This is a genomic window from Arcobacter sp. YIC-80 (genome assembly GCF_044841725.1).
Taxonomy (GTDB): domain Bacteria; phylum Campylobacterota; class Campylobacteria; order Campylobacterales; family Arcobacteraceae; genus Arcobacter_B.
Genome location: NZ_JBJBSI010000001.1, coordinates 749,726 through 807,396, shown reverse-complemented (window position 1 = coordinate 807,396; position 57,671 = coordinate 749,726). Strand labels below are relative to the sequence as shown.

49 protein-coding genes (2 of these 49 running past the window's edge) are annotated in these 57,671 nt (G+C 27.5%); 37 read left to right on the top strand and 12 right to left on the bottom strand.

The window, feature by feature from the left end; translation table 11 throughout:
• Positions 1 to 849, top strand: the 3' portion of a protein-coding gene (locus ACH5BK_RS03775; protein WP_404304571.1) for an FCSD flavin-binding domain-containing protein. The gene continues 429 nt to the left of window position 1, outside the view; the window shows 849 of its 1,278 coding nt (coding positions 430–1,278); the start codon falls outside the window, past its left edge; its stop codon occupies positions 847 to 849.
• 25 nt (positions 850 to 874) lie between these two features.
• Here ACH5BK_RS03775 and ACH5BK_RS03770 read toward each other — a convergent pair whose 3' ends face one another.
• Complete coding sequence (locus ACH5BK_RS03770; RefSeq protein WP_404304569.1) at positions 875 to 1,207, bottom strand: hypothetical protein; 333 nt, start codon at positions 1,205 to 1,207, stop codon at positions 875 to 877.
• An 88-nt stretch (positions 1,208 to 1,295) separates the two neighbouring features.
• On the opposite strand from ACH5BK_RS03770, the gene ACH5BK_RS03765 reads away from it, so the two are divergent.
• The 4 genes from ACH5BK_RS03765 (at position 1,296) to ACH5BK_RS03750 (ending at position 6,242) form a co-directional block, all read left to right on the top strand.
• A complete protein-coding gene (locus ACH5BK_RS03765; protein WP_404304567.1) occupies positions 1,296 to 1,982 on the top strand; it encodes a response regulator transcription factor in 687 nt (228 codons plus the stop codon).
• 49 nt (positions 1,983 to 2,031) lie between these two features.
• On the top strand, positions 2,032 to 3,726 hold the full coding sequence (locus ACH5BK_RS03760; RefSeq protein WP_404304565.1) for a 7TM diverse intracellular signaling domain-containing protein: 1,695 nt from the start codon (positions 2,032 to 2,034) through the stop codon (positions 3,724 to 3,726).
• Between the two features lie 64 nt (positions 3,727 to 3,790).
• The gene (locus ACH5BK_RS03755) at positions 3,791 to 4,441 is read left to right on the top strand and encodes a hypothetical protein (RefSeq protein WP_404304563.1); all 651 of its coding nucleotides are present in this window, start codon (positions 3,791 to 3,793) and stop codon (positions 4,439 to 4,441) included.
• 94 nt (positions 4,442 to 4,535) lie between these two features.
• Positions 4,536 to 6,242 carry a Na+/H+ antiporter NhaC family protein gene (locus ACH5BK_RS03750; RefSeq protein ID WP_404304561.1) on the top strand — a complete coding sequence of 569 codons (1,707 nt, stop codon included), beginning with the start codon at positions 4,536 to 4,538 and terminating at the stop codon, positions 6,240 to 6,242.
• Positions 6,243 to 6,269: 27 nt separating this feature from the next.
• Here the strand turns inward: ACH5BK_RS03750 and ACH5BK_RS03745 are convergent, their stop codons facing one another.
• Positions 6,270 to 7,091, bottom strand: coding sequence for an SDR family NAD(P)-dependent oxidoreductase (locus ACH5BK_RS03745; protein ID WP_404304559.1), 822 nt, complete (start codon positions 7,089 to 7,091; stop codon positions 6,270 to 6,272).
• 25 nt (positions 7,092 to 7,116) lie between these two features.
• A complete protein-coding gene (locus tag ACH5BK_RS03740; protein ID WP_404304557.1) occupies positions 7,117 to 7,698 on the bottom strand; it encodes a nitroreductase family protein in 582 nt (193 codons plus the stop codon).
• A 57-nt stretch (positions 7,699 to 7,755) separates the two neighbouring features.
• Between ACH5BK_RS03740 and ACH5BK_RS03735 the strand changes: the two genes are divergently transcribed.
• Positions 7,756 to 8,523 (top strand): TIGR02757 family protein, encoded by a 768-nt coding sequence (locus ACH5BK_RS03735; RefSeq protein WP_404304556.1) that lies wholly within the window; start codon positions 7,756 to 7,758, stop codon positions 8,521 to 8,523.
• A 707-nt stretch (positions 8,524 to 9,230) separates the two neighbouring features.
• On the opposite strand, the gene ACH5BK_RS03730 is transcribed toward ACH5BK_RS03735, so the two are convergent.
• The 5 genes from ACH5BK_RS03730 to ACH5BK_RS03710 form a co-directional block, all read right to left on the bottom strand.
• Positions 9,231 to 10,298, bottom strand: coding sequence for a reverse transcriptase family protein (locus ACH5BK_RS03730; RefSeq protein ID WP_404304554.1), 1,068 nt, complete (start codon positions 10,296 to 10,298; stop codon positions 9,231 to 9,233).
• A gap of 170 nt (positions 10,299 to 10,468) precedes the next feature.
• Complete coding sequence (locus ACH5BK_RS03725) at positions 10,469 to 11,821, bottom strand: TOPRIM nucleotidyl transferase/hydrolase domain-containing protein (protein WP_404304552.1); 1,353 nt, start codon at positions 11,819 to 11,821, stop codon at positions 10,469 to 10,471.
• 137 nt (positions 11,822 to 11,958) lie between these two features.
• The gene (locus ACH5BK_RS03720; protein ID WP_404304550.1) at positions 11,959 to 12,996 is read right to left on the bottom strand and encodes a retron Eco8 family effector endonuclease; all 1,038 of its coding nucleotides are present in this window, start codon (positions 12,994 to 12,996) and stop codon (positions 11,959 to 11,961) included.
• Positions 12,997 to 13,295: 299 nt separating this feature from the next.
• Positions 13,296 to 14,441: a type II toxin-antitoxin system HipA family toxin gene (locus tag ACH5BK_RS03715; protein WP_404304548.1), complete on the bottom strand. Its 1,146-nt coding sequence runs from the start codon at positions 14,439 to 14,441 to the stop codon at positions 13,296 to 13,298.
• Positions 14,431 to 14,673, bottom strand: coding sequence for a helix-turn-helix domain-containing protein (locus ACH5BK_RS03710; RefSeq protein WP_404304546.1), 243 nt, complete (start codon positions 14,671 to 14,673; stop codon positions 14,431 to 14,433). The genes ACH5BK_RS03715 and ACH5BK_RS03710 overlap by 11 nt, the downstream gene beginning before the upstream one ends.
• Before the next feature lie 304 nt (positions 14,674 to 14,977).
• Here ACH5BK_RS03710 and ACH5BK_RS03705 point away from each other — a divergent pair, with 304 nt between their 5' ends.
• Positions 14,978 to 16,894 (top strand): cache domain-containing protein, encoded by a 1,917-nt coding sequence (locus tag ACH5BK_RS03705; protein WP_404304544.1) that lies wholly within the window; start codon positions 14,978 to 14,980, stop codon positions 16,892 to 16,894.
• A 9-nt stretch (positions 16,895 to 16,903) separates the two neighbouring features.
• Here the strand turns inward: ACH5BK_RS03705 and ACH5BK_RS03700 are convergent, their stop codons facing one another.
• Entirely contained in the window at positions 16,904 to 18,628 is a 1,725-nt protein-coding gene (locus tag ACH5BK_RS03700; protein WP_404304542.1) for an ABC-F family ATP-binding cassette domain-containing protein, read from the bottom strand.
• Positions 18,629 to 18,825: 197 nt separating this feature from the next.
• Here ACH5BK_RS03700 and ACH5BK_RS03695 point away from each other — a divergent pair, with 197 nt between their 5' ends.
• From ACH5BK_RS03695 to ACH5BK_RS03555, 29 genes are all read left to right on the top strand, one after another.
• Entirely contained in the window at positions 18,826 to 19,203 is a 378-nt protein-coding gene (locus ACH5BK_RS03695; RefSeq protein WP_404304540.1) for a hypothetical protein, read from the top strand.
• 42 nt (positions 19,204 to 19,245) lie between these two features.
• Positions 19,246 to 20,133: a helix-turn-helix domain-containing protein gene (locus tag ACH5BK_RS03690; RefSeq protein ID WP_404304538.1), complete on the top strand. Its 888-nt coding sequence runs from the start codon at positions 19,246 to 19,248 to the stop codon at positions 20,131 to 20,133.
• A 60-nt stretch (positions 20,134 to 20,193) separates the two neighbouring features.
• Positions 20,194 to 22,452: a glutamine--tRNA ligase/YqeY domain fusion protein gene (locus ACH5BK_RS03685; RefSeq protein WP_404304536.1), complete on the top strand. Its 2,259-nt coding sequence runs from the start codon at positions 20,194 to 20,196 to the stop codon at positions 22,450 to 22,452.
• Between the two features lie 51 nt (positions 22,453 to 22,503).
• On the top strand, positions 22,504 to 23,505 hold the full coding sequence (locus tag ACH5BK_RS03680; RefSeq protein ID WP_404304534.1) for a hypothetical protein: 1,002 nt from the start codon (positions 22,504 to 22,506) through the stop codon (positions 23,503 to 23,505).
• Between the two features lie 69 nt (positions 23,506 to 23,574).
• A complete protein-coding gene (locus tag ACH5BK_RS03675; protein ID WP_404304532.1) occupies positions 23,575 to 24,219 on the top strand; it encodes a GntR family transcriptional regulator in 645 nt (214 codons plus the stop codon).
• A gap of 283 nt (positions 24,220 to 24,502) precedes the next feature.
• Complete coding sequence (locus ACH5BK_RS03670; protein ID WP_404304530.1) at positions 24,503 to 25,645, top strand: porin; 1,143 nt, start codon at positions 24,503 to 24,505, stop codon at positions 25,643 to 25,645.
• Positions 25,646 to 25,938: 293 nt separating this feature from the next.
• Positions 25,939 to 26,325: a RidA family protein gene (locus tag ACH5BK_RS03665; protein WP_254575759.1), complete on the top strand. Its 387-nt coding sequence runs from the start codon at positions 25,939 to 25,941 to the stop codon at positions 26,323 to 26,325.
• Positions 26,326 to 26,356: 31 nt separating this feature from the next.
• Positions 26,357 to 27,805, top strand: a complete 1,449-nt coding sequence (locus ACH5BK_RS03660) for an aldehyde dehydrogenase family protein (RefSeq protein WP_404304528.1) — start codon at positions 26,357 to 26,359, stop codon at positions 27,803 to 27,805.
• 8 nt (positions 27,806 to 27,813) lie between these two features.
• Positions 27,814 to 28,803, top strand: a complete 990-nt coding sequence (locus tag ACH5BK_RS03655) for a membrane dipeptidase (protein WP_404304526.1) — start codon at positions 27,814 to 27,816, stop codon at positions 28,801 to 28,803.
• Between the two features lie 58 nt (positions 28,804 to 28,861).
• Positions 28,862 to 30,424, top strand: coding sequence for a BCCT family transporter (locus ACH5BK_RS03650; protein ID WP_404304525.1), 1,563 nt, complete (start codon positions 28,862 to 28,864; stop codon positions 30,422 to 30,424).
• Positions 30,425 to 30,475: 51 nt separating this feature from the next.
• Positions 30,476 to 32,890, top strand: coding sequence for a DUF3726 domain-containing protein (locus ACH5BK_RS03645; protein WP_404304523.1), 2,415 nt, complete (start codon positions 30,476 to 30,478; stop codon positions 32,888 to 32,890).
• Between the two features lie 2 nt (positions 32,891 to 32,892).
• On the top strand, positions 32,893 to 35,130 hold the full coding sequence (locus tag ACH5BK_RS03640; RefSeq protein ID WP_404304521.1) for an FdhF/YdeP family oxidoreductase: 2,238 nt from the start codon (positions 32,893 to 32,895) through the stop codon (positions 35,128 to 35,130).
• A gap of 17 nt (positions 35,131 to 35,147) precedes the next feature.
• Positions 35,148 to 35,576: a helix-turn-helix domain-containing protein gene (locus tag ACH5BK_RS03635; protein WP_404304519.1), complete on the top strand. Its 429-nt coding sequence runs from the start codon at positions 35,148 to 35,150 to the stop codon at positions 35,574 to 35,576.
• A gap of 62 nt (positions 35,577 to 35,638) precedes the next feature.
• Positions 35,639 to 36,280, top strand: coding sequence for a GntR family transcriptional regulator (locus tag ACH5BK_RS03630; protein ID WP_404304517.1), 642 nt, complete (start codon positions 35,639 to 35,641; stop codon positions 36,278 to 36,280).
• A gap of 203 nt (positions 36,281 to 36,483) precedes the next feature.
• Entirely contained in the window at positions 36,484 to 37,536 is a 1,053-nt protein-coding gene (gene dctP, locus ACH5BK_RS03625) for a TRAP transporter substrate-binding protein DctP (protein WP_404304514.1), read from the top strand.
• A gap of 33 nt (positions 37,537 to 37,569) precedes the next feature.
• Positions 37,570 to 38,337, top strand: coding sequence for a hypothetical protein (locus ACH5BK_RS03620; protein ID WP_404304512.1), 768 nt, complete (start codon positions 37,570 to 37,572; stop codon positions 38,335 to 38,337).
• A 1-nt stretch (position 38,338) separates the two neighbouring features.
• The gene (locus ACH5BK_RS03615; protein ID WP_404304510.1) at positions 38,339 to 38,884 is read left to right on the top strand and encodes a TRAP transporter small permease; all 546 of its coding nucleotides are present in this window, start codon (positions 38,339 to 38,341) and stop codon (positions 38,882 to 38,884) included.
• The gene (locus ACH5BK_RS03610) at positions 38,878 to 40,215 is read left to right on the top strand and encodes a TRAP transporter large permease (RefSeq protein WP_129090771.1); all 1,338 of its coding nucleotides are present in this window, start codon (positions 38,878 to 38,880) and stop codon (positions 40,213 to 40,215) included. Before ACH5BK_RS03615 ends, ACH5BK_RS03610 begins: the two co-directional genes overlap by 7 nt.
• Before the next feature lie 32 nt (positions 40,216 to 40,247).
• A complete protein-coding gene (locus tag ACH5BK_RS03605; RefSeq protein WP_404304508.1) occupies positions 40,248 to 41,459 on the top strand; it encodes a diaminopropionate ammonia-lyase in 1,212 nt (403 codons plus the stop codon).
• A gap of 11 nt (positions 41,460 to 41,470) precedes the next feature.
• Complete coding sequence (locus tag ACH5BK_RS03600; RefSeq protein WP_404304506.1) at positions 41,471 to 42,700, top strand: YgeY family selenium metabolism-linked hydrolase; 1,230 nt, start codon at positions 41,471 to 41,473, stop codon at positions 42,698 to 42,700.
• A 1-nt stretch (position 42,701) separates the two neighbouring features.
• Positions 42,702 to 43,871 carry a M24 family metallopeptidase gene (locus ACH5BK_RS03595; RefSeq protein ID WP_404304504.1) on the top strand — a complete coding sequence of 390 codons (1,170 nt, stop codon included), beginning with the start codon at positions 42,702 to 42,704 and terminating at the stop codon, positions 43,869 to 43,871.
• Positions 43,872 to 43,983: 112 nt separating this feature from the next.
• The gene (locus ACH5BK_RS03590) at positions 43,984 to 45,825 is read left to right on the top strand and encodes a GGDEF domain-containing protein (RefSeq protein WP_404304502.1); all 1,842 of its coding nucleotides are present in this window, start codon (positions 43,984 to 43,986) and stop codon (positions 45,823 to 45,825) included.
• A gap of 266 nt (positions 45,826 to 46,091) precedes the next feature.
• Complete coding sequence (gene ectA / locus ACH5BK_RS03585) at positions 46,092 to 46,577, top strand: diaminobutyrate acetyltransferase (RefSeq protein WP_404304500.1); 486 nt, start codon at positions 46,092 to 46,094, stop codon at positions 46,575 to 46,577.
• A 38-nt stretch (positions 46,578 to 46,615) separates the two neighbouring features.
• Positions 46,616 to 47,896 carry a diaminobutyrate--2-oxoglutarate transaminase gene (gene ectB, locus ACH5BK_RS03580; RefSeq protein WP_404304498.1) on the top strand — a complete coding sequence of 427 codons (1,281 nt, stop codon included), beginning with the start codon at positions 46,616 to 46,618 and terminating at the stop codon, positions 47,894 to 47,896.
• A 1-nt stretch (position 47,897) separates the two neighbouring features.
• The gene (locus tag ACH5BK_RS03575) at positions 47,898 to 48,293 is read left to right on the top strand and encodes an ectoine synthase (protein WP_404304496.1); all 396 of its coding nucleotides are present in this window, start codon (positions 47,898 to 47,900) and stop codon (positions 48,291 to 48,293) included.
• Positions 48,294 to 48,295: 2 nt separating this feature from the next.
• On the top strand, positions 48,296 to 48,598 hold the full coding sequence (locus ACH5BK_RS03570) for a hypothetical protein (RefSeq protein ID WP_404304494.1): 303 nt from the start codon (positions 48,296 to 48,298) through the stop codon (positions 48,596 to 48,598).
• 3 nt (positions 48,599 to 48,601) lie between these two features.
• The gene (locus ACH5BK_RS03565) at positions 48,602 to 49,249 is read left to right on the top strand and encodes a winged helix-turn-helix domain-containing protein (protein WP_404304492.1); all 648 of its coding nucleotides are present in this window, start codon (positions 48,602 to 48,604) and stop codon (positions 49,247 to 49,249) included.
• A gap of 29 nt (positions 49,250 to 49,278) precedes the next feature.
• The gene (locus tag ACH5BK_RS03560; RefSeq protein WP_404304490.1) at positions 49,279 to 50,646 is read left to right on the top strand and encodes an aspartate kinase; all 1,368 of its coding nucleotides are present in this window, start codon (positions 49,279 to 49,281) and stop codon (positions 50,644 to 50,646) included.
• Between the two features lie 443 nt (positions 50,647 to 51,089).
• Entirely contained in the window at positions 51,090 to 51,500 is a 411-nt protein-coding gene (locus tag ACH5BK_RS03555; RefSeq protein WP_404304488.1) for a transcriptional regulator, read from the top strand.
• A gap of 96 nt (positions 51,501 to 51,596) precedes the next feature.
• Here the strand turns inward: ACH5BK_RS03555 and ACH5BK_RS03550 are convergent, their stop codons facing one another.
• The 3 genes from ACH5BK_RS03550 to abc-f are packed head-to-tail and all read right to left on the bottom strand — an operon-like array spanning position 51,597 to position 55,166.
• Positions 51,597 to 52,721, bottom strand: a complete 1,125-nt coding sequence (locus ACH5BK_RS03550) for a GGDEF domain-containing protein (RefSeq protein WP_404304486.1) — start codon at positions 52,719 to 52,721, stop codon at positions 51,597 to 51,599.
• 21 nt (positions 52,722 to 52,742) lie between these two features.
• The gene (locus ACH5BK_RS03545; protein ID WP_404304484.1) at positions 52,743 to 53,186 is read right to left on the bottom strand and encodes a GatB/YqeY domain-containing protein; all 444 of its coding nucleotides are present in this window, start codon (positions 53,184 to 53,186) and stop codon (positions 52,743 to 52,745) included.
• A gap of 33 nt (positions 53,187 to 53,219) precedes the next feature.
• Entirely contained in the window at positions 53,220 to 55,166 is a 1,947-nt protein-coding gene (gene abc-f / locus ACH5BK_RS03540; RefSeq protein ID WP_404304482.1) for a ribosomal protection-like ABC-F family protein, read from the bottom strand.
• A 304-nt stretch (positions 55,167 to 55,470) separates the two neighbouring features.
• Here abc-f and ACH5BK_RS03535 point away from each other — a divergent pair, with 304 nt between their 5' ends.
• On the top strand, positions 55,471 to 57,671 hold the 5' portion of the coding sequence (locus ACH5BK_RS03535; RefSeq protein WP_404304480.1) for a FecR domain-containing protein. It continues 2,983 nt past the right edge of the window; only the first 2,201 of its 5,184 coding nucleotides appear in the window; its start codon is at positions 55,471 to 55,473; its stop codon lies off the right edge, out of view.

The following is a 57,671-nucleotide window of genomic DNA, read 5'->3' as shown; positions in this document are numbered from 1 at the left end:
GAAAAAGGTTATGAAAAAGGTTCTGAAAGATTTGCACCTCACGCTTATAAAGCAGGGGCTCAAACAACACTTTTAAGAGAACAACTTGAAAAAATGAAAGATGGTGGAACTTATGTGATGGTATCACCTCCTAATCCATTTAGATGTCCTCCTGGACCTTATGAAAGAATCTCACTAGTGGCTCACTATTTAAAAACAAATAAACCAAATTCTAAGATTATCATCTTAGATCAAAAAAATAAGTTCTCTAAACAGGGATTATTTCAAGAAGGTTGGGAAAAGCTTTATGGAGATATGATTGAATGGAGAAGTGCTGAGTTTGGGGGAAAAGTATTAGAAGTTAATCCTAAAAAACTTGAGATTACAACTGAAGATGAGGTAGTGAAAGCTGATGTTTTAAACTATATTCCTTCACAAAAAGCAGGTCAATTAGCCTTTGATTCTGGTTTAACAAAAGGTGATTGGTGTCCTGTAAATACTAAAACATTTGAATCAAGACTTGTAAAAAATGTACACGTAATTGGAGATGCTGCAATTGCTACAAAAATGCCAAAATCAGGTTTTTCTGCAAACTCACAAGGAAAAATTGCTGCTTTACAAGTATCAAGACTTCTACGAAAACAAGCTGTAGTTAATCCTCCTAAATTAGCTAATACTTGTTATAGTTTAGTTGCTCCAAAATATGGAATTTCTGTTGCTGCTGTTTATGAAGCCCATGAAGATAAAATTGTAAAAGTTGAAGGTGCTGGTGGCTTAAGTCCTATGAATGCTAATCCTTCATTTAGAATGCAAGAAGCACAATATGCTGTGGCTTGGTACCAAAACCAAATGGCAGATGTATTTAGATAGATTAAAAAGAGAGTAAACTCTCTTTTTAATTACAATTTTTTTGTTTTTCTAGTGTTGTTAAATTTTCAAGTCTAGTTTTAGCTGACTCTTTTGCTTCATTGTATTCTAATCTATTACCAATACCTAAATCTCCCAAGATACCAAATACATACTCTTTGTCGAACTTATTATTTTTTGTTTCTATGTTATTTATAAATTTTTGTGCTTTATCTATTTCTACTTTTATTGCTTGACAAGTTAAGTATTGACTTTCTAATTCTGTAACATTTTGAAGTCTTCCATATCTTTTTGTTGAACAAGCTGTAAAAATAGAAGCAATTGATACAGCAAGAAGTGTTGTTAAAATTGTTTTTTTCATATTTTTCCTTTTAATGGTTATATTTTTAAAAGTATATATTTTTAATATGTGTAAAATATGTGAATAAAAATTTGATATAATCTTTCTTATGAAAAATGAAAAGTTTAAAAATATTAGATTACTATATGTTGATGATGAAGATCTTATTCGTGAAAATGCAATAGAGTATTTAAATAGATATTTTGATGAAGTTTATGAATCTAGAGATGGCTTGGAAGCTTTACAATTAATAGAAAAAGTTAAACCTCATATTGTTATCACTGATATAAAAATGCCAAATTTAAATGGTATAGAGTTAGCAAAAAAAATCCGACAAAGTGATAAAAAAACACAGATTATAATAGCTACAGCTTATACAGATACAAATTTTTTAATTACCGCAGTTGAATTACAACTTGTAAAATATATGCTAAAACCAATTTTAGAGACAAAATTAATTTCTGTTTTAAAGTCTTGTATTGAGACTATAAAAGAAGATGATACTAATATTAAAAAGTTTTCTTCAGATGTTTTTTTTGATATTTTTAATAAAACTCTTTTAGTAAATAATAAACTTAAAAAACTTACAAAAAATGAGATTTTATTTTTAGAACTTTTATGTTCAAACTCAAATAGAGTTGTTTCTTATGAAGAAATACAAACTTATATTTGGTATGACAATTATATGAGTGGTGATGCTATACGTTCTTTAGTAAGAGCCTTGAGAAAAAAACTACCAAATGGAATTATTGAGAATTTTTCAGGACTTGGATATAAAATAAATATTCTAACTTAACATTTTTTTAACATATTTTTTTATTATTATAAAATAAAAAAGGTTTTTTATGAAACTACTTTTTATATGGTTTCTTTTTATTGTTAACTTATTTGCTTTTTCTGATGATCCAATTATTTCAAAAATGGAAGTTTCAAAAGATAATAAAACTTATATAGATATATCTACTATAAAAGATGAAAACTATTTTGATAAATTTTATTTAAAACTATTTTTAAACAAAGATATTATTCAAAATAAGAAATATTTTCTTAGAATTTTACATAATTATAAAAATATAAAAGACATAAATATAGAAGCTTTTAGAAATGATAATGAATTAATAATAGAAATAGACAAACTTACTCAAAATGAAATAGTTATTGAAATAGATACAAGTGATTCTAAAGCAGGGCCTTATCTCAACTTAGAAATATTTGATGAAGAAGGCTTTAAAAATATTTTAGATACTGAAAAACTATATTTTGGTTTAGCTTATGGTATTGTTTTTTGTGCTTTTTTATATAACTTCGTTTTATTTCTTTATAATAGAGAAAAAAGCTTTTTATACTATTCATTTTTACAGCTATCTTTGCTTTTATTTATGATTACAAATATTATGACTTTGGATTTTTTAAAGCCTTTATATGAATATATTCATGTATCTGATTTTCTAGGACAATTATCTTTTATATTTGCAGTTTTATTTAATAGAGAATTTTTGGATTCTAAAAATACTATTCCAAAAGTTGATAAGTTATTATTAGTACTACTTTTTTTAGTTATTATTGACACTATTGTTTATGTTATTATTGGAAATAGCATTTTATTTGATTATCTACCAATTTCTATTTTTGTTGGTATTTTATTGTTATCATCATTTTTAGTTTATAAACAAGGATATAAAATAGCTTTATTTTATATTTTAGGTTGGAGTGTGATTTTTCTATGTCTTATTGTTGTAGAGTATGATTTTTTTATGGTTTCTGATATTTATGCTTTATATATTGGGTTTCCTTTAGAGTCCTTGATTTTATCTTTTTCATTAGGATATAAAATGAAGGAGTTAGAAAAAAAGAAAACCATGCATGAACAGATGCTTATTCATCAAAATAAACTCGCTTCAATGGGACAAATGTTAAATAATATCGCTCATCAATACAGACAACCTTTGACTCATCTAGGATATATAATGATGAATATAAATAGTGCTTTTGAACATGGGGAGTTAGATAAGAAATACTTGGATAAAAAAATAAAACAAGCAAATAATCAACTTCTGTTTATGTCAAATACTATTGATAGTTTTAGAGATTTTTATAAGCCAAAAAAACAAAAAGAATTGTTTTATATAAAAACTGCTATTTCAAATGCAGTCTTTATAATTAAACCAATAATAGAAGAATATAATATAAAACTTGAAGTAAAAGTAGATAAAGATATACAAATTCTTGGCTTTGAAAATGAGTATTCTCAGGTTGTTTTAAATTTGTTAAGTAATGCTAAAGATGAATTAGTAAAAAATAGTATAGAAAATGCAAAAATAGAAATAAATTTTGAGAAAGGTAAACTTTTTATAAAAGATAATGCCAATGGAGTACCCAAAGAGTTAGAAGAAAAAATCTTTGAACCCTATTTTACAACAAAAGAAAAAAGTAGTGGAATAGGTCTTTATATGTCTATGCTAATTATTCAAGAGCATTTTAATGGTGAACTTCTACTTCAAAACTCAAAAGAAGGGGCAACATTTATCATAAAAGTATGATTTTATAAACTTTATATTTATTTTTACTATAATTAATTAAAGAGTCTAAAATAAAAGGATTTTTATGAAGTATATGTCAGTTTTATTAATATTTTTTATATCTGTGTTTTTTACAGCATGTTCCTCAAAAAATCAAGTAAACTTTAATAAACAAATGAAGTCTATTTCTTTAAATGAAAATATAATAGTATCAAAACCTGCACAAACTGTAAAATCTCCTGTATCTTTAAATTTAGGTTTTGGAAGATATATTTCTCGTCATATAGGTATTCATGCAGGAACTAGTGTAAGACCTGATATAAAAAATAGTGAGGGTTTAAACTTTCAAAGAGCTTTAAATAAGTTTGATATTTCTTTAGAAAATCAGATAAAACAAGAGTTCAAAAAACAGATGAGAGAAGATAGTTTTTATAAAAATAAATTTGTTCTTTTTGGTGCAAATAATGTTATAAATTTATATGTAAAAAAATATGAAATTGATGAAAATTTCTTTTCCAATACAGCTTATATGAAAATCTATATGCAAGTAAGAATAGTAAATACACAAAATGGGAAAGAATTATACCTAAATGATTTAGTAAATGAAACAACAGTTTCTTCAAGAAAGTATAAACTTTCAGATATTTTTAGAGATAAGAGTGCTTTTTTAGAACTATTAAATAGTTCTATTTCTAATCTAATTAAAAAACATATAAAAGAAATGAAAGAAATATAAATACTATAAAAAACTAACTTATTGTAACTATTTTGTAACTTTAAAGTAAGTTAAGAGTATAATAATAAGTTTGATTTTTTATAAAAGGATTATTTTGACTAGTTTTTTAAAAACTTTTATACTAGTAGCTATTCTTCCTATAGCTTTACTAGCAGATACAAAAGATAATTCTGTTACCTTTGGAGCTTTAACCTTACTTCCTCCATTAGTTGCTATTGTATTAGCATTTGTAACAAGAAATGTAATCTTTTCTTTATTTATGGGTATATTTACAGGTACATTTATGGTAAATATCACTGGTGCGAATATTTTCGCTTCTTTTTTTAATGCTTTAGTTGATATGTCATCAAAAATGGTTGGTTCGCTTGCTGATTCATGGAATGCAGGTATTGTTCTTCAAGTTCTAACAATTGGTGGTATGATTGCAGTTATTACAAAAATGGGAGGGCCTAGAGCTATTGCTATTAAACTTGCAGCAAAGGCTAAAACTCCTGCAACTGCACAACTTTATACTTGGGTTATGGGATTCTTTATATTCTTTGATGATTATGCAAACTCATTAGTTGTAGGGCCTATTATGAGACCTGTAACAGATAAACTAAAAGTTGCTAGAGAAAAATTAGCATTTATTATTGACTCAACTGCTGCACCTATTGCAGGACTTGCACTTATTTCTACTTGGGTTGGTTATGAGTTATCACTTATTAAAGATGCTTATGTTGCTATTGGACAGCCAGAGGTAAATGCTTTTGCTGTTTTCGTAGAAACACTTCCTTATAGATTTTATAATATCTTAATGCTTGCTTTTGTTTTCTTTACTGCTTTTACACTTAGAGATTTTGGTCCTATGTATGAAGCTTCAAAAAGAGCTTATGAAAAAGGTGAATTAACAAATCCTAAAACAGATAGTACTTTGATGAATCAAGAAAACTCATTTATGATGCCTAAAGAAGATGTTACTTATTCTATTTTTAATGCGATTATTCCTATTTTTGTACTTATTATAGTTTCTATTGTAGGATTTTATATAAATGGTGTTTCAGGTTTAGAAGGTGAAGCTTTAAAGATTGTAGAAGCTGCTCCTTACTCTTTTGAAGCAATTAGAGAAGCTTTTGGTGCTGCTGATGCGTCTATTGTTATTTTTGAAGCTGCATTATTAGCTTCACTTGTTGCTATTGGTATGGGATTACAACAAAAGATTTTCTCACTACATGAAGCAATTGAGACTTGGGTTTATGGAGTTAAAGCTTTAGTTATTACGGCTGTGATTTTAATCCTTGCTTGGTCTTTATCTTCTGTGATGAAAGAGCTAGGAACTGCTCAATATCTTGTAACACTTTTATCAGATAGTACACCTCAGTTTATTTTACCAACTGTGATTTTTATACTTGGTTCTATCATCTCTTTCTCAACAGGAACATCTTATGGAACAATGGGAATTTTAATGCCTTTAACAATTCCTTTAGCAAGTGCTGTAGGAATTCATACAGGTTTAGAAGGGAATGAACTTCATAGTTATATTGTTCTAAATGTAGGTGCTGTATTAACAGGTGCTATTTTTGGGGATCATTGTTCGCCTATTTCTGATACATCTATTTTATCATCAATGGCTTCATCTTGTAACCACATGGATCACATCGCTACGCAATTACCTTATGCATTATTTGTAGGGGCTGTTGCTATTGTTTGTGGATATATCCCAGCTGCATTTGGAGTACCTGTATACTTCTTACTACCAATTGGTTTACTTGTAGTATTCTTAGTAATCAGATTTTATGGGAAACCTTATATAACAAAATAAAAAGAAAGGAATTTAATTCTTTTCTTTTTATATCCTATTTAGAAGCTTATCTAAAAGTCTTGTAGATAAAACTCTTTTGAAGAAACCTAAGATATATGTAGCTTTTGTTACATAATATCTTGGTTTTGGATTATTTGATTTCATGATTTCTAAAATCACATTTGCTACTGATGTTGCTGGAAGATTAAAAGGTGTAGTATCTTTGTCATTTTCAAGTCTAGCTTTTAGCTCTTTTTTGTATGTATCTTTGAAAAAACTATTTTCTATATCTATATTTTTATTGAATTTTTTTAGGGCATTTTCTCTAAACTTTGAAGTAACAGGGCCTGTATTTATAGATGAAATAAAGATATTTGTTCCCATAAGCTCTTGTCTCATAGTATCGGCTAAACCTTCAATAGCATATTTTGAAGCATTGTAAGCACCTCTAAATTTAAGTGAGATTATTCCTAAAACAGATGAGTGTTGTATGATTTTCCCATAGCCTTGAGCTCTAAAAATCTTCATAGCTTGTAGTGTAACTTCATGTAGACCAAAGAAGTTTGTTTCAAACTGTTCTTTTAGTGTTTCTACACTTACATCTTCAACTGCTCCTGGTTGTCCATAACCTGCATTGTTGAAAACAGCATCTAGTTTTTCATCTTTGTTTAAAATATATTTCAAAGCTTGTGAAATTTCCTCTTTTTTTGTAACATCAATCTTAAGTGCTTCAAAACCTAAAGCTTTTAATGAGTTGACATCTTCTATATCTCTTGCACTTGCATAGACTTTGTAACCATTGTCTTTGAGTGTTTTTGCTGTTTGTAGTCCAATACCTGTGGAACATCCTGTGATTAAAATATTTTGCATTTATTATCCTATTTTTGAAAAGAGTTTAATACTCTCCCATGATTATCTGTTCTAAAGCCCTTTTGGGTACACAATGAGTGTCATTTTTTTCTCTGTAGTAGTTCGTATCAAAGTTTGTTGTATCAACTAGTTTGATATTTTCATCTTCAACACCTACAGCTATTCCTATCATAACATCTAGATTATCTGGAATTACAAAAAGCTTACGACATAACTGTTTATCTATTGAAGCAAGTGGTGCTGTAGCTAAACCTTTTGCTTTTGCAGCTAAAGAAATAGCTGTAAAAGAAGCACCTGCATCAAACATAGGAAAACCATCTATCATTTGATCATTTAACATCAAAATAAAAGCACTTGGTCTCTCTTCTTCACTTTGAGACCAGTTTTCTAAATGACTAGCCCAAGAAGCACTTCTAGCTAGTTTTAGTACATCTTCTTCTTTTGTAACAAGGATGTATTTTATAGGTTGCATATTTTTAGCACTAGAAGTTATTCGTGCTAAGTCAATAAGTTCTTTTAAGTCTTCAAGATTTACTTTTGTATCTTTTTTAAATCTTCTTGTAGTTCTTGCATTTTGGATTAAAGTTTTTAGTTTTTGATAGTTCATTTAAACTCTTTTTTTTAATTTCTTGTTATTATACCAAACTGAAAATTAGGTAGGATTATGAAAGATATAAAAGAGCTTTTAGATAAAGAAGTTTGTAGTAGAAATAGTAACAGTGAGTTGTCATACGATAAACCAGACCCACTTTTAGTGGCAAGTAGATATGATGATGAGTTTATAATACTTATATGTGCACTTTTTGCTTATGGAAATGCAAGGTTGATAGTGAAGTTTTTGGATTCACTTGATTTCTCACTTCTTGATAAAAGTGAAGAACAAATAAATAAAGCACTAGATGGATACTACTATAGGTTTCAAAATAGTGAAGATGTAAAGATGATTTTTCAAACTTTTAAAAAACTAAGATCTGAGGATAGCTTAGAAAATATCTTTTATGAAGGCTACAAAAAAGAAAACAATATCCTAGAAGGTTTAGATACATTAATCACAAAAATCCACCAAATAGCAAACTATAAATCTCAAGGTTTTACTTTTTTGGTTTCAAGTCCTTTCAAAAGAGATAAACAAGGAAATATAAAACAAATAGGAAATGCTCCATACAAAAGATGGAATATGTTTCTTAGGTGGATGGTAAGAAAAGATGAACTTGATATGGGACTATGGAAAAAAATAAGCAAAAAAGATCTAATCCTACCACTAGATACCCATACTTTCAAAGTATCACAAAAACTAGGCTTATGTGAAAGAAAAACTTATGATTTAAAATCAGCACTTTTAATAACTGAAAAACTAAAAGAGTTTGATATAAGTGACCCTGTGAAGTATGACTTTGCACTTTATCGGATTGGGCAGGAGAGGATGATATAGAAGGTATGTATAAATTTACTTTAGCTTAAAAAGTTTAAAACACATAATTCCACGTATATTATATAAGATAAATTATGAGGTCACATTATGAAAAAGCAAAAAACAACTAAAATTAGAGAGAATATTACAGAAATTGAGTATCAAAAACTACTTATATTCCTTAATAGGAAAGAAAATCAAACTACTAATACTAAAACAATTTAAAGAGGACTTTTATTTTCCTTTTTTATGCTGGAATGAGAATTAATGAAGTAAAGCAGTTAAAAGTTAAAGATATAGATACAATCGTTAAAAAAGAAGAATTGATTATTGTTCCACATAAAACTAGGAAAGAGAGGAAGCTTTTCTTTTCAAAGGGAAGCTATTAAACAAATAAAAAACATTTTTTATTTAATGATGATACTAAAGAGAACGATTTTATTATTACAGGAAAAGGTAATCCTCTAAAAACTCCAAGTAGTTCAACTTATATTTCAAATGTGAATAGTTTTATACAAAAAGTTTTAAGACATAGGTATTCTAGTCATTCTTTTAGTAGTGGAAACATTACGGATATGAACAAATCTATCAACCCTAAGTTCATTAAGGAGGTTATAGAACATAGTGATATTAAAACCACTATGAGATATATTAGACCTACTGATGAAGATTTGAAACAATGTTTAATTAGGTAAATGTCTTCTTAAAAGCAACTATTTAATTAATTCTTAATTGTTTATATTTTCAATTATATTTTCAATTTCATAAATAAGTCGTTGATACTTCTTCTTCGTTAATGTTTTCTCATTGAATGATTTATGTTTATTATTAAATTTTATTATTGAAATTAAAAAAGATCTATATCCTGTTAATTTATTTAATAATTGATCTGTATAAAGTTTATTTTTTTCAATAGTAGATAAACTATTACATCTTTGAGGAAGAGAATAATTATATAGTCTTCTTAAGATTTCTTTAGATTTCATTTTTGAATTGTAAAAATGAATCATTTTTTTTATAACTATTATTTTTTTATTTGATATTCTAATCTCTGAGTTACTAATTGTATAACCATTTAAAGATAAAGTATGTTTCATTTCTATTTTTTTATTAAGATTAAGTTTAAAGTCAAATTGAGATAATATTTTCTTTATATCCTTAATAAAATCATTTGTAAATATATGAGATTCATTTTTTATTGATGAAAACAACATATCATCTGCATACCTGCTATATGTTATTTTATATTTTTCACATAGTTTCTGAATTTGTATGTCAATAGGTCTAAATACAATATTAGATATTACTGGTGAAGTAACAAATCCTATTGGTAAAATAGTTTTATTATGATATTTTGTATTAGAACATACAGTAGGTAGTTTTAAAGTAATCATATTTAAAAAACTATCAATAGCCAAACTATCATCTTCCATTTTTAAAAAACTATTGTTATCAACATTTTTTAAATAGTTTTCAAATGTTTTCCTAATATATTTTTCTTTTATTGAGTGAAAAAAAGATTTTATGTCAAGTCTTAGAAAATTATAGTTATCTTTATGTGGTAGTAGAAAGTCAAAATATGAGACACCTTTTCTATAAGCAAAAGAAGAAAGATTTGTTTCTATTTTATTTGCTAAACTTGAAGCAAGTTTTTTCTGTACTTTTTCTAAGTCTTTATCGATAACCTTATAAAAATAGTTTTCGTTAATACATTTTTCGGAATATTGAATATTTGATATATTTTGAAATTTAGAAGTTATTCCTAGCGTAGATAATTCATATTGTAAATTAATCATTTTAAAATCCTAAAGTTGGCACACAGGGTACATAAAGTCACAGTTTACTGTGTTATTACGAATATAGCTAAGGGATTGAACAATCACATTAGTATATAGAATACTTTGAATATATAAAAATATATCCGGTGTGTCTAGCACACGATTACTTCTTAACGAAAATAAACTATTCATTCTGCCAACTTTAAGTTGATACTGTTGATGATAGCATATAAATCTTTAAAATCATTTTTAAAATCTTCTCTGATTATTTCGATTTTTTTTATTTGATTCAATTCAGATGAATAAACTTGTTCTTTATGTACTAAATAGTAATCTAAAAAACAAGTTAACCAATTACTAGTTTTTCTTCCAAAAAAGTAATTAATTGATGAAAAGAGATCTGTAATTGTTTTTAAATTTTGTGAAAATAACTTTTTTGTTTTTTTATTAAAAAATTTTTTATCCCTCAAGCATTGTGTTTTACCATTAAATAAAACAACAAACAAGTATACAAATTCATCTTCACTAATTGTTTTTTCTATTTTATTGATTATTGAATTTAGGTTAAGAAGGTATTGTTTTTTTACCTTATTTAAATAGTTTAATTCATTTAATTCTAAGTCATTATCCTCTTTATTTAGTACGGTTTGATAATTAAAAAACTTATTGAAATGATTATTACTATTTTCAACAAATGTGTAATGATTCTTGCAACATTTGTAATATTTAGTTTTACTTGAGATAAACTTTTTATTTTTTAAATAGTTATTAAATAGTATATTGTTTTTTTGTTTTGTATCTTTTATATATTTAGAAGTTAAATATTTAACTTCTTTATGGTATTTCTTCTTTGCAGTATTATCTTTCAAATTTTTGTAACTATCAAGTTTATTGTATTTTATTAATTGAGTATTAACTTTAACTTCATGTAAAAGCCATTTAATAAATATTTTAATTGTATTTTTATTTATAATCACATTTTCTATAGTTGTATCAGCGATTATAATATTCTCATGATATAAATAGTTTTTTAAATGACTAAGATAAGTTTTATAATCATTATCTTTCCATTTATACTTTCCAATAACTAATTTATCACAAGTAAAAGAATCAATCATAATATCATCTGATGTTGAGTAATTGAATTCATATTTTAGGTTATTTGATAAATAATTAATCATCTTTTTATAATCAGGTATTTTAAGTCCTAGATTTGTATTAGACGGATACATTTTTAAAGACTCTTTATATCTCTCTGAAAAACTATAATTTTCATTTATTAGATTATATTTTTCTTTTATATCAACAACTTTATCTAAATCATACAATATGTAATAAGGTATATTAGTCTTAGAATATGATGGGTTAATATTTCTAATTTTTGTTAAGTCTGTACTTTTGTAAATATCAATTTTTTTTAATAAAGGAAAATAGTTCAATAATTTTTTATGACCAAATAATTCTAGTTCAGTTTCTCCTTCAACAAATAATATAAATTTACTAAAAAAAAGTCTAGCTTCATTATCTGTAAATCTACTCAAAAATCGTTTTTCTGTATATGTAGATTTTAATCTATTAACTTTTGTATTATAGATAGATTTGTTTTTAACATTTGGTACAATTTTCTTTGAAAAATGTAGTACTTGTTGTTTATCTTCAAATAATTTGATTATCAGTTTTAATATATTGGGGAATGGGTTGATATTAATATATGCGGATACTGTTTTTTAGAATTATTTACATTTAGTTCTTCAAAAATATTATAAATATTATATATAAATTCTTCAGACTTTTTAGGATGTAATCCTATTTCTGGTTCATCAATATATAATGCAGGAATAATATATTCTCTTCTTGATAATATTAGCATTAATGATATAAAGATTTGTAAATAGTTAGAAGAATTAGTTCCATCAGATTGTATATCTATTTCTTCTCCATGAAAATTAAAGTCATGTCCATCTAAACCAGTTTTTATTAAGTTAATTATTTTTTCATTAAAAGAATAGTTTGATAAATCTAACCCATATCTATTAATAATGTTCTGGAATTTTTTTATATCATCACTATACTTTGAATTAATTTCATTTGTATCTTCTTTCATTTGATTATCAATAAATGATAAGAAATCTTTTTGCTTCACTTTTTTTATTTTATATGTTTTTATCTTACTTATCATTTCCCATAAGTAACTCCAATCATGTAGATCAATTTTTCTAGTATTTATGTAAAAAAATGGATATAAGTAATTTATAAACTTTAAAATTTCTCTATCATTTGTTGACCAATAAATAGATTCATCTTTATTTATAAATAGAGTTAATTTATAATCAGTTTTGTCATTAGTAGAGCTGTTGATATTTATATTACTCATATTATTTAGTAAATTTAGAAAAGATTTATCTGAAAAAAATGTATTAAAAATTGCTGGAAAAATATCACTTTTACCATTGTTTCTTTTTCTAGTAACAATATTTCTAATTTCTTCTAAGTTGTATGTAATAGTTATTGTTCCATAAGGAGTATAGTTATTATTAAGCTTAGGTGGAAGTGCTCTTTTTTTATCTAGTTTTAAATAGTAAAATTGTATTAACTTTAAAAAATTTGATTTACCTACATTATTCATTCCTACAATACAATTAATTTCTCTAAAGTCATCAATAGTTAGTTTATCAAAAGATAGTAGATTAGTTATTTCAATTTTTGAAATTGACATATTGTTATATACTCCTAAATTTATAACATAAATAATACTCTAATTAATATAATAATTATATTACTCATTATAAATAATATATACTTTTTTCTTTAAGCTAATAAATTAATATAATTTATGTGGTTTAAATTTTATTGTAGATAACTTAAAAAACAACTAAAGTATTATAGTTTTAGTAAATAGTTTATAATCTTTATTTTAAAAAAGATAAAACAAACTAAGAGACCGTGTAGAGAAAAAATATATTTAGTAACTATAAATTAATAAAACAAGAAGGATAGATAATACATATCCTTCTCTTAAATACTTTCACTCCAACAAGACATAAGCTTATCTAAAAAAGCTTTTTCATTAGGGTTTTCTTCTTTAAATATCTCTATTTCATTTTTTGTTTTAATAACTGCTTCTTTACATTCTTCAAGTATTGTTTTATATTCACTATTTGATAATCCACAGCTTTGTTTGGCGAATGTTTTATATGTTTTTTCTTTCCACCATAGCTTACCATCACTAAGTCTTAGAGCAGGTATATCGTTTTTTAGGTAAATAGTAGTGGTTATTACATCATAAATTGGTGCAAGGTATGAGTCTTCAAAATCAGTTTCGTATAAAATCCCATAATTTTTAAGATGCCCATCACCATTTCTTAGTAAATGATTCATAATTATAGCTTTAAAAAAGATTTTTAAACTCTCTTTTTTTCTTGTCGGAGATATTACATCTTTTATAACTCTTACACACTCTTCATAGCTTCCATCATATTTTTGCTCTGTTCCTCGTGCTGTCAGTACACACATATCTTCAAAACCTAAATATTTGTCATTATTTATATCAAATCGTTTCATTACAAACATTGAAAAATCGTCACTAATATAGAATTCTGGTGTAGGAAGACCTGCATAAGAACAAGCTTTCATACAAAAATATTCATTTAGTGCTAAATTTGGATAGTTTTCTTCCCAAGACTTTACGATAAAGTGTTCAAACTTCATAGTTGTTTTATCGTGCGCTTGCAGAAGTAGTTTTGGTTGAACACCTGATATACCAGAACGAATAGCATACCTTTCTAAAAGTTCATCAAATAAATTTTGCGATGGGGTATTTAAAATGTCATCTAATTCCAAGTCTTCAATACTATCAGGGATTTTTTCAAACTTTATACGCCCTAGCATATAAGGGCCAATAAGTTTTAAAAAGTTTATATCATTCATAGTTTGAATTTTTGAGAAGTGGTTTTTAATAGTTTCTTTTAATGCTCCTTCTGGCATATTCATTTGAAAAATAGGATGAAGCTTACTACTATTCCAACTTGCATTTCTAATAGGCATAGTAAGACTTACAATATCTTTTGCAGACTCTTTATACCTAAATACATATTGTTCATTTTCAAAAGCTAAAGAACCACTGTCAATTTTATTTATAAATACTTTTAAATCAGTGTTCATTTTGCAGTTCCTCTAAAGTCTTGGGTCTTCCTTTAGGCCTTAAAGCAAACTCTTGACCTAATAAATCTAATATCATTTCAACTTTTTTTATACCTACTTCATCGATAAAACCATTTTCTATTTTAGAGATAGTTCTTTTTGTGATACCTGAATATTTTTCTAAATCATCTTGTGACCACTTTTTATTTTTTCTTAATAATTGAATCTCTTTTCCAAGTTCTGATAGATTCATTTTTTTCCTTTTAAGAAGTATATTTCGTATAATACCATAAAAATTAAATATTAAGAAGTATACTTCTTATATTTTACACAATATAATAGAATCTATTCTTTTTTGTGTAAGTTTTATTCTATTAGTAAATCTAATCATATATTATTCATATTCATCTTTTAGCTTTTGATTCTTTTATACTTTTTTATCACTTCTAGTTTCAATTATCAACACAACTTATCCAAAAATTATCACTTTTTGAGTTATTTGTGTGGGTAAAATATAACTTTTTTATGTTATTATATGTCTCAATTAGGGGTATATGATGATATTTGAAGACGAAGAAAAATTATTAAAAATAATAAAATACTCACCTACAGTTTTTATAGTTATAGTAACAACTATATTTCTTATAATCCAATACACAAAAACAAAAACAAGTTTTGAAAATGAAAAAAACAATATTCAATCAGAATATTCTCAAAAAAACAAAGAACTTATAAAACAAAGAGTTTCAGAAGTTTATGATTTTATAAAAAGAGAGCAAGAACAAACAGAAAACAAACTAAAAAGCTCACTAAATGAAGCTGTAGACAATGCCTATGCTATTGCTTCTAGTATCTATTTAGAAAACAAAGATAAAGACATAGAAACTGTAAAAAAACTGATAATAGATGCCCTTAGAAATATTCGATTTTTAGATGGTAGAGGTTACTATTTTGTATATGAGAATAGTGGTAAAAACCTACTTCTTCCTCATAATCGTGAGCTTGAAGGTAAGGATTTTTGGAATCATCAAGATGCAAAAGGTACTTATATCATAAAAGATATGACATCACTACTTAGCAAACATGATAAAGCATTTTATGAATGGTACTGGTTCAATCCCAAAAATCCTGACAAACAAAGAAAAAAACTTGGTCTTGTAAAAAACTTTGAACCCTTTAACTGGTTTATCGGTACAGGAGAATATATAGAAGATTTTGAAAAACAGATTCAAGAGAGGGTTTTACGACATATACGTGAAATAAGATATGGTAAAAGTGGTTATATTTTTATCATCAATTATGATTCTATTTATTTAAGTCATATAAGAAAAAACTTTATAAATCAAAGTGCAATAGATAATAATGACACTATTAATATAAAAAAAGTTATTGATGATCTATTTGAAATATCTAAAAAAGGTGAAGGATACTATACCTATATTCAAAATAAAAAACCAGGTATTGATGAGCCAATCAATAAAACAAGTTATGTAAAAGGTTTAAATGAATGGAACTGGATGATAGGAACAGGTTTTTATGAAGATGAAATAGAAAACTCAATAAAACAAAGAAAAACTCAATTAGAAAAGCAATTTGAACAGTATCTTTTAAATACTTTAGAAGTTACAATCCTCGTAACAGTTGTTTTACTTACAATATCGACTTATCTTTCACGGATTTTGAGAAAAAGATTTTTAAGATATAAAAGAGCTATAGAAGAAAAAGCTTTAGAAAACACAAGACAACAAACCTTATTAGCTCAACAATCAAAGATGGCAGCAATGGGTGAGATGATAGGTAATATAGCCCATCAATGGAGGCAACCTCTTTCTATAATATCAACAACAGCAAGTGGACTAAAGCTTCAAAAAGAGATGAGTATTTTAAGTGATAAGTGTCTTATCGAAGGTCTTGACAATATAAATAACACAGTTCAATACTTATCAAATACAATAGATGATTTTAGAAACTTTTTTAAAACAGATAAAGATAAAAAGTGTTTTTATCTCCAAGAGGCTTTAGATAATGCTTTATCTTTAGTGAAAACAAGTTTTAAAAATAAAGACATAACGATTATACGAAATAATGAAGACTTTCAAATAAATTCTTACAAAAATGAACTTATTCAAGTACTAATAAATCTTTTAAATAATTCAAAAGATGAACTTATAAAAAAAGATAAAGATTTTGAAAAGTTAGTATTTTTAAATGTATCAAAAGTCGATGATTCAATTAAAATCCAAATAAAAGACAATGCAGGAGGAATTCCTAAAAATATTATAAATAGGATATTTGAACCATACTTTACTACAAAACACCAAGCACAGGGTACTGGAATAGGGCTTTATATGAGTAGAGAGATTATCGTAAAAAATATGAATGGAAAAATAGAAGCTTATAATACTTCTTTTACTTACAACAGCACACTTTTTAAAGGTGCTGTTTTTGAGATAGTATTGCCTTTTGATAGTTAAGTATTTTTACTAAACTTCATTCATCTTTTTTTCAAACTGAGCATTTAGTTTTTCAAGTTCAGTTTGAAGTTCTATAAGTCTTGCTTGTTTTTTCTGTTTTTCAACTCCATCTAAAGCTTCAATTTCTTCTATTTCAAGTTTTAGTGGTTTAGTTGCTTTACTTTTTTCAGCTACGATTATTGATCTTAATTTTCTTATTTCTTTTTTGTTTCTTTTTTGTTTTGCTACTTTTTTCTTTGGTTCATCTTGACCATCATCCCAACCACCTTTTTCTAAGAACTCATCATAAGTTCCATTGAAGTAATCAGCACCATCATTTGTAAAGATAATAAGTCTATCACAAACAGCTCTTAGCAGCTCTTCTGAGTGAGTAACTATCATACAAGAACCTTCAAAAGCTTTGATAGCATTTGTAAGAGCATCAATTGAGTCTATATCTAAGTGGTTTGTTGGCTCATCTAGGAAAAGTAAGTTAACATCTTGTGCGATAATTTTACCAAGCATTACTCTTGATTTCTCACCACCTGAAAGAAGTGAGATTTTCTTTTTTGCATTGTCTCCACTGAACATCATAAGACCACATATACTTCTAATAACTGCTTCTGGAAGTTTATGATTTACACTGTAAATTTCGTCCATAATAGTATTATCTTTATTTAAGTGTGAGATATTTGTTTGTCCAAAATGTCCAAAAACACAAGATGGATGAAAATCTACACTTCCACTTAAAGCTTGAAGTTCTCCAGCTATTGTGTTTAATAAAGTTGATTTTCCTTTACCATTTTTACCTATGATACCTATTGTTTCACCACGACTAAGTGCAAAAGTTATATTTTTGAATAGTATATTATCAGGTGTGTACCCAAAGCTTAAATCTTTTACTTCAAGTAGAAATTTAGCTGCTGTGTCTTTGTAGTTAAAATCAAACTTTAAGTTTGCATCATAATCTATATCTTCAAGGATTTCCATTTTTTCTAAAATTTTTATTTTTGATTGTGCAAGTGTTGCTGTAGCTGCTCTTGCTTTGTTTTTAGCAATAAACTCTTCTAAATCTTTTATCTTTTTTTCTTGGGCAATTTTTTGTTTTTCATGGTGTTCTTCATTTGCCAATATTTGCTCATAGAACTTTCTAGTACCACCTTGAATCATAAAGGCACTTTTTCTTACGATTCCTAAAGTATGAGTACAAACACTATCCATAAACTCTCTATCGTGAGTGATTAAGATAACTTCTCCTTGAAATGACTTCAAGAAAGCTTTTAGCCATCTAATAGATAAAATATCTAAGTAGTTTGTTGGCTCATCAAGTAAAAGCATATTAGGTTCAGTAAGTAGAAGTTTTGCTAGATTTATTCTGATTTGATAACCACCTGAAAAAGATTTTGGATCTTTTTCTAAATCTTCTTCACTAAAACCAAGACCAAAAAGCATTTTTTCAGCTTTGTAAATATCATACTTATCATCTTCACTTAAAGCAAGTGCTGTTTCATCTATAAGTTTCTTTTCCGTAAAATCAAAATACTGTTTTAAAGCACCAATTTTATAAGCCTTAGGAAATTTAATCTCTCCCATGTCTTGTGGTTCTTCCCCTAGTATTAGTTTAAATAGGGTTGATTTTCCTGTACCATTTCTTCCAACTAAACCTACTTTATCTCCTTGATTTAGTCTAAGGTTTAGCTCACTATAAAGCTCTCCTGTTGGATAGCTTTTTGATATATTTATTAATTCAATCATGATTCTCTTTTTGCAGTTTTTTAAGAAGGGGATTATATGATATACGTGATTATAAATCTATAAATTAAGTCTATTTTATTTATTTAAATCCATAATTTTATAATTGTCTGTTTTTTACATATAATAGTCCGTTTTTTACCTTTATATATTTTAGACTACTTGTTAGAATACATAAAAATTTAAAAAGGTTAAAAATTATGAAAACAAAAATATTATTCGCAGTTCAAATATTAGTAGGTATCTTACTTCTTGTATTTGGTCTAAATAAGTTTTTACATTTTATGGCAAATCTTCCTGTTTCAGAAGAAATGGGTATGTTTATGATGGCGTTAGCAAAAACAGGTTATATCTTCCCTATAGTAGGAGCTATTCAAGTATTATCAGGTTTATCTTTTATTTTAAATAAATTTACGGCATTGATGGCTGTAGTTATTGTTCCTGTTATGTTAAATGCTGTGTTAGCTCATGCTTTCCTAGATCCATCGGGTATTGCAGGCTCATTAGTGATTTTAATTTTAGTTATAGTAGTTATGTTTAAAAATAAAGAGGCTTATTCTTTAGTTTTAAAGGCTTAATTATTTATAATATTAAAAAAATAAGTATTAGAAAGAAAATAAATGAATAATGATTTTTTAGAAGTACCTTTTCAGAAATTAGATGATGAAAATATAGAGTTTCAAATTTTAGATATGAAAAAACTTCTAAAATCTACCAGCTTTCAACACCAATTAGAAAAACATCATAGAATAAAGTTTAATTCAATTATGATTGTTATTGAAGGTTTTGGTGAACATAATATAGATTTTAAATCATATACATACAAAAAAGGAACAGTTTTATTTATAGCTAAAAATCAAGTTACTTCTTTTAAGTTAAATCCAAATATGAAAAGTTATATTTTAGAATTTACAGAAGACTTCCTTTGTAGTGTTGTAAAAGATAATATAACTGATATGTTTGATTATATGAGGTATTCTCCTGCCTTGGAATTAGATGAAAGTAATTTAAAATCAATATTTAAAAATATAAAACTTCTAACTCATCAGTTGCAGCAACCAGCTGATGAGTATAAAAAGCCTATAATACAATCTTTATTTCAAGCTTTATTATTTCAACTAAAAAGACAAAGAGTAAAAGATTCTACTCCTATTAAAACAAAAGATGAAAAGCTATATAATGAATTTGTATATTTAGTAAGAAACACTCACAAATATACATTTAGAGTAGAGGATTATGCAAGAAAGTTAGATATTTCTAGTAAAACACTTTCAAGAGTTTTACTTAAATACACAAATAGAACAACAAAAGCTTATCTTGATGAGTCTTTATTAATCAAAATAAAAAGATATCTTTTAGATGAAAAACTCACTTTACAAGAAATAGCAAATAAACTAGATTTTGATGAAATTACTAATTTAATAAAGTTTTTTAAAAAGTTTGAAAAAATAACTCCTTCTGTGTTCAAAACTAGCCAAGAAAAAAGTAGAAATTCTAAGGTATTATAAGCACAAATTTGATAAAATCTATACCTTATAAAAGTTTCAAAATCAAAAGGTTTAATAATAATGAGTGAAAATAAAGATTTTTTACGTCTTAAAGTTGAAGAAGACTTAAAAGCTGGCAAGTATAATGAGGTAGTTACAAGATTTCCTCCAGAGCCAAATGGCTTCCCTCACATAGGACACGCTAAATCTATTTGTATAAATTTTGGTATTGCAAGTGATTACAATGGGCATTGTAATCTTAGAATGGATGATACAAATCCTACAAAAGAAGATACTAAGTATGTTGAAGCACTAAAAGATGCTGTTCAATGGCTTGGTTTTGACTGGGGGAAAAGTGTGTATTTTACTTCTGATTATTTTCCAAAAATATATGATTATGCAGTACAGCTTATCAAAATGGGTAAAGCTTATGTTGATAGTATTGATGAAGAGCAAATGAGAGAATTCAGAGGTACTGTAACACAAGCTGGAAAAAGAAGTGAATATGCAAATAGAAGTATAGAAGAAAATTTAGACCTTTTTGAAAAAATGAAAAATGGTGAGTTCAAAGATGGTGAACATGTATTAAGAGCTAAGATTGATATGGGTGCTGCTAATATGAAGCTTAGAGATCCTCTTCTTTATAGAATCAGACATGCACATCACTTTAGAACAGGTGATGAGTGGTGTATTTATCCTATGTATGATTTTGCTCACTGTTTATCTGATTATATTGAGGGTGTAACTCATTCTATTTGTACTTTAGAATTTGAAAACAATAGAGATATTTATGATTGGGTTTTAGATACTTTAGAATTAACTCCTCCAAGACCATATCAACATGAGTTTGCTAGACTTGGTATAAATTATACTGTTATGAGTAAAAGAAAACTTTTAGAATTAGTTGATGGTGGCTATGTAAGTGGTTGGGATGATCCTAGAATGCCAACTATTGCTGGATACAAAAGAAGAGGGTATACAAAAGAGTCTATTTTAAATTTTTGTGATCAAATAGGTATTGCTAAAGCTAACTCTATGGTTGATGTAGCTCAATTAGAGTTTGCAATAAGAGATGATTTAAATAAAAAAGTGCCAAGAGTTATGGCTGTACTTGATCCTTTAAAAGTTACTATAGAAAACTATGAAGGCTTAGAGCAAATAGAAGCTTCTTATTATCCTCATGATGTACCAAAAGAAGGAACAAGAAAAATACCTTTTTCAAAAGAATTATATATAGAAAGAGAAGATTTTACTGAAAATCCTCCAAAAGGCTATTATAGACTTACTCCTGAACAACCTGTAAGACTTAGACATGGGTATATTATTTCATGTACAGATGTAATAAAAGATGAAAATGGAAATATTACAGAAATAAAAGCTAAGTATTATCCTGATTCAAAAAGTGGAAGTGATACAAGTGGTATAAAAGTAAAAAGTGCTATTCAATGGGTGAGTGCAAAACAAGCTATTAAATCAGAAGTAAGAGTATATGATAGATTATATGCAAATGAAGCTCCAGAAAGTTTAGAGGATTTAAATCCTAATTCTCTTACTATTATTAAAGAAGCTTTAGTTGAACCAGCTGTAGTTACTGAGAAACCAGATGAAAGATTCCAGTTTGAAAGACAAGGGTACTTTTATGCTGATCCTATTGATTATAGTGAAGAAAAACCAGTATTTAATAAAATTGTAGGCTTAAAAGATTCATGGGCTAAAAAAACAACAAAAGTAAAGCCTAAAGAACAAGCAAAAAAACAAGAAAAAAAAGAAATAGTTCATGGTGAAGCCCAAGCAATGAATGAACAACAACAAGCTTTATTTGATAAGTATATAAATGAATTAAAATTAAATGCAGAAGTTTCAAATATTATAGCAAGGGATGAATATCTAGCTTCATTTTATGAAAAGGCTCTAATTGAAGTACCAAGTAGTAGTGTTTCTTTAGCAAATATAGTAGTTACAGAAGTAGCAAGACAAATAAAAGAAACATCTGTAGAAGAGCTTAAGTTTAATGCAAGTCAAATAGCAAGTTTAGTAAAAATGCTTGATGAAAAAACAATTTCAAGCAAGATAGCAAAACAAGTATTTGAAGAAATGACAAAAACAGGTGATGAACCAGAGAAGATTGTTAAATCAAAAGGCTTAGTTCAAATAAGTGATCCAGAAGTAATTACTCCAATAATAGTTGAGGTAATTGAAAAAAATCCTGATAATGTAGAGAAATTTAAAGCTGGAAATACTAAATTATTAGGCTTCTTTGTAGGGCAAGTTTTAAAAGCAACAAATGGTAAAGCAAATCCACAAGTAGTGAATAAATTAGTTGCTCAAGCTTTAAAATAAAACAAAATAAAAGAAGTTGATTTTTTTTATAAATATTAAAAAAGGATTTTGATGATAAATACTAGTATAAATGCTTATATGCAAAATGGTGGAATTCAGAAATCAAACTTACAAAATCAAAATACAAACAAAGAATCAAATATTGATAAACCATCAATAAGTGACGAAATAAAGCTTGAAATTTCAGATGAATCAAATGCCTTAATGAAAATTGATAGTTTACAAAAACAACTAGAAGATATTTTTGGAACAAAAAAAGTATTAACTTCTGATGAATTAAAAAAAGAAAGTGAACTTAAAGCTCAAATAAAAGAATTAGAAGTTAATAGTGAGCTACCTTATTCTCAAGATGATAAAGACATAATAAACAAAATCAATATAGAAATACAGAAATTATTAGAAAAAGATTATCATAGTGTTCAAGATGATGAACAGATGTTTAGCTTAACTAAACAGTTAGATGAAATAGGTAAAAAGTATGAAGATTCAACACTTTCTACATCTGATAATACAAAAAAAGAGAATTTAATAAAAGAGTTAAGAACTTTACAAGGACTTAAAAACCCAGACGCTTATGAATTGATTGAAGCAGATAAAATAAATAAAAAGATTGATATAGTTAAACTTGAATATCAGGTAAGTCAACTTGATAAAAATAGTGATTCTTACATTTCTGATAAGCAAGCACTTAGTGAAAAGATTTCAGCTAATTTTGAATCATTATCAAAACTTGATAATGAAAAAGAAAGATATAAAAGTGAAGAAGTAAGAGAAACTGCAAAAAAATCAATACAAACAAGTCTTTCAAATATTGATTCTATAAAAGATAATTTTTATAATTCAAAAACTTCATCTAATAGTTATGATAATCTTTTTAGTTTAAATAAAACTACTACAAATAGTTTAGATTCTAGCGAACCAGCAGAAGAAAAAGAAACAAATAAATGGTTGAACTTTTTACAAGATTCAAGAAAAGACCTTTATTCATCAAATATAAGTGAAAATGAAAAAATACAAAATTTAATGCAAAGAGTTAGTGTTTTACATGAGTAAAATATATTTTAAATATATCTAAAGTATATAAATCTTATTATAAAAAAAACAAAATAGGCTATTTTTAGTATGAAAGAAAAAAAAATTAGAAGATCTAAGACTCAAACAATCACAGAACAAGTATATAAACAATTAGAACAAATGATTGTTTTTTGTGAGATTGAACCAGGCAGTGTTTTAACAGAGAAAGAAATTTGTGATATGTTAGGCGCAGGTAGAACTCCTGTTCATGAGGCTTTACTTTTATTGTCAAAACGCTTTTTAGTAAATTTTTCAAAATTAGGTATTATGATTCCTGATATGAATTCATCAATACAATTACAGCTTTTAGAAATGAGAAGACCTATTCTTAAAACTTGTGTTGAGTGTGCAATAAAAAGACTTACTCAAGTAGATAAAGATAATATTGCTGAATTATTAGATTCAGTAGATGACTTAACAGAACCAGAATTTTTAAATTGGTTAGAGAAAAGACAAGAAGTTTTATCAAAAGCTTCAAAAAACTTTTTTATATATGAAGAACTTAGAAACGTTCAAGGTTTATCAAGAAGATTTTGGTATTACTATTCAAAAAAAGAAGATAATGATGTCGTAAGAGAACTACATAAAAAAATATTAAAAGCTGTACATGATGAAAATGAAAAAGATGCAGTAAAATATGTTGATGAAATAATAGACTACATAGAAAACTTTGTGAAAAAAAACTCAATCTAATAAAATAAGCTTATTCCCTTTGAGGGAATAAATCAAAATACTTTTAAAAATATTTATACAATTTTAATGCAATACTAAATTATTTTTAAGATAAAAATAAAAAATTAAGTATAAAATATATTTTATAGTTTTGATTAAATTATATTAAATAGCATTAAATTTTTAAATAATAAACTTACACTTTTTTTACACTAACCTTTATGTAAACTTATAATATATTTTAAGTTTACATAAAGTATTCATGGGATAAACTTTTTTTGTACACAATTTAAGGAGAGAAAAAGTGAAAAAATTAAGTCTTAGTTTAATAGCTACATTAGCAATTTTAAATACAGCAAATGCTAATAGTTTATCAGAAGCATTTTCAAATGGTAAAGTCTCAGGTGAGTTAAAATCACAATTTTATCAAAAAGAAAGTAATGACTCAAAAAAAGTAAATATATGGACAAATGGTATAAACCTTTCATATCATACAGCTGATTATAATGGTTTAAGTGCAAAAGTTACATTCCAAGCTGCTTCAGTGGCTACAGAGGATTTAGATGAAAATCCAAATGCTTATGACGCTGATCAAAATGTTAGTGGAGCAGTTTTATCTGAATCATATATCCAATATAAAATGAATAATACAACATTGAAAGTGGGTAGACAGTATTTAGCAACTCCACTAATTGCATCTTCTGGTTCTAGAATTTTTAAAGAATCTTTTGAAGCTGCAACTTTAACAAATACAGATATAAAAGATACTTCTATTTCATTAATGTATGTAGGTAAGTATCAAGGTAGAACTGATGGAAATGAAGGTGCTCCTTCTTTTGATAGTTTAGGCGATGGTGTATTTTCTATTTATGCAACAAATAATTCAATTAAGAATTTAAGTTTAGCAGGACAATACGTAAAGGCTAAAAATTTATTAGCTAATAATACTAAAGATGTAAGTATTTATTATTTAAATGCAGAATATGATTTTAATGCCTTTAAATTAGGTGCTCAATATTATGGGTCTGATGATAATGGTGCAGCAAATAATGATGGGAATGCCTATGCCTTAAAAGCTTCAACAAATATAAAAGATTTATCTTTAGCTGCTTCTTATAGTGAAGTTTCAAAAGATGGTGGTATTGATGCATGGCACTTAGGAAATGGAGCTGATTATATTTATACATGGAGTTGGTATGCTGGTTCAAGATATTCAGCAGATATGAAAGCAACAAAGTTTGAAGCAGGGTATAAATTTACAGATAAACTATCTGCAAATATCATGCATATAAGTTGGAAAACAAGTACAAGCTCTAGGACTAAAGAAACAGACTATATAATAGATTACAAAGTTTCTAAAGACTTTTCGCTTAGATGGCTACATGGTCAATTAGATAATGCTAGTAATGAATATCAATCAAGAATTTACGCATCTTATAAATTTTAAATATCAATTCCTCTTTTAGAGGAGTTGACAAGAGTTTAAAAGGCAAAATTATTATTTGTTCTCCTAAATTTTAAATGATAGTTTTGTCTTCTAAGCTTTTCTTTCAATCTTTTATTCACTAAAAAACAATCATAATAATAAGAGTATTTTTAATATAAATAAATATTTTAAAAAATAGTTTACTTAAATTAAACTTGTAATATATTTTAAGTTTACATTAAGTAAACATGGAGTAAACTTTTTATATATCATTTATATATAAGATATGTAGATAAAAAAAGAAAAGGAAATTCATGAGTAATAAAAAAACACCAGTAAAAACAGAATTATTTGCTTCAAAAGCACCATTAGAGTGGGCAATCACAGCTAATAATACTTTATATACGGCACAAATACCAATTGATGAGACAGGAAAAGTAGTTGAGGGTGGAATAGAAGCTCAAACAAGAAAAACCTTTGAAAACCTTGTTCATACTTTAGAGTGTGCAGGAGTTTCTACAAATGAGGTTTTACAAGTACTAATTTATGTTACTGATAGGGAATATTTAGCTACAGTAAATAAAGTATATGCAGAATACTTTGAAGCTCCTTATCCAAATAGAGCAGCAGTTGTTGTAGCTGGTCTTGCAAGAGAAGAAATGCTTGTAGAGTTTGTAGTATACGCACAAGCTAGTAAATAATTAAAATTGATATAAATACAAAGGAAAATAAATGACTTATAATTACGAAGAAGGTTTATACATTAATGGTAAATGGCAAAAAGGTGTTTCTACAATTGAAAATATTAACCCATCAGATATTTCAGAAAATATTGGAAATGTAGCACAAGCAAGTGTTGAACAAGTAAATGAAGCAATTACTGCTGCTAAAACTGCACAACCACAATGGGAAAAAACTGCTTTAGAGCACAAAGTTAATGTTCTTCAAGCAATTGGTGATGAGCTAATTGAAAGATGTGAAGAGTTAGGTGAACTTTTAGCAAGAGAAGAGGGTAAATCAAAAGCTGAGGGTAAAGGTGAAATTTACAGATCAGGTCAATTTTTCCAATATTATGCAGCTGAGGTTTTAAGACAAATTGGTGAAAATGCAGCTTCTGTTAGACCAGGAATTGATATTGATGTAACAAGAGAAGCAGTTGGTGTTGTTGGTATTATTTCTCCTTGGAATTTCCCTACAGCAACAGCAGCATGGAAAATCGCACCTGCTTTAGCATTTGGTAATGCAGTTATTTGGAAACCAGCAAACTTAACACCAGCATCAGCTGTTGCTTTAACTGAAATTATTTCAAGACAAGATATTCCAGCAGGTACATTTAACTTAGTACTTGGTTCAGGTGGAACAGTTGGTGATACATTAATTAACTCAAAAGATATTAACGCTATTTCATTTACAGGTTCAGTTGAAACTGGTAGAAAAATTGCAGTAGCAACTTCTGCAAACTTTGTTAAATGTCAATTAGAAATGGGAAGTAAAAACTCACTTGTTGTAGCATCTGATGCTGATATTTCTGTAGCAGTTGAGTCAGCAATTGCTGGTGCATTCTCTGGTACTGGTCAAAAGTGTACAGCTTCTTCAAGATTAATCGTAATGGAAGATATTCATGATGAGTTTGTTGATGCAATGGTAAAAAGAATGGCTGAATTAAAAGTTGGTCATTGTTTAGAAGATGGAATCTTTATGGGTCCTGTTTCTGATAAAAATCAATTTGAGTCTAACTTCAAATGGATTGAAAGAGCAAAAGAGCTTGGTGGAAAACTAGTATTTGGTGGAGAGAAATTAAACTTAGAAAAAGAGGGATACTACATGAGTCCTACTTTATTTGTTGATACAAAAAATGATTGGGATGTAAACCAAGAAGAAGTATTTGCACCTATGGCTTGTGTAATTAAAGTAAAAGATTTAGATGAGGCTATTAAAACTGCAAATGATACAAGATTTGGATTAACAGCTGGAATTATTACTCAAAGTTTAAAAACAGCAGCTATTTTCAAAAAAGAAGCACAAAGTGGTTGTGTAATGGTTAACCTTCCAACAGCAGGTACAGATTATCACGTACCATTTGGTGGAAGAAAAGAGTCAAGTTTTGGACCAAGAGAACAAGGTTCGTATGCAAGAGAATTCTACACAATTGTAAAAACAGCATACCAAAAACCTTACTAAGGAATAATATGTATAAAGATCAAATTATTATTGATGGTTTACAGTATTGTAAATGGGACAGAGACTATTTCCTTTCACTTCAAAAAAGTGGGATAACTGCTGTTCACGTTACACTTGTTTACCATGAAATGGCAAGAGAAACTCTAACAAGATTTGCTCAATGGAATAAATATTTTGAACAAAATAGTGATTTGATTATGCCAGTAATGAGCATGGAAGATGTTCATAAGGCAAAATCTACTGGTAAAGTAGGTATCTTCTTTGGAGCGCAAAATTGCTCTCCAATAGATGATGAAATAGGTTTAATTGAAGTTATGAGAAAACAAGGTTTACTTATTATGCAATTAACTTATAATAATCAAAGCTTATTAGCAACAGGGTGTTATGAGCAAAATGATAGTGGTATTACTAGGTTTGGTAAACAAGCAATAGAAGAAATGAATAGAGTTGGAATGATTGTTGATATGTCACATAGTGCTGAACGTTCAACACTAGAAGCAATTGATATTTCATCAAGACCTATTTGTATTTCACATGCAAACCCGACATTTGCCCATGATGCTTTAAGAAATAAATCAAATGAAGTTATTAAAGCATTAGCTTCAAGAGGTGGTTTATTAGGTTTTTCTTTATATCCGTTTCATTTACCAAATGGAAGTAAATGTACTTTAGATGATTTTTGTGAAATGATAGCAAAAACTGCTGATTTAGTAGGGGTTGATCATTTAGGTATTGGAAGTGACTTATGTCTAAACCAACCGCAAGAGGTTTTAGAGTGGATGAGAAATGGAAAATGGTCAAAAGCAATGGATTATGGAGAAGGGAATGCTTCAAATTCAGGATGGCCTGATGATTTACCTTGGTTTAAAGATGAGTCAGGGATGGAAAATATTTATAATGGTTTACTTAAATATGGATTTCAAGACAAAGAAGCTAATCAAATTCTTGGCGGGAACTGGTATAGCTTCTTAAAAGACGGTTTAGAACCTAAAAGTTAATCTTTTGAGAAAAACTTTTAGGTGATATTATCAAAAATATCATAAAAAGGATATGAAGATGGAAACGAATGTGGATACTTTAGAGCAAGTAGAAAGTCATGATGAAAAAATTGAAAAAAAACCACAATTAGATAAATTATCTTTGATAATTAGTAGTGGTTTTTTAGTAGCTTTTGTTATCTTAGCATTAGTTGATTCTAAACTTTTATCATCAATTGTAAATGGTGGTTTTGCTTGGTCATCAAAAATGTTTGGAGCTTATTGGCAGTTTTTATTATTTGCTACATTTATAGTAGGAATTGGTTTAAGTTTAGGAAGAACTGGTTCTGTAGTTTTAGGAAATTTAGAAAAGCCAGAAATGAGTACATTTCAATGGATAGCTATTATCCTTTGTACATTACTTGCAGGTGGTGGTGTTTTTTGGGCGGCAGGTGAACCTATTGCTCACTTTATTTCTCCTCCACCATTTTATGGAGCTGAAACTGATTTATTTCAAAAAGCTATAAATGCATTATCTCAATCTTTTATGCACTGGGGATTTTTAGCATGGGCTATTTTAGGGACTTTAACAACTATTGTTTTAATGTACCTTCATTATAATAAAGGTTTACCTTTAAAACCTAGAACTTTACTTTATCCTGTTTTTGGAGATAAGGCTATAAAAGGTCCTTTAGGTTCAATTATTGATGCTTTCTGTATTGTTTCAGTTGCAGCAGGAACTATTGGGCCTATTGGTTTCTTAGGGTTACAAGTTTCTTATGCTTTAAATAAATTATTTGAAATACCAGATACTTTTACGACACAATTTACTATTATTTTATGTGCAATTGTTATTTATACAATCTCTGCTTTAAGTGGTTTAACAAAAGGTATTCAGATTTTAAGTAGATGGAATATTATTTTAGCAGTATTCTTAATGTTTTTCATTTTCATTTTTGGACCAACTGCATTTATTATTGATGCTTATGTTCAAGGTGTAGGGTCTGTTATTCAAAACTTTATACCAATGGCTACATTTAGAGGTGATACTTCATGGCTTGGTTGGTGGACTGTATTCTTTTGGGGATGGTTCTTAGGTTATGGACCAATGATGGCTATTTTTATTGCTAGAATATCAAGAGGAAGAACAATAAGAATGTTAATTTTAGCTGTAAGTATTTTTGCTCCACTAATTACTATGTTTTGGTTTACAATTGTAGGTGGAGCTGGATTATCATTTGAAATTGCACAACCAGGTGTTATTAGTGAGGCATTTAAAGGTTTTAATTTACCTGCTTCTTTATTAGCAATTACACAATCATTACCATTACCAATGGTTATGTCAATTTTATTTTTAGTTTTAACTACAATTTTTATTGTAACAACAGGGGATTCTATGACATATACTATGAGTGTTGTTGTAAGTGGAAGTACTGAGCCTCATCCTTATCTTAGAATGTTCTGGGGTATTTTAATGGGAGCTTTAGCAATTATATTAATATCAATAGGATCAGGAGGGATATCGGCATTACAATCATTTATTGTAATTACAGCAGTGCCTGTATCTTTAATCTTATTACCTGCATTATGGAATGCACCGCAAATAGCCATCAAAATGGCAGATGAACAGGGTTTAAAATAGTAAAAAGAAGTATTTAATACTTCTTTTTACAAAAAATTTCAGGAGAGAGAAATGAGTAAAAATATTAATAAAACACAAAAACCAATATTAAGAGATCCAAGTGTAGTAATGGATTTAAAAAGAATGGGTGCAATGCATCAATCAAGAATCAGTTTTACAAGAACATTAATAAGAAAAATGGCAAATGAAAACTGGAAAATAACAAATACAAAATGGGATTTATGTAAAGATGGATATGGAACAGCTATCTATGAACTTAAAACTCCAAATAATACATATAATGTAGTGATTTTTTCTAATCATATAAAAGATGAAGAAAGAAATGATAGGGTAATTGCTGAGAAATGGGATACAACTTTTACATTAATTGAAGGTGATGTTAGTAATAAGTTATTAGAAATACTTAAAAGCAATGTTCCTTTACAAGAAGCAGGTCGAAATACTAATAGAGCTTTTGTATTAGCAAGAGCTAATAAAAGTGTAAGAGTTTTTGATCATGTTATTGATTCTTTAGCAGCAGGTGAACAGCCTAATATTCAAGAAGTAGCAAAAGTTGGATACATTCTTAGAACAACTGCTGTTTACGGTAGTGGTAAGTTTGGAATTAATGATTATGTTGCATTAGAAAGTAACCCAGATTTCTCTCAATCTTTTAGTGCTGAAATGTGTGCTGTATATATCTTAAGACAGTTTTCTTTAGATTGGGCTAATTATATTGCTAAAAATAAAGGTGGAGATAAAGCCGTTACTTTGGATAAAGATATTCAAAGATTTTTAGGAATAGGAAATGCAACAGGTTTAGGAATGGCTCCTTATTTAATAAGACATCCAAAAGTTGTTGATAATTGGTTATATCAAAGAGAACAGGCATTAGGAAAAGTATCATTAGAAGAAATTACACAAGAAAAAGCTGAAGAATTAGTTGGATATTTAAATAGAGCTATTACTCATCTTGAAGATGTTATAACTATAAATGAAAATCAAAAAAAGTTAAATATTCAAGCATCATTAGAACTTCCATCAATTATAGAAATGACTAAAAAATTAATTGGTAGTACTTATAAAGATTTAATTGAAAGTTCAACTAATGCTTCTTATGAAGCACAAGAAGTTTTAATCTCTTCTATTATTGAGTTATATCCTGAACTTGTAGATTCTCATCAAAACCAGATGAGAGTAGATGAACAACCTTTAGAGTTAGCAGGTGTTAAGATTAAAGCTTTAAAAGAAAAAATCAAATCTCATTATTCTTGGGCTTTAAACTATGACTTTTCAACACAAAAAAGTAATTATTGGTTTTGGTATGTTTCAGAAGACAAAGGTGAACCAAGACTTGGAGTTAGAAATGTTGATAAAGGACATGAACTAGAACTTCCTTTAGATATAGCAAGAAGAGTTACTAATCTAAATGCAGCTTTAAAAGATGTGAAAGATGATGAACCAGTAACTAAGTATTTACTTGAAAACCCACAATACTCTGCAATTGTAAGAAGAGTTTGGACTATGGGTGCTTGTAAAATGGGTGAAATTCAAGCAAATGTTTTAGATGAAGATTTTCTACCTATGGATTTATTAAGAGCTAAACTTGCTATGTTTGGAGCTACGAAGTTTGATCCAAGATCAGATAGATGGGTTCAAGTTACATTCTTCCAAAGTGCACCATTAGCAAATGAAATTCATAATGAGGAGTGGTTATTCCCTCAAATTCCAAAAAGTAAAGATGATAGATTAAACATTGAAGAGGGAAAAATATCTGTTTCAAGAACAGAGTTAACAACTATGTGTAGTAATGCATTTAATGGATTAAAAAGAGATTCAGGAGAAGCTGACATAATTTCTAAAATGGTTGTAGATACTGAAATGGTAGGTTTAGATGGTGTAAAACATTATGCAAATGCTTTAAAATTTTTAAAAGATGGTAATAAAACAGCTTTAAATATTACTTCTAAAGATTCTCATATTGTTGTAGATTTAAATAATGATACTATTTTAGCTCATATTCAAATATTAATAGCTTATGCTTTAGAATTTATACCAAATAATGAAACGGTGACTTTAGAGATTAAAAATTGTCATAATAGATGGCTTGTATTCCCTCAGGCTCTTAGAATTGCTAAAAAGGGTTTAAGTGCTAGATTCTCTTGGAATAATTCATCAGATGATAAAAGTATTTCATATTTAATAGGTGCAAATGATGAGTTACCAGAAGTTTGTATTTCTTCAAATAATGATTTTGATGAAAGAACACTATTTATTGAAATTAGTACAAAAGATATAAAGACTAAGTGTGATAGTTCTGAATTAATAAGTCCAAAACAACTAAAAAAAGCCTTTAATGATGCTTGTGAAAATGGTCTTGTAATTAATTTAGAAGATTGGAATGCACTTAAAGAAGTAGCAAAAGCAATCTATGTTGAGTCAAGTGAAAGCTCAAGAAATGATGCTGGTGGAATTGTAGAGAAATAAAAATGGAAAATCAACATTTAAATGTAAAAACAGCTGGAGGGTGGGGTGCACTTATCTCCTCTGGCAAGTTTTTAATGAGAGAGGGATTTTTTAAAGGTTCTAAAATGCTTTTTAGTCTTAATCAAGTAAAAGGCTTTGATTGTCCTGGGTGTGCTTGGCCTGATCCTAGTGATAATGAGCGTTCTATGACAGAGTTTTGTGAAAATGGTGTAAAAGCTATTGCTTTTGAAACAACAAAAAAAAGAGCTTCAAAAGAGCTTTTTGAAGAGACTACAGTATCTCAATTAAATGAATATGATGTTTATACTATTACTAATCAAGGGCGTTTAACTGAACCTTTTTATTATGATAGATATAAAGATAAATATGTACCTATATCTTGGGATACGGCTTTTGGAATAATTGCTAAACATTTAAAAACTTTAGAAAAACCAGATGATGCAATATTTTATACATCAGGTAGAACATCTAATGAAGCTGCATTTTTATATCAACTTATGGGAAGAATGTTAGGAACTAATAATTTCCCTGATTGCTCAAACATGTGTCATGAAAGTTCTGGTGTAGGAATGGGTGAATCTGTAGGAATTGGAAAAGGAACAGTATCTTTAGAAGATTTTGATAAAGCAGAATTAATAATGATTTTTGGTCAAAATCCAGGAACAAATCATCCAAGAATGTTAAGTGAATTACAAAAAGCTTCAAAAAGAGGTGCTAAAATTGTTTCTATAAATCCTTTAAAAGAAGCAGGTTTAGTTTCATTTACTCATCCTCAAGATGTAGGACAAATGTTAACAAATAATGCAACTCCTATTTCAACTCACTATTATCAAGTAAAAATGGGTAGTGATATGGCTTTAATTCAAGCTATTATCAAATATATTTTAGAAAATGATGAAGCTTGTTTGGATAAAGAGTTTATTGATGAGCATACAGCTGGTTTTACGGAGTATAAAAATGAGATACTTAAAAAAGATTGGAAAAGCTTAGTTGAAGAAACATCACTTCAAGAAGAAGAGATTATAGAAATTGCTAAACTTTATGCAAATTCAAATAAAACTATTTGCTGTTGGGCTATGGGATTAACTCAACATCAACATGGTGTTGCTACTATTGAAGAAGTTATGAATTTATTACTTTTAAAAGGTAATATTGGAAAAGAAGGAGCTGGGGCTTGTCCTGTGCGAGGTCATAGTAATGTTCAAGGTGATAGAACAGTAGGAATTAGCGAAGCACCTAAAGAAGAGTTTTTAAAGAAAATAGATAGTGTTTTTGATATTGTAAGTCCTAGAAGTCATGGTTATGATGTAGTTCATGCAATAAAAGCTATGAAAACAGAAAAAAACAAAGTATTTATAGGACTTGGTGGAAATTTTGCAGATGCAGCACCTGATACAAAAATAACTTATGAGGCTTTAGAGTCTTGTGCTTTAACTGTTCATATTTCTACACATTTAAATAAAAGTCATTTAATTTGTGGACAAGAAGCTTTAATCTTACCTTGCCTTGGGAGAACTGAATTAGATATTCAGCAAAATGGAGTACAAAGTGTAACAGTAGAAGATTCTATGAGTATGGTTCATGCTTCAAAAGGTAGTAATATCCCAGCTTCACGAGATTTAAAATCAGAACCTGCCATTATTGCAGGAATAGCAAATGCTACTTTTGGAAATGAAAAAGTAGATTTCTTAGACTTGATTACAGATTATAATAAAATTAGAGAAAAAATTGAGGAAGTATTACCTTTATTTACTTCATATAATACAACTATGGAAAATAAAGAGAGTTTAGAGTTATATAATAGTGCAAAAAATAGAGTATGGGAAACAAAGAGTAAAAAAGCAAATTTTATAGTAAATGAATTACCTACTTTAAAGCTAGAAGACGAACATCTTATTTTAATGACAATGAGATCTCATGATCAGTTTAATACAACAGTATATGATACAAATGACAGATATAGAGGGATAAAAAACAAAAGAAAGATTATCTTTTTAAATGAAAAAGATATAGCTAAACTTGGATTTAAAAATGGAGATTTAGTAAATATTCAATCACATTCTAAAGATAATATAAAAAGAGAAGTGCATAACTTTGAGATCATAGCTTATGATATAAAAGAAGGCTGTGCAGCAGCTTATTTTCCTGAGGCAACACCTTTAGTTTCGATAAACCATTTTGATAATAAAAGTTTTACTCCTTCGTATAAGTTTATTGATATTACACTACAAAAAGTTTAATAAAAAAAGAGTTTATTATGAATAAGTCTAATCTTATATCTAATGGAATAGAGTTTAATAAAAACTGTGAAGAAAACTTTCTAAATATAAAAATACCTTTAAGTTTGGAGAATCAACAAATAATAGATTGGTTCTTCAAAGAGTTTAAAAAAATTGAAATAAAGCATATATGTGATAATTGGCTTTTAGATGAAAAAAATAGTGCTGTAATAAGTCCTAATAAAACTTTTTTTTTAACAAAAAGGGAATTAACTTTTTTTAAACTATTAATTAAAAATAAAATTGTTACCTATGAGCAAATGAATTGGTTTATTTGGAATGGAGAGTTCGCAAGTGAAAATGCAGTAAAAGGTTTTGTTAAAAATTTTAAGAAGAAAATACCTCCTAGTATTTTAAAAAATTTAAAAGGAATTGGCTATAGATTGATTGATGATATAAATGTATAGTTAATATATTTAAAATATATTTATGTATAATAAAAATACAAATCTATATTTTAGGTAGTGCAATGAAAAAAAAATTAAAACGAGATAAAAATAAAACAATGACTGAACAAGTTTATGAAAAACTTGAAGATCTTATTGTTTTTTGTGAAATTGAACCAGGAACAGTCTTAACAGAAGCAGAAATATCTGAAATGATAGGTGCAGGTAGAACTCCTGTTAGAGAAGCTTTAAGGATGTTAGCAAATGAATCTTTGGTTAATGTATCAAGAATAGGAGTTTTAATACCTGAAATGAGTGGCTCAACTCAACTTCAACTCTTAGAAGTAAGAAGAGCTATTTTAAAATTATGTGTTGAAAAAGCAATAGATAGATTAACAGAGATTGATAAAAAAGCAATTCAAGAGTTATTAGATGTTGTTGATGAACAAGATGATGTTGAATTTTTATATTGGTTAAAAAGAAGACATAAAGTGTTAGCAAAATGTTCAAAGAATCAATTTATCTATGAAGAACTTAGAAATGTTCAAGGACTATCTCATAGATTTTGGTATTTTTATGCAAAAAAAGAAGACCATAAAGAAGGACAGACTTTACATAAATATATTTTAGAAGCTGTTTTAGAACAAGATAAACAAAAAGCAGTAGCAGCTGTTGATGATTTAATTGACTATCTTGAAGCTTTCACTAGAAAAAATTTAATTTAATTTATATACCTTTTTTGGGTATATAGATTTTATACAAAAAAACTATAAAATAATCAAAAAACATTTATTATTATAAAAAGATATACTAGAATTATACTATATTTTATGTAGTATATATTTTAAACATATTTAGAATATATCTTAAGTATATTTTAAGTTATTGAGGGGTAAACTGACAATATATAAATTAAAAAGGAATAGATATGTTTAGAAATAAGTTACTAGGAACAGCATGCGCACTATTATTAAGTGCAGTTAGTTTAAGTGCAGAGACATGGAAGTTTGCAAGTGAAGAAGCAAAAAAAGATGTACAAGACATATATGCTCAAGAGTTTGCTAAAGTAGTTAAAAAAGAATCTAATGGAAAAATTAAAGTTAGAATCTATTACTATGGGCAACTTGGTGGTGAAAATGACATTGTTGAACTAACTTCAAACGGTTCAATTCAATTTGTATCAGTTGGAACTGGACATTTAGGTTCTTATGTACCTGAAGTTCAAGCAATCTCAATCCCTTATGTATTAACAAATAATGAAAATGCAGCTTATGAAGTTTTAACTACAAGTAAAACTATTTATGAAGATTTAGCGCCTAAATTTGAAAAAGCAAATTTAAAACTACTTTCTATGATAAGTGAAGGTGAAATGGCATGGGGTGCAAATAAACCTATTAGAACTCCAGAAGATTTTGCAGGTCAAAAAATAAGAACATTTACTTCAACAATTCCTGTTGAAACATACAAAACTTTTGGAGCTGTTCCAACACCTTTATCATGGGGAGAGGTTTATTCTTCTTTACAATTAGGAACAATTGATGGAATGGTAAATCCTATGTATTTCATCTATAATGCAAAATGGCACATGGTTCAAAAATATATTATGTTCCCAGGACAACAGCCTTATATAGGAACAATTTCGACAAACGCAAAATGGTATGCAAAACAAACACCTGAAAAACAAGCGATTATTCAAAAAGCAATTAAAGCAGCTAATAAAGCAGCCTTTGAATATCAAAAAAGAATTAACAAAGAAAACACTCAAAAAATGTTAAAAGAAAATCCTGAGTTAAAACTTATAACTTTAACGCAAGAAGAAAGAGCAAGATTTAAAGAGTTAAGTAAATCTCTTCATGGGACTTTCTTAGATGTTGTTGCTAAAGCATATCCAAATGGAAAAAAAGAACAAGCAAAAAAAGAAGCTAAAGAGATTCTAAGTGATTTAATCCAAGAAGTAAAAGAAGCTGAAAAAAGACATTAGTATAAGCCCCTTTGGGGCTATAAAAGGTTAAATATGGAAATTAGAATTTTAGAAAAAGAGTTAGATAATCAAATTTCATATAATGGAAAAGTAGGTTTAATTCTTTTAGCAACAGATCAAATAACTTTATATGAGTTTGAAGCAATTTTTAAAGATACAGGAATACTTTATTTTCCATCTAGAGTTATGTTAGATTCAGTTGAATTAAGTCCAGAAGTTTTAATGCAAGTTAAAAATCAATTATCAAGTGCTACAAACTCTATCGTTCCTGGTATGAAACTTGATGTAGTTGCTTTTTCATGTACATCTGCGTCTATGACAATAGGTGAAGATGAGGTTTCTAAAATCATTAAAAATAGCGATTTAAATAGACAAATAGATGAAGTTACAAATCCTTATAGTGCTATTAAAAGTATTTGTAAATTTTTAGATATAGATGAGTTAGGAGTTATTACTCCTTATAGTTTAGAAGTTACACAAGGAATTGTTGATGGGATGTTACCTGATATTAAAGCTGTAGATGTGGCTACGTTTAATAATCCAAATGATAACTTAGTTCCTATTATAACTCCTACTTCTGTAAAAAATGCAGTAATTGATATGGCTAAAAATGAAGATGTAAAAACTATATTTGTTTCTTGTACAAATATTAATATTTGCAGATATATAGATGAGTTAGAAAAGATTACTGGAAAAACAATTTTAACAAGTAACCAAGTTATGGCTTGGGATATTCTAAGGTTAGCAAAGTATAAAAAGCCTATTTATGGCTTTGGTTCAATCTTAGAGAAAGAAAGATAAGATGAAAAATATTTTAGCAAAAGTAAATTCTTTTACAGCAAAAATAGAAAAAGTTATTTTAGCTTTATCTATTATGCTTATGATGATAAATACAACAGCAAATGCTTTAGGAAGATATATCTTTAATCAAAGTATATATTTTTCTGAGGAATTAAATCAATTTTTAATGGTGTCAGTAACATTTATTGGTCTAGCTTATGCTGTAAGAAATGGAAGAAATATAAGAATGACAGCAATATATGATTCTTTAAGTCATAAGAAAAAGAAAGCTCTTATGATAATAATTGCTATTTGTACGTCTTTTTTAATGTTCTTATTAGCTTATGAAGCTTTACAGTATGTATTACAATTAAAGGGCATGAATAGGCAAAGTCCTGCACTTCAAATTGAAATGTATTTAGTTTATATGATAGTGCCAATAGGCTTTTTTATGGCTGGGTTACAATTTTTTATCAGATTTGTTCAAAACTTATTATATGAAGAAATATATCTTTCTTATGATGTAATTGAGCAAAAAGATACAGACTTAAAGGATCAAGCATGTTAGAATTTTTTCAAAATGTAATAAATGGTGAGCTTGATGTATATGTAATTACATTTACGCTTTTAAGTGTAATGGTAATTTTATTGTTTTTAAGTTTTCCAATGGTTGTGCCTTTAACAATAGCTACAATGATAGGTTTTTTACATTTTTCTGATTTGCCTTTACAAAATATCATACAGCAGATGATTACTGGGATTACACCAAATGCTTTAATCGCAATTCCTATGTTTATTTTTGCAGCTGATATTATGACAAGAGGTCACACAGCAAATAGATTATTGGACTTAATTGAGGTTTTTATAGGACACTATAGAGGTGGTTTACCAATAACAACTTGTTTAGCTTGTACTTTATTTGGTTCTGTTTCAGGTTCAACTCAAGCTACAGTTGTTTCAGTAGGTACTATTATGAGACCAAAACTTTTAAAAGCAGGGTATAAAGATAGTTTTATTTTAGGACTTATTATAAATGCAAGTGACATTGCTTGGTTAATACCACCTAGTATCGGACTTATCTTATTTGGAGTTTTAGCAAATGCAAATATTGCTGAGTTATTTATTGCAGGAATTGGTCCTGGAATTGTATTAGCAGGTTTATTCTCTGTTTATTGTTATATATATTCAATAGTTCACCAAGATAGTATTGCTCTTGCTCCTAAAGTTGATTGGAAAGGAAGATTTAAAGCAGTAAAAAAAGCTATTTTACCTTTAGGTTTCCCTGTATTAATAGTAGGTGGAATTTATAGTGGAGCTTTTACTCCAACAGAAGCAGCAGCATTTTCTGTTTTATATGCAATTATTTTAGAAGTGATTATTTATAAAAAACTTGGAATAAATGATTTAATTGATTCATCATTAAGTACAGGTCTTATTACAGCAGTTGTATTTATTTTAGTTGGTGCAGGACAGGCTTTTTCTTGGTATATCTCTTTTGAAATGATACCTCAAGAGTTACTTGGAGCTCTTGATTTAGAAAATGCAAGTCCTGAGTTTATTTTGTTTGTAATTTCTCTTGCTTTTGTAATTGGATGTATGTTTGTTGATTCAATAGTTGTATTACTTGTTTTAACACCTGTATTTATGCCTATTATTGATAGTTCAGGAATTGACCCAGTTTTAGTAGGAGTTGTAATTACTTTACAAATGGCAATTGGTTCTGCTACACCACCATTTGGATGTGATATTTTTACTGCAATAGCAGTGTTTAAAAAATCATATATGCAAGTAATTAGTGGAATTTTACCATTTTTCTTAATCTTAGTATTAATGTCAGCGATTTTGATTTTCTTCCCTGACACAGCGCTATTTTTAAGAGATTTAGCATTTGATAAATAAAAAATTAAATTTAATAAAAAAGGAAAACAATTATGATAAACAATTTTAAAAAATATTTAGAGCAAACGGAACTTTTTGATAATACAAAAAATTTAAGAGTTGAGGAGTATAAACATCAAGATATTTTAAGCCTTGAAGGTTTTGAAAAAGCTTCAAAAGAGATTACTTCTTGGGATGGTTTTGAGCAAACACCTCTTGTTAGTTTAGATGATTTAGCAAAACAAACAAGAGTTTCAAAATTATATTATAAAAATGAACACTATAGATTTTCACTAAAAAGCTTTAAAGCTCTAGGTGGAGCTTACGCTGTTGCTAATCTTTTAATAAATAAATTAAAAGAGCAAGGAATTGAAGCAAATTCAAAAGATTTATTAAGTGGTAAATACAAAGATATTACTAGTAAGATAACTGTTTCTTGTGCAACTGATGGAAACCATGGTAAATCAGTAGCTTGGGGTGCTTCTATTTTTGGTTGTAATTGTGAGATTTTTATTCATAGTCATGTAAGCGTTACAAGAGAAAAAGAGATTGCTAAATATGGTGCAATTATGCATAGAATTGAGGGTAATTATGATGATTCAGTTCATGAAGCTTCAAGAGTAGCAAATGAAAAAGGATTTTTTACAGTTTCTGATACATCTTATGAAGGATATACAGAAGTTCCAAAAGATGTAATGCAAGGTTACACAATAATGGTTGATGAGGCTTTAAGACAAATGGGTGAGAAACCAACTCACGTATTTTTACAAGGTGGTGTTGGTGGAATGGCAGCAGCAGTTGTGTCATTTATTCACGAAACTTATGGAGAAAACTCACCAATCTTTGTAATGATAGAACCAACAAATGCAGATTGTTTACTACAAAGTGCAAGAAATGGTGAACCAACTGTAGTTCATGGAGATTTAGACACGGTTATGGCAGGTCTTTCTTGTGGAGAAGTATCATTATTGGCTTGGAAAATTTTAGAACATACAACAAAAGCATTTTTCTCTATTCCTGATGAGCCAATTGCTGAAACTATGAAATATTTAGCGTCTTTACCTAATCCTGTTGTTGCAGGGGAGTCAGCAGTTGCAGGTCTTGCTGGCTTTATGATTACTCAGTTTGATGAAGAGTATAGAAAAATTTTACAATTAGATGAAAACTCTAAAGTTTTATTTTTAGGAACTGAGGGTGATACTGATGAGCAAATTTATACTGAACTTGTAGGTAAAAGTTCACAAGAAGTCTTAAGTAAGGCATAGAGGAAAATAAAATGGAAAAAATATTTGAAGGTATTCCTTTTGAGCAAATAAAACAAAGAGCCCAATTTTATAAAGAAGATATTTATAGATTCACAAGAGATCTAGTTAGATGTCCAGGTGGTTCAGGAGATGAATCTTTGGCTGCAAAATGTACTATTGATGAAATGAAAAAGCTTGGCTTTAATAAAATAGATATAGACCCAATGGGAAATATTTTAGCTTATATTGGAACGGGAAAACATTTAATAGCAATGGATGGTCACTTAGATGTGGTAGGAGCTGGAAACCTTGATAATTGGGATTATGATCCTTATGAAGGTTTTGAAGATGAAAACAGAATCATAGGTCGAGGTACGACTGATATGAAAGGTGCGATTGCTTCTATTGTATATGCAGCTAAGATTATTACGGATTTAGATATTAAAGATGATTTTACATTTTTAGTTTCTGCTTCTGTTGCTGAAGAAGATTGTGATGGTTTATCTTGGAAATATATGATTGAAGAACAAAATATTAGACCTGAATTTGTACTTCTTGCTGAACCAAGTGATGGAAAGATTTGTAGAGCTCAAAAGGGAAGAATGGAGATTTCTGTTACAACTTATGGAACATCAGCTCATGGATCAATTCCTCATACAGGAGATAATGCAATTTATAAAATGTCAGGAATTCTTCAAGAATTAAGAGCTTTAAATGAAAACTTATTAGTTGATGATTTACTTGGAAAAGGTTGTTTAACTGTATCTGAGATTAGTTCAACATCACCATCAAGATGTGCTGTATCAGACTCTTGTACTATTTCTATTGATAGACGTTTAACTTGGGGTGAAAAACCTGAGGATGCACTTCAAGAAATAAGAAATTTACCAGCAGTTAAAACAGCAGATGCAAAAGTAAGTATTTATAACTATGAAGAGCCTTCATATACAGGTTTAGAGTATGGACAAGAGTGTTCTTTTAAACCGTGGAAAATAGAAGTAGAACATGATGTTACACAAAGTGTAGCAAAGGCTTACAAAAATTTATTTGGAAAAGAAGCTGTTATTGATATTTGGCCATTTTCAACTAATGGTGTATCTATCATGGGGGAACATAATATTCCTGTTATTGGATATGGACCAGGTGAATTAAAGTTTGCCCATGCACCAAATGAAGAAGTAAAAAAAGCAGATTTAATTTTATGTGCAGCTTTATATGCAGCTATTCCTTCTGTTTATGTGAGAATGTTGAAAGGAAACTAATATGTTACAAGCACCAAAAAGAGGCTTTGAGAAACAAGAGTATGAAAATAGATTAGCAAAAATTCAAAGGTTGATGTTTGATGAAGAAATAGATGCTATTTTATTAACAACTCAAGTTGATATTGAGTATTACACTGGTTTTAAAACACAGTTTTTTGAGAGTCCAACTAGACCTTGGTTTGTATTAATACCTTTAGATGATAAACCAAAAGCTATTATTCCAGTAATTGGTGAAAGTGGTATGAGAGATACATGGATTGAAGATATTCAAACATGGACATCTCCTAATCCACAAGATGAAGGAATATCTCTTTTATCATTAAATATTAAAGCATTAATGAAAAGATTTAGAACTTTAGGTATTCCAAAAGGGCATGAAAGTACTCTTAGAATGCCCCTTGAAGATTATGATAAATTACTTTCATCTCTTGATGATGTTCAAATAAAAGATGCCACAAAAATTTTAAGATATGTAAGATATATAAAATCTCCTGCTGAGATACAAAAGATTAAATATATTTGTGAAGTAGTATCTCAAGGTTTTGAGGATTTACCAAGCTTACTTAAAGTAGGTCAAAGTGAAAGAGAAAATTGTCAAAGATTTAAAAATCATCTTCTATCTTTAGGAGTTGATGATTTTCCATATCTCATAGCTGGTTCAGGGCAGGGTGGATATGGGTCTATTATTATGGGGCCTACACAAAGAGTATTAGAAAATGGGGACATTTTTATCATTGATACGGGGTGTGTTTATGATAGTTATTTTTGTGATTTTGATAGAAACTATGCTTTTGGATATGCAAGTGATGAAGCAAAAAAAGCTTATGAAGTAGTATTTAAAGCCACACAAGCAGGTTTTGAAGCAAGTGTTGTTGGTAATACAACAAGTGATGTTTTCAATGCTATGAATAAAGTAATGCAAGAAGGTGGAGCTTTAGGAAATAGTGTAGGAAGACTAGGACATGGCCTTGGAATGCAACTTACAGAGTGGCCTTCTAATACTATAAATGATAATACACCTTTAGAAGAAGGAGTTGTTTTAACTTTAGAGCCAGGAATGGAATATCTTCCAGGTAAAGAGATGGTTCATGAAGAGAATATTTTGATTACTAAAGATGGTCCAGTATGGTTGTCAAAAAGAGCTTCAAGTGAGCTTCCTATAATAAAATAATAAATTAAAAATATCTTTTAATACTATTTTCTTAAATTAAAATTTGTTATTTTACATAATTATTTAATTTAGATATGATTTTATACAAATTTTCATGGTATTAGGGGTATGGATGAATTCAAAACAGAAAGTTATTATCTCTTTAATTGTATTGCTAGTGACGTTTTTTATAGCAATGAGTGTAAGTACACTATACAATTTTAGAGATTATGGACTTAAGTCAGCAGAAAAAAAAGCTCATTTAACTGCTGAGGTTATAAAATCAGGTTTAACAGCTCACATGGTAAATGGGATGATGGATCATAGGGAGTTTTTTTTAAAGCAAATTGAACAAGCTGAAAATATTAATGAACTTTGGTTATCACGATCCCCAACAGTTATTAAGCAGTATGGTGAGGGCTTTAATAATGAGATTCCAAGAGATAAAATAGATAAAGAAGTTCTAAAAACTGGAAAAGAAATAACCAAAACTACAGAAACTACACAAAAAAGTCTTATGAGAGTTACTATTCCTTTTGAAGCTTCAGCATTTGGTAATCCAAATTGTATGAATTGTCATAATGCAAAAGAAGGAGAGGTTCTAGGAACGGTTAGTATGGTTATGGATATAACTGATATTCGAACAAGTAGCTTCAAAACATTGATGTATAATATTGTGTTTACATTAATTCTTATTGGCTTAATATTCCTATTAATAAATAGATTTATAAAACCTTATGTTAGTATTTTTTACTCTATTCAAGAGGTTATGAAAGCTGCATATAGAGGTGATTATAGTTTAAGGGTTAAAAATTTTGGAAATGAAGAGAGCAAAAATGTTTCAGAATTATTAAACACACTTTTAGAAAAACTTCAACATACACTAGAAGAGTTAGATAGAAAAGTATATATTTTTATTAAAAACAAAAACTATGTAAAAGAAGCAGATCCTTTAAAAAATGTAAACAATACAATTGATAGATTATCGGATATATATAAGTTTAAGCAAACAATTGAAAATGATAAGGAGTTAGAAGATATTTACAATAGAATAGCTTATGTTTTAGAAAATAGATTTAAATTAGATGATTTTACATTAATTGAAATTGATAATAATAGTAAAACAAAAAAGATAGTTTATAGTAAAAATGAATGTCATTGTAATATTCTTGAAGGAGAGTGTAGAGCAAATAGAATTCATGCAAATGTAGATTCAAGTGTTTTTGCTAAATCGTGTTCTTTATATAATGACAAAGAGGGTGAAGAGTATATTTGTACACCTTATACAATTTCAAATGATATAACTTTAGTTTTAACAATTGTAACAAAATCAAAAGAAAAAACTGCACTAGTAAGAGAGTTTATAACTGATATTGAAGATTACATAACAACAGCAAGACCTGCAATTGTTAGTAAAAAATTAATGCAGATGTTAAATCTTATGGCAAGAGTTGACCAACTAACAGGAATGTATAATAGAAAATTCTTAGATGAGTTTGTAGATGTATCTATTCCACAAGCTGCAAGAGCAAAGATAAATTATTCTGTTCTGATGATAGATATTGATTACTTTAAGATGATAAATGATACTTATGGTCATGATGTTGGTGATGATGCAATTAGAATTGTTTCAGGAGTGATTAAAAATAATATACGTAAGGCAGATATTGCTATAAGATATGGGGGAGAAGAGTTTCTTGTATTACTTTACAATTGTGATGCTACTCATGTTATAAATGTAGCAGAAAATATAAGAAAAGCTTTTTCAAAAGAAAAAATTAGTGCAAATGGTGAAACTTTTACTAAAACATTAAGTGTAGGATGTTCTATGTTTCCACAAGATAGTGATAGTATTTGGAAATGTATTAAATTTGCAGATATGTCTCTTTATGAAGCTAAACAAACAGGAAGAAATAAAGTTGTTAAATTTTCAAAAGAACTTTTAGAAAAAGAAAATATTGGCGAAAGCTTCTAAAAACACTTACTTACTTTAAATATCATAAATCCCTTTATTTAGGGATTTATGATTACTTTAAATAGAAATATACTTAATAAAATCTAAACAAAAAATTAAAAATAATCACACAGAAATATAAAAAATAATACACTTTAATCTATAAAATGTTATAAAATTAAGAATAATTTAAGATAAGTTATATATAATTTTGACAGACTTTATGTAAAATATTTACATAATTTATGTAAATATAAATCAAAAATAAAGTTTAAAAGGAAAATATTTTGAATAAAAATGACATAGTATTAAGAAAACCAAGAAAAGAAGATGGTAAAAAAATCTATAAACTTGTTGAGAGTACTAAGGTTCTTGATGTAAATTCTGAATATTTATATCTTTTACAATCAACACACTTTCAAGATTTATGTTCTGTTGCTACTTATGAAGATAAAGTAATTGGCTTTGTTTCGGGGTATATAATACCTAATGAACCAAGTACTTTATTTATCTGGCAAGTAGCAGTTGATAGTGATTTTAGAGGAAATGATTTAGCAAGAAGACTTATTATGGAAATAATTCAAAGAGAAGAGTTAAATATTAACTATCTACATACAACTGTTTCTCCAAGTAATAATGCTTCAATTAGAGTTTTTGAAAAATTAGCAGAGCATTTTAAAACAAATATGAAAAGTGCAGAGTTTTTCACAACAGATGATTTTGAACACCAACATGAAGAAGAGGTTCTATATAAAATAGGACCCTTTAAATAAATAAAAATAATACGAATAAAATTAAGGAAAGATACACAATGAGAATTTTTGAAAATTTAGAGTCAGAAGTAAGAGGTTATATAAGAAGTTTCCCAACCATTTTTGAGACATCAAAGGGTGCAGTTTTAACAAACGAACAAGGTGAAGAGTTTATCGATTTTTTTGCTGGTGCTGGTACATTAAATTATGGACATAATAATGATCATATTAGTAAAGCTTTAATTGAATATATCCAAAAAGATGGTGTTGTTCATGGTCTTGATATGGCAACAAGTGCTAAAAAAGATTTTTTACAAACTTTTCAAGATACTATTTTAATTCCTAGAAACTTAGACTATAAGGTTCAATTTACAGGACCTACAGGAACAAATGCAGTTGAAACAGCATTAAAACTTGCAAGACTAGTAAAGGGTAGATCAAATGTCGTATCTTTTACAAATGGGTTTCATGGTTTAACTCAAGGTTCATCTTCTGTAACAGGAAACAATGACTATAGAGATGAGAGTTATATTAGTAGATCAAATGCTACATTTATGCCATTTGATGGTTATTTTGGAGATATGAATACTATGACTTTCTTTAGAAAGTTTTTAGAGGATAGTAGTAGTGGTTTAGATATTCCAGCAGCTGTTATTGTTGAAACTATTCAAGGTGAGGGTGGTATTAATGTTGCCTCTAAAGAGTGGTTACAAGAACTAGAATCAATTTGTAGAGAATATGACATTTTATTAATTATTGATGATATTCAAGTTGGTAATGGTAGAAGTGGTGAGTTTTTCTCATTTGAATTTGCAGGAATCAATCCTGATATTGTAACTATGTCAAAGTCTGTTGGTGGTGGTTTACCTATGGCACTTGTACTATTAAAACCTGATTTAGACCAGTGGAAACCAGGTGAGCATACAGGAACATTTAGAGGTAATAATTTAGCTTTTGTTGCAGCAAAAGTTGCTATTGAGCAGTATTGGCAAAATGATGATTTATCAAATGCAGTAAAATATAAAGAAAAAATCATAAAAGAGAAACTAGAAAAAATTGCAGAAAAACATAAAGATGAATTAGATGTTACTGTAAGAGGTAGAGGTTTAGCTTATGGTTTTGATATAAAAGGTGACAATTCAATAGCAAGTGATTTATCTTCTATGGCATTTGAGGAAAAACTTATTGTAGAAACTTGTGGTAGTGAAGATCAAATTGTTAAATTTTTACCACCATTAATTATTGATGAAGATACTTTAGTTGAAGGATTAAGTAGATTTGAAAAAGCTGTAGATAGATTAATGTCACAGAAAAAAGAAAAGCTATCAGGAGAGTTTTAAGATGATTGTAAAAGATATTAAAAAAGATGTAATAGGAACTCAAAGAGAAGTTTTTGCAGATGGTGGTCAGTGGGTTAGTAGAAGAATGCTTTTAAAAGATGAAGGAATGGGATTTTCATTTCATGAGACTATTATTAAAGCAAATACAAAAACACATATTCATTATCAAAACCATTTAGAAGCTGTTTATTGTGTAGCTGGAAATGGAAAAATTGAAGACTTAGCAACAGGTGAGGTTCATGAAATTTATGATGGTGTGATGTATGCTCTTAATAATCATGATGATCATAATTTATATGGAGGGAGTGAAGATATGAGACTTATTTGTGTCTTTAATCCTCCTATTAAAGGAACAGAACATCATGATGAAAATGGAGTATATCCTTTAGAGGATTAAAAATGCGTTTTATATACATAAAGAACTATTTAAAAATACCAAGAGAATCAAAACTTTTATTTTTTAAATTTGTTAGTGGATTAAAAAAGTGTAATCTTAAAAATCAAAAAGTAATTTTAAGTGATAATTCATTGATATTAGAGTTTAGTGATGACTCTAATATTAGTGTAGCAATTAAAGAAATTAAAAACTATTTTAAAAAAGAATCAAAAATAGAAGTAAAAACATTGCAGTCGCTTTTATTGGATAGTGAAGTTTTAACTTTAGTCTTTGATGAAAAAAACAAAAAAAGGATTTATATATAAGCCATGCGTTTATTATCATTAGATGTTAACAAAGATTTAATTAATAAGCTTGAGAGTGAAGAGCTTTATATTTGTGATAAGGCAAGTGATATAGAGGATGCTATTTATCATTGTGAAGTAAGATACTATAACTTAGTAATTATAAAAAGCAATTCTTATGTTGATTTAAAACAAATGTTAAAGTATATTGATCCAAGACTTACAGCTGTAGTTGTTTTGACTGATAATTGTGAAAAGCATTTTGAAACAAATTTATTAAGGTATGGAGCTTTATGTGTTCTTCAAGAGCCTCTTTGTAATGAATTGATTCTAGCAAAACTTGAATCAATTCATAGAGAAAATTTTCAGAATAAATTAACTTTTAAAAATAAATATATTATTGATACTATTGAAAATTCATTAACTGATGAAAACAACAATAAGTTAGTAATGAAAGGAAAACCTTTTAGTATCTTAATGTATTTAGTAAAAAATAGACATAGGTCATCGATATCTAAAGATGAAATATTAGATGTGATTTGGGATGATCCTGAATGGGTAGTTAGAAATGTAGTTGAGGTAAACATAAATATTATTAGAAAAGGTATAAAAAATACTTTTCAAGATAATTTTATAAACACTATCAGACACAGAGGCTATCAAGTAATATAAATACACGAATAATATAAGGAAAAATTAAAATGAATATTAAAGTTTGTAAATTTGGAGGTAGTTCAGTAAAAGACTCCTCCCAGATAAAAAAAGTTTTTGATATCGTAAAAAGTGATAAAGAAAGAAGAGTTATAGTTGTATCAGCACCAGGTCGAGATGATGAATATAATGAGAAAATTACAGATCATTTATTAAATTTAGCTACTAATGGAAAACATTTTTGTGAGCAAAAAATAGAAATATCTACAAAACAAAGTTTATCTGCGATTATTAGTAAATTTGAAAAACTTTGTGATGATTTACAAGTGGATAAAAAAGTGATATTGAATGAGTTAGAAAAAGATTTGGTTAATAGTACTTTAAAAGATGATAAAAAACAAGCTTTTTTCTTATCAAGAGGTGAACATTATAATGCTAAGATTATTGCACAATATATGAAAAAAAATGGCTTAAATATAAAGCTAATGTTACCAGAAGATTTTGGATTTTTATTGAGTTCTGATTATACAAATGGGAAAGTTCAAAAAGCAACGCATTGTAATATTGCAGATAAGTTTACTTTTGATAAACATGAAATGTATTTAGTTCCTGGCTTTTATGGAGTTACAAAAGAGAATGAAATTGCAGTTATGAGTAGAGGTGGTTCTGACTTAACAGGTGGAGAGTTAGCTTATGCTTTAGATGCTGATATTTATGAAAACTGGACAGATACAAATGGTGTTTATGAAGTAGATCCAAGGGTTATAAGTGATGCAAATGTAATTCCAAGACTTACTTTTAAAGAATTAAGACTATTAAGTTCAAAAGGTTTTAATGTATTTCATTTTGATGCAATGCTAAATTGTAAGAAAAGTAAAATACCTATCAATATTAAAAATACAAACAATCCTGAACATGAAGGAACACTTATATTAAATGAAAGAGTTCCAATGGAAGATTTAGTTGGAATTGCCAAACTTGATAATATGGCTTCAATTCATCTTCAAAAAGATATGCTTGCTGATGAAATAGGTTTTACAGCAGAACTACTTAAAATCTTTAGTGAGTACTGTATTAATACTTATCATTATCCAACAGATAAAGATGATATTGCTATTTTAGTTGATCAAGAAGATTTAAAAGGTAATATTAATAATCTAAGAAGAGAAATTGAGCGAAGATTAAAAACAAGAAATATTCATGTAACATATAATTTATCAGTTATTACTTTAGTTGGTATTGGATTAAAAGAAAATACGTTTGCTATAGTTGATGCAATTACAGCTTTAAAAGAAAACAATATCACTTTTGATATGTTTGATATGAGTCCTTCAAAAGTATCATTACATATTGGTGTATCTCAAAATGTAGCAGAAGCTGCACTTCAAACTTTATATTCAAAACTTTTAACTAATTAATAAAACTTGTAGCCATAATAATCATATTATGGTTACAAAAACCATCAAAAAAATTTTATATAGCATTAAAAAACATAATAAAAGAACAATTTTTTTATAAATTTCAAAAAAAAACAACTAAGTCACACTTTTTTTAGTAAGTTTTATAGCAAAAATGGCTATACTTCTAAAAAAATAGCTATATTTGCTACTTTTGTATCAAAAGGTTACAAAAACCTTTAAATATAATAGTTTGCATTATTTAATAGCTAATTTTAGTCATTTTTCTTGTAAAAAGTATTGTTTTTATATGGTTTTTTTAGAGAATTTACGTAAATTTGCTTTAAATTATTTAAAAAATATCATATATTTATTTTTTTATTAATATATAATGCTTTATACATAAGTGCTACACAGAAAAATGTTATTATAATTTTAGAAAAAATAAAGATAAAGGATAATGTATGGAAAATTTAAACATTAACATCTCTATTACAGATGAAAACAATGAAAAGTTAAAGAGTAAAGTACAAAAACTTGATATCTCTTTAGATGAGTATGTAAGTAGACTAATTGATAAAGATATCAATAGTATTGTTCAGTTAGATAATGGTTTTTATTATAATAAAGCAAATTCAAAACTATTTAATAGTTTTAATGATGAAGTTAAACTTACTAGAATTGAAGAGGCTTTATTCTCACTATTATTAGAAAATAGAGGTGAAATTGTTTCTATTGAAACTATTCATAATGTAGCTTGGAAAGGTAAAAATATGACAAGATTTACATTAAGAAATAAAGTTAAAACTTTAAGAGATAAAACTTATTATGATTTAATTAAGAATCATTCTAATATTGGTTATTCAATGAACTAATAAATAAGTTTACTACTTATTAAAAAACTTAAGTTTAAGACTTAAGTTTTTTAGTTATTTTTTTATAAAAAATTAGATATAAAAAAATAATTATTACTACTTTATAGTTCTTCCATCTTCTAATTTTATTTGATTTCTTCCATTTTCTTTTGCTTGGTAAAGTAGCATATCCGCTTTTTGTATAGCATTTTCATAGCATGAATGGCTACTTCTTATAGTTACACCAGCAGAAAATGTAACTTTGATTTTATTTTCTTTATATACGAAGTTATTAGAAGTTACAATTTGTTTTACTCTTTTTAGATATTGAAGTAGTTCTCTTGTAAGATTAAAATTAACTAGTGCTATAAATTCTTCTCCTCCATATCTAGCTACAATATCATGATCTCTTGTTGCTTTTTCTAAAATCTTAGCAAAAGTTTTTAGTATAACATCTCCACAATCATGTCCATAAGTATCATTTATTTTTTTAAAATGGTCTATATCAAAAAATACTACAGCATATTCATTTCCATTGCGTGTATGATCACTTTCTATTCTCTTTAATTCTTCTTCATAAGCTCTTCTTGTTAAAAGACCTGTTAAATGATCTCTCATACTTTCATTTCTTGATTTTTTTAACTCTTCTTCTAAAGTTTTTACTTTATCTTCAAGTTCTTCAACTTTTGATTTTCCAGTTTTAAGTTTTGTACTTACTGTATTCATCTCACTTTCTATTGAAGTTGCTGCACTAACTAACTGTTTTTGAAGCTCTGCTAATTCTGTTATCCCATTTTTTGATAAATCAATTGCTTCAATTTTTTCTTTTATATTAATAACATTTTTAGAACCATTTCCACTACTTGATATAGCATCATTTAAATATTGACCCATCAATGTTACAAATTGAGAAATATCAGAAGTTTTTTCTACTACTAGTTTTTTATCAGCTTCAAATCTTTTGAAAATAAAATCTTCAATTTTTTCTTGAACTTCTTTTTCAAATAGAATCTCTGGGTTTGCATCAATTTTGATAAATAGGTGTTCAATCTCATCATCAATTTCAATACAAATAGAAGGAAGTACTGATTGTTTTAGCAAAGATGCTAGTGGTGCAACATTTTCTTTTGATACTCTTTTTAATAATAAAGATATTAATTTAGGCAAAGTATCAATATTGTTTATTTTAACTTCACTTTGCTCTCTTTGAGTTAAGTTATCAAAAAAGCTATTTACTTCCATGTTTTTCCTTATGTCTTTTATTTAAGATAAAAGTTTTTTAGTTGTTTCATTTATTCTTTTTCCATCAGCAACACCTGCAAATTTTTTAGTTGCTTGTCCCATAATTTTACCAATATCTTTCATTGATGTAGCACCAGTTTGTTCAATAATTTCTTTAAGTCCTTCTTCAAGTTCTTCATCAGTAAGTTGTTTTGGTAGATATTGAGCGAAAACATCAATTTGTTCTTGTTCTTTAGCTGCTAAATCATCTCTTGAAGCCTCTTTATATTGAGTTACAGCTTCTTCTCTTTGTTTAATACCTTTTTGAATTAGTTTAATGATATCTTCGTCATTTAATTCTTTTCTTTCATCAACTTCTATTTGTTTAATCATTGTATTAATAGCTCTAACTGAGTCTCTTTTAACAACATTTTTTTCTTTCATTGCAGTTTTTACATCATCTTTTAATTGCTGTTTTAAGCTCATTTATATCCTTTGTTTTTTAATAATTATATCTTTTTATGAATTAAAGCTTTCAATTAACTCTTCAAGCTCTAAATACCTTTCAACTTTTTGTTCATAGATACTTTGTGTTTCTTCTAACTCTTTTGAAACTGCTACAATTCCTTTTTGTTCATAACAAGCAGGATTTGCTAAACAAGTGTTTATCTCTTCTATTTTTTCTTCAAGTTCTTCAATTTCTTGGGGTAACTTATCATAATCCCTTTGATCTTTGTATGAAAGTTTTGTTTGTTTTTTTTCAGAATTTTTAGCTTTAGAAATTATTTGTTTAGAAGAATTTTTTTCTAAATCTTCAAGTTCTCGAAGTTCTTTTTCTATTTCTAAATATTCAGTATATGCTTGGAAACTTTCTTCAACTTGTGCATTTCCTTTAAAAACAAATAATTTTTTTGCGATCTTATCAACAAAATATCTATCATGTGATACAAAGATGAGTGCACCTTGAAAGTTTTGTAAGTACTCTTCTAAAATATTAATAGTTGGAATATCTAAATCATTTGTCGGTTCATCAAGGATTAGACAATCAACATTCTTTGTAAAAAGTAGGGCAAGGGCAACTCTATTTTTTTCACCTCCACTTAAAACCCCAATTTTTTTATCTAAATATTCTCTTGGAAATAAAAAGTTCTTTAAATAGCCATAAACATGGAGGTTTCTTCCATCATCAAGGACTACTCTATCTCCACCATTTGGACAAAATGTTTCCATTAAGTTTTTGTTATCATCTAACATTTCTCTTTGTTGATCAAAGTATCCTATATTGAAATCACCTTTTTTAAACCTTCCACTATCTATGCTCATTTTTTCCATGAAAATTTTAAGTAAAGTTGATTTTCCACTTCCATTTGGTCCTACAATAGCAATAGTATCTTTTTGTAAAATTCTAGTTGTAAAATCTCTTATAAGCTCTTTATCTCCTAATTTTTTATAAATATCATCTAATTCATAAAGCATTTTCTTTTTATTTTGTTGCTTTTCTTCACTATTAAATGATTTTTGTTCTCTTTGAAGTTCTAGGCTCATTTTTCTAATAGCAGCTGGATTTGATTTTGCTTGTTTTTTTAACTCAAAATATTCTGATTTTCTTCTTTCATTTCTTTTTCTTCTAGCAGTAACACCTCTTTGCATCCAATGAGCTTCTCTTTTTACAAGTCTTAACAGATTATCATGGTCTTTTTGCATATTTTGAAGTATTTGCTGCTTTTGTTCTAAGTATGAAGAATATCCACCATTAAATCTTTTTAATGTTCCACCTTCAACTTCAACAATTGCTGTTGCAATGTTATCTATAAAGTATCTATCATGTGATATAAAAAGTAATGTAAAATTGTTTTTTAGTAGTAAACTTTCTAAAAATTCAACCATATAAACATCAAGGTGGTTTGTTGGCTCATCAAGTAAAAGCACATCAGGTTTTTTAAGTAATAATCCAGCTAAACTAACTCTTCTTTGCTCTCCACCACTTAAAAGATTTACATCTTTAAATTCATACTGTTTTAATTGGAACTCTTTTAAAACTCTCTCAATAGTGTTATCTAAATCCCAAGCATTATGAAAATCAATTAAAGTCACAAGTTGACTTTGTCTTTTTAATAGTTCTTGATTTTCATAGTCTGTAGCAATTTGTAATGTAATTTGTTCATATTCATTTTTTGCTTCTTTTATTTGTGTTAATTGCTCTTCAATAGCTTGTCTTACATTGATACCAGCTTTAAATTTTGGTTGTTGGTCAAGCATTTCAATTTTTAGAGATTTATCTATTGAAATTTCTCCACTATCAGGTTCTACTTGATTCATTATTATTTTAAATAATGTAGATTTTCCTTGTCCATTTTGTCCAATAACTGCAATTCTTTGACCTTGAGTTAAAGTAAAGTTTGCATCTTTTAAAATAGTTTTTATATCGTATTGTTTGTTTATGTTTTGTAGGTCGATTAATGCCATAAAATAATTCTTCTTTTGTAAATTGATTTAAAATAGTTAGAAATCAAAATTTTCTTTAAATTTAAATAATGATATTACCTATTTTAAGGTCAAAAACTGCTTTAATAATATTTTTTATATATGTTATTGTTTTTGTTATATGTATTTACTAATGTTATTTAATTTTTTTAATTATAAAAATTAAAGATAAATTTTTTTAGAATAAAAATGTTATCAAGTTAAAAAAAATCTTACAAACTAAAGAAAAATTGGGTATTATTATATTGTAAAACAATTATTAATAAACCAAGATAAAGATTTTATAATGAAATATATATTATTATTTTTTATGTTAGTGACAGTGTCTCTTGCTAATATTGCTAAAATTTCGACTGTTGTAGGTGATGCAAAAGTACAAAGAGGAAGTAGTAGTATTCCCATAAATGTGGGCTTAGAAATACTAGAAAAAGATATTGTTTATACTAAAGATAACTCAAAAGTCCAGTTGATATTTAAAGATAACACTATTATTACTTTGGGTAAGAACTCTTCATTAAATATAAGTGAATATTTATATGATCCTAAAACTCCGAAAAACTCAAAAGCAAATTTTAACTTTTTTAAAGGTGCTTTTAAAACAATAACTGGAAAAATTGGAAAAATAAATAGAGAAAAATTTAAACTTAGAACAAAAAATGCAACAATAGGTATTCGTGGTACAATTGTATTAGGTAACCAACAATTTGTTGCTTGTACACAAGGTGCCATAACAGTAGAATCATTTGGGCAAGAAGTTGATGTAGAAGCAAATGAAATAACAATTATAGAAAAAAACAAACCTCCTACTAAACCTAAAACTATCACAAAAGAAATACGAACAACTTTAGAAAATCAAGTATCTTTAAATGAAAATAATGTTTCAAATATTTCATCTGATACATCATCTAATATAGGAGAAATTCCTTCAAATGATAATGAAAATAATATAAATAATGATGTTGAAAATACAAATGATGAAGTTACAGATGAAGCTATTGAAGATAATGAAGCAGACAATAAAAAAGTATTTCTTGATACAATAAATGAAATTGAAGTTGCTTCTAACACTGTAGAGAATATAAAAAATACTTTAGAAAAACAAGAAAATCAAACAAAAAAAGATCTTGAAGATATACCAACTTCAAGTGAAGTTTTATCTTATAGTGAAACTTCTGAGAATATATTAACACAAACAAATACTAAAGTAGAGGCAATATTTAGTATTATTAAAAAAGATTTAGGCTTAGATGATTCATCTATTATAGACAACAATAATAATACACCTGAAAATATTAAAAGTTTAGCTACAAGTGAATTATCAAAAATTCAAGCTTACACAAATGATTTATCTATTAAAAGAGAAAAATTAAAAAAAGTTAAAGATGAAGTTCTAAAAGCAGAAAATCATTTAGAACGAAGTAAAAACAAAATTGATACTGTTAACTTATCTATTAAAAATGCAAAACAAAAAAAGTTAAATCCTTCATATATAAATAAGTTAGAAAGTAGACTTAAAAAAGCTGAAAATGATTATAAAAAAATACAAAGTTTATATACTTCAATAAAGAGTGAATATGAAGATAAACAAAAAGCAATAGATAGTTTAGATAAAAGTTTGTCTAATGCACAACAAGCTTATAATCAAGCATCTTTTTTAGTAAATATAGATAGTCTTAAAACTCTTTTATCTACTACTTCTACTGCAAACACGAATTCAAAAAATGCAAAGAATTTAGTACTTCAAAATACTAATTTGGCTAATGAATTTATCTTGAATCTAACAAAAGAAAATGAAACAACTACTTTAAAAACAAATAGTCAAAATGCAAAAGCTACAACAAAAACATCAATCAATAAAGTTATAAATACTCTTCAAACTTCAACATCAAGTAGTGATATTGATAATACATCATTAATTGAGGTATCACAATTAGTCTCAAACTCTAGCTTAAATACTACACTTTTAAGTAATGTAGAAACTTTGAAGAATACTGTAGATACAACTGAAAATAAAAATAAGCTAGACAATGCTAAGTTAAAACTTGATGTTGCTAATAATAATTTGACTATAGCTAAAACAAATTATGATTTATCAACTGCTGAATTACAGAAAGTAAATAGTTTAATAACTTTAGCAAAACACAATGACTCAAATGCACTAATAACTTCACAAATAGAAAATAGTTTTAAGCAAAAAGTTCAAGACAATTATAATCAAGCAAGACAAGCTTATGAAACAGCTTTAGAAAAGTATAATAATGCAAATAGTATTTATACTGATAGAAAAAATGCTTATGATAATGTACAGTTATCTATAAATGACGCACAAGAGGCTGTAAATGATGCAAAGATATTAAAAAAACTATCAGATATATTAAACCTAGTTGATACATCAAATAAGGCTACTTCAAGTGCTTTTTCTTTTAAAAGTGTAGTTGATGGTTTTAATCAAGAAGCAAAAGAAAAAATACAAACTCTTCCTCAATC

Coding starts and splice junctions, on each gene's coding strand:
- ACH5BK_RS03745 (WP_404304559.1), bottom strand. CDS start 7,091: ATGCAAAATATTTTAATCACAGGATGTTCCACAGGTATTGGACTACAA.
- ACH5BK_RS03700 (WP_404304542.1), bottom strand. CDS start 18,628: ATGATTGAATTAATAAATATATCAAAAAGCTATCCAACAGGAGAGCTT.
- ACH5BK_RS03565 (WP_404304492.1), top strand. CDS start 48,602: ATGCGTTTATTATCATTAGATGTTAACAAAGATTTAATTAATAAGCTT.
- ACH5BK_RS03695 (WP_404304540.1), top strand. CDS start 18,826: ATGAAAACAAAAATATTATTCGCAGTTCAAATATTAGTAGGTATCTTA.
- ACH5BK_RS03550 (WP_404304486.1), bottom strand. CDS start 52,721: ATGGAAGTAAATAGCTTTTTTGATAACTTAACTCAAAGAGAGCAAAGT.
- ACH5BK_RS03770 (WP_404304569.1), bottom strand. CDS start 1,207: ATGAAAAAAACAATTTTAACAACACTTCTTGCTGTATCAATTGCTTCT.
- ACH5BK_RS03555 (WP_404304488.1), top strand. CDS start 51,090: ATGGAAAATTTAAACATTAACATCTCTATTACAGATGAAAACAATGAA.
- ACH5BK_RS03545 (WP_404304484.1), bottom strand. CDS start 53,186: ATGAGCTTAAAACAGCAATTAAAAGATGATGTAAAAACTGCAATGAAA.
- ACH5BK_RS03720 (WP_404304550.1), bottom strand. CDS start 12,996: ATGTCAATTTCAAAAATTGAAATAACTAATCTACTATCTTTTGATAAA.
- ACH5BK_RS03680 (WP_404304534.1), top strand. CDS start 22,504: ATGATAAATACTAGTATAAATGCTTATATGCAAAATGGTGGAATTCAG.
- ACH5BK_RS03605 (WP_404304508.1), top strand. CDS start 40,248: ATGATAAACAATTTTAAAAAATATTTAGAGCAAACGGAACTTTTTGAT.
- ACH5BK_RS03760 (WP_404304565.1), top strand. CDS start 2,032: ATGAAACTACTTTTTATATGGTTTCTTTTTATTGTTAACTTATTTGCT.
- ACH5BK_RS03610 (WP_129090771.1), top strand. CDS start 38,878: ATGTTAGAATTTTTTCAAAATGTAATAAATGGTGAGCTTGATGTATAT.
- ACH5BK_RS03640 (WP_404304521.1), top strand. CDS start 32,893: ATGGAAAATCAACATTTAAATGTAAAAACAGCTGGAGGGTGGGGTGCA.
- ACH5BK_RS03685 (WP_404304536.1), top strand. CDS start 20,194: ATGAGTGAAAATAAAGATTTTTTACGTCTTAAAGTTGAAGAAGACTTA.
- abc-f (WP_404304482.1), bottom strand. CDS start 55,166: ATGGCATTAATCGACCTACAAAACATAAACAAACAATACGATATAAAA.
- ACH5BK_RS03710 (WP_404304546.1), bottom strand. CDS start 14,673: ATGAATCTATCAGAACTTGGAAAAGAGATTCAATTATTAAGAAAAAAT.
- dctP (WP_404304514.1), top strand. CDS start 36,484: ATGTTTAGAAATAAGTTACTAGGAACAGCATGCGCACTATTATTAAGT.
- ACH5BK_RS03630 (WP_404304517.1), top strand. CDS start 35,639: ATGAAAAAAAAATTAAAACGAGATAAAAATAAAACAATGACTGAACAA.
- ACH5BK_RS03655 (WP_404304526.1), top strand. CDS start 27,814: ATGTATAAAGATCAAATTATTATTGATGGTTTACAGTATTGTAAATGG.
- ACH5BK_RS03595 (WP_404304504.1), top strand. CDS start 42,702: ATGTTACAAGCACCAAAAAGAGGCTTTGAGAAACAAGAGTATGAAAAT.
- ACH5BK_RS03635 (WP_404304519.1), top strand. CDS start 35,148: ATGAATAAGTCTAATCTTATATCTAATGGAATAGAGTTTAATAAAAAC.
- ACH5BK_RS03600 (WP_404304506.1), top strand. CDS start 41,471: ATGGAAAAAATATTTGAAGGTATTCCTTTTGAGCAAATAAAACAAAGA.
- ACH5BK_RS03620 (WP_404304512.1), top strand. CDS start 37,570: ATGGAAATTAGAATTTTAGAAAAAGAGTTAGATAATCAAATTTCATAT.
- ACH5BK_RS03615 (WP_404304510.1), top strand. CDS start 38,339: ATGAAAAATATTTTAGCAAAAGTAAATTCTTTTACAGCAAAAATAGAA.
- ectB (WP_404304498.1), top strand. CDS start 46,616: ATGAGAATTTTTGAAAATTTAGAGTCAGAAGTAAGAGGTTATATAAGA.
- ACH5BK_RS03735 (WP_404304556.1), top strand. CDS start 7,756: ATGAAAGATATAAAAGAGCTTTTAGATAAAGAAGTTTGTAGTAGAAAT.
- ACH5BK_RS03650 (WP_404304525.1), top strand. CDS start 28,862: ATGGAAACGAATGTGGATACTTTAGAGCAAGTAGAAAGTCATGATGAA.
- ACH5BK_RS03755 (WP_404304563.1), top strand. CDS start 3,791: ATGAAGTATATGTCAGTTTTATTAATATTTTTTATATCTGTGTTTTTT.
- ACH5BK_RS03690 (WP_404304538.1), top strand. CDS start 19,246: ATGAATAATGATTTTTTAGAAGTACCTTTTCAGAAATTAGATGATGAA.
- ACH5BK_RS03705 (WP_404304544.1), top strand. CDS start 14,978: ATGATATTTGAAGACGAAGAAAAATTATTAAAAATAATAAAATACTCA.
- ACH5BK_RS03730 (WP_404304554.1), bottom strand. CDS start 10,298: ATGATTAATTTACAATATGAATTATCTACGCTAGGAATAACTTCTAAA.
- ACH5BK_RS03570 (WP_404304494.1), top strand. CDS start 48,296: ATGCGTTTTATATACATAAAGAACTATTTAAAAATACCAAGAGAATCA.
- ACH5BK_RS03560 (WP_404304490.1), top strand. CDS start 49,279: ATGAATATTAAAGTTTGTAAATTTGGAGGTAGTTCAGTAAAAGACTCC.
- ACH5BK_RS03665 (WP_254575759.1), top strand. CDS start 25,939: ATGAGTAATAAAAAAACACCAGTAAAAACAGAATTATTTGCTTCAAAA.
- ACH5BK_RS03740 (WP_404304557.1), bottom strand. CDS start 7,698: ATGAACTATCAAAAACTAAAAACTTTAATCCAAAATGCAAGAACTACA.
- ACH5BK_RS03590 (WP_404304502.1), top strand. CDS start 43,984: ATGAATTCAAAACAGAAAGTTATTATCTCTTTAATTGTATTGCTAGTG.
- ACH5BK_RS03715 (WP_404304548.1), bottom strand. CDS start 14,441: ATGAACACTGATTTAAAAGTATTTATAAATAAAATTGACAGTGGTTCT.
- ACH5BK_RS03765 (WP_404304567.1), top strand. CDS start 1,296: ATGAAAAATGAAAAGTTTAAAAATATTAGATTACTATATGTTGATGAT.
- ACH5BK_RS03675 (WP_404304532.1), top strand. CDS start 23,575: ATGAAAGAAAAAAAAATTAGAAGATCTAAGACTCAAACAATCACAGAA.
- ACH5BK_RS03660 (WP_404304528.1), top strand. CDS start 26,357: ATGACTTATAATTACGAAGAAGGTTTATACATTAATGGTAAATGGCAA.
- ACH5BK_RS03645 (WP_404304523.1), top strand. CDS start 30,476: ATGAGTAAAAATATTAATAAAACACAAAAACCAATATTAAGAGATCCA.
- ACH5BK_RS03575 (WP_404304496.1), top strand. CDS start 47,898: ATGATTGTAAAAGATATTAAAAAAGATGTAATAGGAACTCAAAGAGAA.